Here is a 56,373-nt window from a genome sequence, read left to right on the forward strand (position 1 = left end):
CCGGATAGATTCAAGCAAGCCAACTTGTCGTCAAAATCGGTGTTGCAAAAACGGGAGTGACCATAGATTCCGTTTTCCAAGCGGACCCCAGGTAGCCCGTCTGACCGCCACCGGCGAACACCTGGCGACGCAGCTGCAGGACACCAAAGCGGAGCTGAAGGAAACCCGCGAGGATGGCCGTGCGCTGCAGGCCGAGCTGCTGGCCCTGGCACGCCATGATGGGAAGGCGAAGAAATGAAAGCGGAAATACAGGCCCACGTGAGGGCCTTCCGCCGTCCGCTGGAGCTCTCCACCAAGGAACGCGCCAGCTCCTTGTGCCCTCCGCCTGGCACAAGGAGCTGGGGTCATTTCCGGACTGCTACTGTGAGCTGGCCAGCCAAGCACTGGTGCAGTACCTGAGAGATTACGACAAAAGCGACAGAACGGTTACCGGTCCGTCAGGTTAGGGCACTCACGTCCCTGAAGGAGTTTATCGTGGGGAGCACTGAATCCGTCAATCACACTGACTCCAGCGGGCCAGCAGACTGACGGCCTGATATGTCAGGTATTACAAGCGGAAGTCAGCATTATGGTATCCATACCGGCTAAGGATAAAGTTAAAAATATGAGTAAAAAAAATATGCGTGAAAGATGCAAGGAGACGTACCGATTTCTCAGATCGGTAGATGCGCTTTATCATTGGATCGGGCTCGGTAGTCTGGTTGTATTGCTGTTCAAGGTGGCGGTTCTGAACTGTATACCAGCTCCGCTGCATTTTATGTCTGCAGTCAGCCCGGTGGTGGAAGGCATTCTTGGCTCGGTAATCGCCAGCTACATTTTTTATATGTTCTGTATTCACCCGCCAGTGTTTGCAGAAAAAAAAACCAGTGCGGCTTTTGTTAATTTTATACTGACACGGATAAAAAAAGGGTTTGATGAACATTTGCGCAATGTGTCCTCCACGCTGAGCTATGACTCAACCGAACAGGATTTTTATGCGACATTTACGGGTATCAATCCCTTTGCACGTAACGCACCTTTACTCCTTCAGGCACACCCAAAGCTGATATATGCAGACTGGTTCGAGTTTTTTCAAAACCATAATGTGCATATAAAGAAAGAAATCTCGCGCCTGCTGGATTCGCGGCTAACCTTGGATATAGAGACAATCTACATTCTGAATCTGATTAACGACTGCAGCTGGTTCATGATTACCGAAAAACTGGCTGGACTGAAAGGGCAGATGACAAATGGTCATAACCCTTTTGTAAATCCAAACCAGCCAGCAATTTCATGCTGCTCAAGCATGTATGAGTTGAAGGAGTTTATCAGAAGCCTACAACCTGCAATCGATGCTACGGATAAACTGGCAGGTAGAGTCTAAAAGACAGGTTGACATGTCCCTTATACGGCCCAGATAGCGCTTAATAATTTGCGTGTATAGGGGATTTTTAGTAGCTTATTTATTAGACAAAATGAGGAGTCATTACCATGAGCGAGGACGGTTTCAATAAAGATGACCTGAGCAGCACCTTTGCGCGCTTCACCACAAAACGCCGCAATATCGTTTGTGATGAATCCAAGCTGAAGCGGAAAAAACCTGAGCCGGTAAAACTTACGAGTGCAACACAAGAAATTGGTTGTGTGATTTCATCTGTACTCGCCTCTACCTCTAAAGCGGATGTCACAAAAGACAAACAGGACCAATATAAATCTTCTATCCGTTACAGCTGGGAGAAAAAAGGTATTAACGGTGGTTCTAACAATTTTTAATCTTATGAAGCGATGGCATAACCACCGCTTCATATAGCCATCAGTTATCCTTTACTTAATCCTGATTTAATCCCTCCTGAAGCTGCATCAATCGCCACCCCTTGAGCTTTTTTACCTGCTTCCGAGCCAGCATCCGTAGGCATTTTAGAAGCATCACTAAAGTTGTTAGCCATATTACCAATTCGAACTCCAGCCCAACTCAGCATACCAACCCAGAACATCGGAAAGACCAGGTACATCATCCCCAGTACTAGGTTCATAATCCATCCATCAGCCGTTGAGCTAAAGAAAGCCGCGAAAGGCACCGAGCTGTTTGCAATCCCCTGCTCAGCCATATTGTCATAGAGGATGGTGATCAATCTGTCATCAAGCCAGCCTGCCAGTTCCCACCAGAACGTAATGAACTGAAGAGCGAATAATGCGAATGAGATAGTAAAAATGGTTTTCGGATCGTAGGCGCTGAACATCATTAACGCAGGAATGACCGTGATTATCATCATCAGCAATAATGCCTGGATCATCGGCAGTGCCTGCTTCATTGCATCAAATCCAGGTAACGCCTCGGCCTGTTTCAGTCCAAGACCAATAGACGAGGTAAGGCGTGTAAGATTACCAACTACTCCGGTGGTTGTATCGCTACTGCCAACAGCATAAGTGGTACCGCCCCCAGACAGATCTGCGTTACGTGGGCTGACAAGCCAGCGTAGGGCGATTTCTTCCCACTGCTGTCCGGGGAACTGGCGCTGCATCTCCTTACGTGTGTTATCACTAAAGCTGGCCAGAACTCGTTTGCGAAGCCCGGAAGTACCATCGGACCACCACGTCTTACATGTTGGATATCCACCTGTACCTGTATCTGGATAGCCACTGTCCCGGCTACTGTTGTAAGGCCACTGGCTACGTGGCGTCATAGCCGTGTAGTAGTCATAATATCCGGAAGTATTCAGGAAGTAGCTGCTACCTATCCAGCCCACAGAGTTGATGGTGGCATCACTGAGCTGGCTGTTGCTGTTTTTCAGTCTGAAATATGCTCTCGAGTAACATTGATCTGCAAATTCCTGGACCTCCTGCAGCAACACAGGGTCACGCAGCTTCGTGTTCTGAACGTCAAAACGCATCTGTCGCAAATTCGTACCGCATGGGATTGACGCAATCATTGCCTGCGTTGTGCCTTTCGACATCATATGCAGGAGATACCACCATACTGGAACCTCGGCCGTGCGACCGTCGAAATCATTAACGAGTCCCTTGTAGCCAGAATTCTGTGGCGTCGGCACACTGACGCCGCACTGTTTAGCGCGCGAGCTGTCGAACTTGATTGTGCTGATATCAACCGGCAACAGCGGAATACAGCAAAAGAGCATCACAAGATAAGACACATACAGTGCATGTTCGATTCGCGGAAGGGCAAGAAGCCCTTTGTTCCCCTCGTCAGCCCCCTCCTCCCTCACTTTCAGCCAGACGCCAAGAACCCTGACCACCAGTGGCAATGCAAAAAGGCCCGTATTGCTGAGAATGCTCCACATGGCATTGTTCATTACCCAGCCAAAGAGAACGAGAAAATATTCCAGAAAACTGTTTGCGGTCATCGTCCTCTCCTTACACAGCGCTTGTCCAGGCCACATATTCCGTGGCTACCAGGAACAACCCCCCCATCAGTTCCATACGCACAAGACGCGGACGTCCATCCGGCCAGCGGATTAATGCCTGTGGGCGTACCTTCAATATCCAGGCGGTAATAAGGCAGCCATAAAGAACCAGTCGCCAGGCAAACAGTCCCCATCGGCTGTCATGCAACCAGCGCCGTGTGATGTGGCCATCAGGGTCGTAAGCCATAAATACCGCTGCGATAGCAAACATGCTGGCCGTCATCAACAGAATGAGCAGCACCATAAGGAGAATTCGGCCAATATGGCCGCTGAACGGGTAAAGTCTCATATCAGTTTGCTCCGGAAGACTGAGACTGGCCCATCTGGCTGAAGCCCTGGTCCTCGTTACCGGCTTTCTGCTGCAGACGGTTATCCTGATTCCTTGTCCCCTGCCGCTCCAGTGCCGTCAGCAGGCTGTTATTGCTTATAGATTTGCGTAACTCCATCTCATTACGCAGCGCAGTCAGCTCGCGATCGAGGGCATCGATGCGGCGATCACCCTCAGCAATGGCTTCCGGCTGCTCTGCAGCATTAGGTTCGGATTCACCAGTAGTGAGCATCCTGCGCATTGTAAGCGCGGTTTCAACGGTATCGGACATCGCCAGTTCGCCGGCAAGCCGCTGAACCAGGGCCGCTTTGTCTGGATCGTCACGTAATGCCTGAATTACCCCGCGGGTGACAACGAGACTCCCGGTTTTCAGTGCGGAAAGGTTATCAGTGGTGGGCTGCAGTTCACCACTAACCAGCTTACTAAGCTGCTTCAGATTCTCTTTCGTGGCATCCTCAAGGATGGGAGAAAAGCCAGTACCAGCGACAGCACTGCCCGGCTGGTTATCGGTTCCACCACTGGTACATTCACTGGTTTCCCGACAAGTCCTGATGGAGCGATCACCAAGCACTTTAACAACGGCCGTTGCGGCCTCTTCAGAAGATTTATAACGTTGGCATACGGTACCATTGCAGCTCGAGGAGCCGACGCTGCTGTTACTGGTCACTGGCAAATTATTCATCATGTTATAACCAGCTTTGGCCAGATCCCGAGTGGGCTGAATTGCGGGCTGCCCCTTGCCGCCTCTTTTCTGCCCACCAACCCACGTCACACCTTCCTCTCCAGTTGCTTTTTGCAGTTTCTGGTCGCTGGAAACCGCATCGCCGCCACTTGTGGCCACAATATCTTTGTACTCTTCAGAGACGGCTACCTGCTGCCATTTATTGCCAATGGTATAATCAGCCAGCTTCTTCGACATGCTCTGACAGTTCAACATCGCTTTATCAAAGCTCAACCCGGCCTGCAGAACGCCATTGGTGAGCATTTCATACAGCCCGGGGTTTGCGCGCTGAATAGCCATTGCCGGCATACTCATGACAGCACCGGTCGCCCCCTGAATCACATTCCCCATCAAATCCTTAAACCCGCTGGTAATACCATTCAGCTGGTTGCCAACGGTTGTTTTGATGTCGAAATTGCCACACATCAGATCACTGCTAAGGCCACCATTAATGCCTATCCTGGACATATTGTTACGACTGGGCGGGGGTGAAATAACCGAACCGCCACCAATAGAATAAAAGAGCCCATCGCTGATAGCGTTACCGCTAACTGACGCCCCCGATGAAGACAAAGAGATATCAGCTGCCATTGCCGGCAGCGAGGCAAAAATCAGTAAAAGTCCTGCTTTTTTCATGTTCTGAACCTTTATGAGAAATCGGTGCTGGAAAGGAACGTCTGGCCGCGACGTTTGCAGCAGCTGTACGGTTGCCACAATGCCCAGGCATAGTTACCGTCCTGGGCAATCTGGCCATTGGTGTCGGGAAACACTGCACAGGTCTGGGACAACTGAGGCGAAAGTCGCTGCCATTTGTGGTTTTTCGTGCCGGTATTTTCTTTTACCGGCTCGGGTGGCCAGTAACCCGGGGACTTCTGTCCCGTAAGGGGGTTGTAGACATGGAGCTGGCCGGAGCGGGTAATGACGTCAGCGACACGCTGAACTACAACCGCTGCTGATTTGTAACTGTCTGTCTGGGTGACAAACCCGCTACGTGGATAAACGTTCCCCCACATATTGCCGGATGTGGTTTCCCCGATTTCTCGTTGCCCGGGGATGAGTGCTTCGGGATAAAGGGTCTCCGGGACACCCGTTCGCCAGACCAGAGCATCCAGTGAGCTGTTGAAATATGGCATGAAAGGAGTGGCAGCACTGTCGCATGAATAACCCGGCACCATACCGCCAATGACTTTCGTTGCTGGATGGCCATAGGCGTCGCCGTAATAGAAATGCAGGTTCTGCTTACGTTCCCCGGGAGCTTTCATCTCCTGACGACCGCCCCCCGTACTCACGCCCGTCACACTTTCCAGCAGGGAACCTTCAGCACCGCTGGCGGCGTCACTAACTGTGGCCATTTCAGTCCAGGGGTTATCTCCGGGATTGAGGTAAGCCGATACCACAGCCTCCGGAATGAAATGCGTCACTTTTACCGAGGTTTTCACCGTGCAACCAAATGGAGTACACAATAACCAGTAGCAGATACCACTGACACGCCAGCTGATACAGTCTGTACTTGCCGCGCTGGCCAGAAGATTCGCTGTATTGACACTGGCCATGGTGCCGGAACAAACCAGCAATGTGGCGATCGCCAGTCGACGTGGTCGGAAGGAGAGAGATTTCATCGGTTCTTCTCCTTCCAGGCAGCGAGCTGACGGGTTGCCTCGTTGACATCAGTCGTACCGTAGACAACAAACACGTCATCAAAAACCACAGCCGGGTATTTTTCCAGACCGAGGGACCAGGCATGAGTGACACCCGCATAAGCTTCAGCCAGTTGTTGTTGCTGCTGCCGGAAATTCGGGGAAGAGATCACTGCCCGGGCACGTTGTTCCGCAAGAACGGGATCGGCAGATAACTGACCGAAAATGTCCGCCTGTGCTCGTTCGGGCGCATCGAGCTCAACAACGGAGACATCCGGACCAGGATTTGCTGCTACGGCATGAGAGGAGTCGGTATATATCACTGTGCCGGCACTGGCACCGACGGAAATGAACAGTGCTGCCAGGCAGCAAAATGGCATTTTCATGAAAAACACTCCCTGAGTGTGAAAAACCTATTCAGGGTGCGTTCTCTTTAAGGAGGGGTCAGTAATTAATTCTGACGTGAAAAATGATAATTAATCTTGCCCTGGTAATTCATCATCTGTACGTCAGCATAAATCTCAGATCGCTGGAAATGTCATTTTTTAAATGCAGGAACTTTAATACTCGCGGGCTCTTTGCCGCCCGCACCCGCAGCCTCCCCCCTTACCAGACAGCGGAAAACACACCGCTGTCTGGCAAGGTCGGAGGGTTATAAGTCACATCCGGTGTCACAGGTCACCCTGTCGATTTCCTTAAGAACCCAGAGCATATCGGTTGCATCGGGAACACAGATATTCCATCGGATACCCGACCGGTACTCCTGTTCTGCTGGCCAGAGTGTATTGCCGGTAACAGTTATCAGGATATCCAGGGTTTTCTCATGCACGTCGCTGAGGTGGACTGCAACGCAGCTGCGCCGGCCAACCCGGTGAGGATAGACCGACAGCAATACAGGCTGCTCCAGTCTCTTAACGATCTCCCCTTGCAGATGCTTAATCGACTCACTGTCAGCCACACCGACTGAGGCAGAACCCTGTGGCGGAACGGTAAAAATAACAGAGGCAATAAAAGCCTTGTCCGGTACAACGATCGGCGTCGCCATAGTCAGTTTTTTCATATGGTCCCCTGAATAGTACCAATGCCACGTTTCTCATCGAGGCGGCGCGCAACGTGAAATGCGGCCTCAAGCTCCGAGCAATTTAATTCATTCATAATGGCCCGTCTTTCGGCTTTTTCCTCTTTTTCAGTCATTCCCAGCGCCAGGTACAAACTGGGGGGGACCGCACGAAACAACGCCTGTACCTTACGGGACAAAATAACTCCCTCTGTGTATTTTCTCGGAAGTTTTGTCGCGGACAACAGCATCGCCTTCTGCTCTTCTGTGAGCGTCTTAAATCGCGCTATTTGTTCAACTTCATCAGGTGGCATAACGAGGCAGATCCACCACTCCGCCATATTGAGCATTTTTTTCGCAGTGTCAGGGAAATCCTCCAGGTTCTGTGTGAACAACCACAGCCATGATCCGAGCTTACGCCACATTTTGACAATTTTGGTTGCATACGGGCCCAACAGCGGGTTAGCAGTTACAATATGCGCTTCGTCGATTGGCACAATGATATCCCGATCGCTGAACTGTTCCCTTTCTGCGATATTGTTAATCGTATTAAGCAGCGAGATGACAGCAACGGCCATCTGAGCTTCATAGCCTTCACGCGCCAGCGTACCTAAATCAACAATAGTCACGTCTGCCTCTGGCCATTGCGCGCCCGGACGGTTAAACAACTCCCCTTCAAAACCTTCGGTAAACATGCGTAATGCTTCTGCCATCTCTTCAGCTCGCGCACGTCGCGCTGGCGTGCGTTTCTCGCGGCCGTCTTCTCCCATGCTGACATCGCGGGCAATGTTCTCAAGCGAGAACATTAAATCTTCCGGTAGCATCTGGCGGTTTTCGTCAAACGCTTTACGAGCCGCAATGAGTATCGCCTCACGAATCATACCGCGGTCGGCGCGTGTCATTCGCTCCTCTTCTGCTGCTTCACCACCGGTGATCATCAACCGCGCTGCTATCTCCATTTCACCCAGAATGTCACGTTCTTCGTCCTTGTCCTCATCATCTTCATCAATGTCAGGGAGGGCCTCTTCGCTTGTCACTAGCGTCTCAGGTTTCGCCTGCATGAGCAGATGTGAATCGCCAAACGGAGCAAGTGAAATAACCTTACCAGGCTTGATACTGACCCGGTGCACTGAGAGCCCCAGCGAATTACAGTAATCGCCAAACAGACCGAAGCTGTTACCCGCTTCCAGCAAAAATATACGGGGGCGGTAGATTGCCACCATCTGAGCCAGTTTATCGAGCGCAGTGGCAGATTTACCGGCACCTGTTGGCCCGAACAGCAGCAGGTGCGCATTCTGGGTACGGTCATTTTTATTAAGTGGATCTACGGACAGGGGGCCACCACCACGATTCCAGAACGTAAGCCCCGGGTGACCGGTACCGGTGTCACGACCATAAATAGGGGCGAGACATGCAAAATGCTGTACAAACATAAGGCGCGTGTACCAGTTGTGTTTATCCATTTGAGGGTTAAAGCACATGGGTAAGGCACGCATATAACTGCTGAGAGGGCCAATATCGTGTTCAGGATTTATCGGTTCCATCCCACAGTTCAGTAATTTACTGCTGAGATCAAGATACCGTTTATCGAGTGTTTCCTTGTCCTGAGCCTTGATAAGCAGTGTGATGGCCGCACGGTAAAGTTTGTGTTTGTTTCCCAGGAAATTACGCGCTGTAGCAGCGTCTTCACGAGCACGCAGGGAATCAACATTCTCCCCCATTGAATTGCGGCTCAGGCTCGCAAAACTTTCTTCAAGTTTGTCCTGAGGCTGAACCACCAGGGTCATGGCCAGAACTGTCCCTTCCGGAAGCAGATCCATAATGGCATTCACGTTATCACCACGTTTTACCTCCCCCGTCAGATGACCGGTGGAAGGTGCAGTACGCAGGCGGGCAACCGGAACAGCTTTATGTGCCACATCATCAAACCACCACACACCGCTTTCGGCATCACTTCGCGGGCGGGTAAACCAGAGGCTTTCGCTGAAATCATTCAGAAGAGGCAGATCGCCCGGTGCATAATCGGAGTGTTTTGCGCAACGATACAATGTTTTCTTATCGACCCACGCCGGCGCCGGGTTGAACCAGCGCAACAGCCAACTATGGATTTGCTCGCCGTTCTGCTTTTCGCACCGGATACCGGCACCGCTCAGAGCTGCAGTCAGGCGATCGCAGACCTGTTTCAGCAGCACCTCCGGTGGCATGGGGTCACGATACGGCGTCTCAACCCAACGGTAAACCACCATGCGCGTTCTGCGAATTTGCCCTCTCCAGGCGGCCCCTGTGACAGCCTCGTCTACAAAAAGCCCCTGTTCCACCGCCACATTTTCTAGGTGGCGCTCCTGTTCCGCCAGCCAGGCTTTAGTGAATTCGGTTCCCTGAGCTCTTGGCCTGACATAGCCTCTGATAGTATCCATATAAGTAGAGAGATCAGAGTCATCCTGGCAGAAAAACTGTACCACCCATTGGTGATCATCCAGTTCAGGGAGACTGTCCTGTAGGGCGTTCTCAGCGATATTGCAGATTTCGTCCAGACGTGTTTCCGGGCGCCCTTCAGTGCCCACAGGAATAATCTCATACACGGCCCCGACAGATACACCATCGTCAAGCAGAATGCATTCATGCTCTGGCAAATACTCGCCCCAGGGAACATGATCGATAATGGAAGGTGCCGTGGAATACAGACGCGCTTCATCTGAATGAGTCAGCTGCCCTTCCCGGGTAAGCGGTTCATACCCACTGACGGAAAACGGACCGTTACCGTACTGATGAGCATCCTGAGACGCTCGACGTCGGCTAAATAGAGGGAAAGCCATCAGAGATCCTCCGTTCGCTCACCAGGCAACGCATACTGTACCTGGCTGTAGAAAGGAAAGACGGTGCTGTAGCCTGGAACCGGCGTGTTCCCGCCAGCCAGATGCGGGAAAACATACATGACCATGTCAGGATTTGGCAGACGCGGAAACGTCTGCTGAATTTCATTTTCCTGGGTGCGGCTGTAGCTGTTACTGACCTGCTGATTGATCTCACGTTCGCTGTCTGTAACTGGCCGGCGAAGTGTTGTTCTGCTCTCGTTGGTAGCATGAGTTGCCGATGCACCATCGTTCCATAATTCAAGCATGGTGCTGTCGCCAGGCGGCAACATTTCCTCTTTTGACGTACTGCAACCCGAGAGGGCAAGCGGTACAACGACCAACATAATGGTGGCCAGATGATTAAAACTGAGCAACATGCACCTCCGCTTCATCCGAATCACTGATGACAGCTGACAGACGAAACACTCGCCCATCAGGCAGTTGCATCTGCATTCCATTACCCTCGCTCAGAAGCTTCTTTCCGACAGCGAGCAGGGCCTGTTCGGTGACTTCATGCCTGCTACCTTCCCATTTGCCATTATCACACCTGACAAAACCGGCAAAGAGACGGCCACCCAGTGGTATATAGTCCACCCGATATTCGAGGTTTTTATTGTTCTGCATCTTTATCCCCATCAGTCCATGCCCGTGCTGCTACCAGCGAGGCTGAAATCGTCATATTTCACCTTGCGGCCTTTTTCTTCATAATCAATCGCCAGCTGACGAGTGATATGTAAAGCCACTTTTTGTCCAGGCGGTACATAGATCGCGTCAAACGTCTGACCATATCGCGCTTTAACCCAGTCAACGGTCTCACGCATACCGCCGGATAACGCCTTACCCAACACTGCCTGACCAGCATCCCCCGTCAGCGTTGACGTCACACCACCATAGCCATTGGTCTGGCTGGTATTCTGGTTTTCGGCCACGGCATCACCAGCTGCGCTGGCAGCTGCAAGTGCGGCAATGGTTGGCAGATAAGTAGAAGCGTTTGATTTTCGGGTACCCGAAATGCATGGAATGCCGTTGTCATCTGACAACCAGCCAATACTGCTGTTATTCCCACCCTGGCTGTTCTGATTACCACCATTACTGCCTTGCCCCTCAGGTGAAGGAAGCGTACGAACAGTGCCATCAGTAAAAACAAAAGTGATGCTGGTTATGGCGCCACGCACGCAGGAAAGCGTCCAGTCCCCCGTTGCAGTTCCTGAAACGATCGCCCCCTGTACATCAGGTAGTTCAATGCCATTTGCCGTCAGGTTGTCTTTTCCGATCATCACTTTGAACGGGTAAGGGTCAGTCACCTTGCCATCAATGGGAATACGTCCCAACAGAGCGGTCATGGCCCGACTGCCCACAAGCGTGGAGTTTTCCGGAAGGGTATAAACAGGGGCGGCATTTTTTTCAGATCCGGGAATGTTGTTCTGGACCGTTGTACTTACTGCTGACGTTGCCTGCCTGGCTGCATCACCTGCAGCGCCAAAGGAGGTGGCAAAAGAAAAACCAGTCGCGTTATTACTGTTTTTATCTGAGACAGGTCGACCGTTCGCATCCGTGGCAATACCATCTTTCGGCTCAACCCATTGCAACCCGTTGCCATCTGTTTGAGATATATTTCCCGTGCCTCCGGTTAGTCCATTGTCATAACCCAGTCCCACTGGAATATCGCTGCCTGCAGCATTACCTTTATTTCCTGCCGTTAAGCCGGAGGAGCCATTTTTGAGTTGGTCAAGAAGTTGGTTCACCTGCGAACTCAGATCAGTAACCTGAGAACTCAGTTGTGCACGTTTTTGAGCCTCTTCGGAACGAACTTGCCCCACAGCCTGGCTGATTTGCTGATCAACATTGGTGCTATTTTTTTTCAGCTCCTTATTTTCATCAGCAAGCGTTTTATTATCGCTTTCAAGGCTGTCAAGCCGCCCCTGAACCTTACGGTAACTACCAACCAGGGTACGCAAAGTATCCTGCGCGGTGTCACCTTCCACACCCAGCGCTTTGAGATCTTCTGGTGTAAGGTCCTTCAGGGCGACATTAGAGGTTTTCTGGCCTGCTTCATTTTTATCGTTTTTATCTGTACAGGATTTAACCCCAATCATGATGGCGCCCACCACTACGACGGGAACAGCAATTTTCACAAGCAGGTTTGAAGCAGGCTTTTTCATTTATGTGCTCCTCGGTTACTCCGCTTACTCTCCTTTCCTTCAGATTCGGGTAAACGCTGTTCAGCAATAAAGGCACTTTCGGGGCGTCCTGCAGTAACCAGATATAGAACTGTCGTGTCTTCCGGTGTACCGGCACGCCCCAGCCAACGGTGCTGGAAAGTCGCAGTAGTAAACTGACCTTGCAGCGAACGATGATCGAGGATGACCTTTACTGCTGCTCGGTTACGCACCTGCAGCGCAATTACACTGCTGCCCTGCAGACTCCAGGCAGCCATCGGCGTGACGCTGACGGACTCAGTGGGCATAAGTGTGGTGATCCGGGGGGGAAGCTTCAGTGAAACCGGACTTACTCCCGGTACGGGCTCTACCGTTCTCAACGGTCCATACATGTTCTGCGCGGCATAACGAGTCAGGACAACCGGCAGCGGCGCATTGAGTTTTGCGGGCCTCCGGCTTTCGGCCTTAGAATCTGCCAACGACTGATGGCCGGCACTGTCCCCATCACTGCTGACTGTCTGTTTATCGGTCGCCGAAGCGGTAGCCACTTCTCCGTCGTAGATAATTTTGACAGGTTCCCGCGTGGTTTTACCGGGGGCAGCAGAAACATCAAGTAGTAGTATTTCCCCGTTTTCCTTGTTCTGAAGCTCCAGTCTCGTCACCGGAAAGGCTTCTTTCGCATCGAGATAAACTACACCTCCGGAGCTTTGAATACGCAGCTTGTCGTTGAGTGCGGGCGGAAACCCCACTCGCACGTTTTTGTTTACAAAAACGATTCGCTCTTGCCCAACAGTCAGGGGAATCTGCAACGGTATCCGTTCCCATTTCATAAGCTCAACAGCACGAGCTCCGGCTGAGACCAGTACCAGGGTCAGCAGGATCACTGAGAATTTTTTCAATTGAATGCTCCCGACTTTTGTTCTGGCTCAGGCAAGGAGATCGCCTCAAGTCTTTGTGGCGCGCTGTCATAGCAGTCCAGTGCCAGTCCAAACGGATTTCGCTCTGGGTCGCCTTCCCAGCGAACCACTTTCATTGGATAACGCGCCAGGGCACGCTTAACGGGTTCGGTATGGAAATATTCGTCAGCTACCAGGTCCAGCCGTACCACCCAATGTTCTTCATCAATGATGGTCACGCTGCGGTTGCTGTAACCACGACGGGGGATTTCGTATACCACGCGTACACGATCGCGCAGCTCGTCATTATTCTTGCGCATCTCGGCGTCCTTATTGAGAAAATCCTGACAGGACGGCGTCAAATACGGGCTCATTTGGGCAATTTTGGCTATGTAGTCAGCTTCCCCATTTTTCGGCCAGGAATTCAGTTGCTGAAAAATGTAAAAAGCAAAACTGTAAACCGTAGATGGCGGGACCTCCCACCATTTTCGGGTGCTGCCGGAACGCAGGTCGGGCGGGTTGTGAATTGTCAGTTCCGAGGGCGCTCGCATCCATCCCAGACTGGTGACGAACAGCCCCAGAGCCAGCAAAACACAAGCGATACGTAGCGAAATAATATGATTATCGCGGGCGGTTATACCGTTACGAAAACGACTCATACTTTCCCTCCGCGCATCAACGGAACAGGTTTCGTTCGTTTAAGTTCCCACGCCCTGCTATCCAGAATCATGGTTCGGGACATACGTGCACGGCAGCGCAATTCCTCCAGACGTTGCCAGATATAATTTTCTGGCTTACCGCGCTTGTAGCTGGCAATCCAGTTGCCGCCAAAAAAAATAACCAACAGCGGCATCAGCAGCATGCACGTCGGAAAAGCCAGCCATCCAACAAAAGGAACCAGAGCTAACGGTATTGCCAGAGGGATACCGGCAATAACACCGATGACGGCCGCCAGCACAAACTCCCCGGATGTGAACCCTTTCCAGACCACGGGGGGGTTGTTCAGTCTGTCAGGAAGGAAATCAATGACGGCCATATCGGCTCCTTACAGGATATCTGAAGCTTTAGTTGCGAGGTAAATAACCAAAAGGATGAGGATGATGCCGACAACCAGATAGACCAGGAACTGAGTCCATTCCCCCTTACCACGACGGATATCGTGAAATGCGGTAATCACGGCATGTGCGACGGCAAAAAAAGCACCAACACAAACAAGAAGCCCTAACGCAAGTGCCCCCATTTTGATGTAGCCCATAACGGTGTTATAGGTTCCACCACCGCCTCCAGATGTTGGCTGTTCAACAGCTGGCAGGTCTGCCATAGCCTGACTTGCAGTTAAGAGACCGGTAAGCATCAAATATCCCGCACGGGAATAGGCAGAACGAAAATGCCTGAAGAAAGTGAATTTCATTGAGTCATCCTTTCAGTGGAAAAACAGAAACAGGGTCAGCAGATAAAGCACAATCAGTCGAATTAGCAGCTCATTGAACTGCCTGAACGTCACTGATTTACTGACCAGGCCACGGTAGGCCTGCGCCAGTGCCCATGCGCTGAAAAGGAGAACGACGATGGCGAGCGTACCGAGGATCAAGAGGTTCAGTTGCCCGGGCGTGAGGCTGCTTCCGGTGCCCGCACTCCATCCATTTAGCTGAGAGCCATTCATCGCCATGAGGGCTCCTCAGCACGGTACTGCCCGGTGACTAAAGTGGAGGGTGCTGTTGGCTGCGCGCGCGACGGCTCGAGATAAGTGGATATGCCCTGCCTCATCGTTGAGATGTCACGGGTTGCCTGCTGATAGTCGAAATAAAAGCGAGCGTCCTGATTCTGATTGGCTACGACGCGGGCGCGATCAAGGCCAGCCTGAACCTGATCCAACTGGCGCATCACGAGTGCCAGCTCATCTTTTTCTGACGCCTGGCAGGTCAGCACCGGCAGAACGGGCAATAACATTGCCAGGATGATTGTGGTGTGACGCATTTGCGACTCTCCCTAATAACTTGTCGTCGGGAGATTGACTCAAACAGGACATGCTGGCAGCAGGAAAATATTTATGAAGGTCAGAAAATTAAATGCCACAAAGTGAGCCGGTTAATACAGATGAACCTTCAAAAAAAAGCCCGCGACATCAAGCGGGCTCCGGGGAATTCCCGAAACAGCTACTTCCTGGGCTATAGGTATTTTTTAAAGGACGCCGTGACGATGGCCAGAACACCGCCAAGTAATAATGCTGATGGCAGCAACAGGAGATTTGGCCAGACAGCAGTCGGCCAGGCCAGATACAACATGCAGGGGCCGTAAAGTGCGGGTTTAATAAAACGTTTGGCGTGATGGTAGACAAAGCTCGATTCATATCCAGCTCCGTAACGACGCAAATCTCGACGGACCAGCCCTTCAACTATGCCAGTGATAATCACCAGGCCGAACAGCGGCAGACTCAGGAAAAGGATCATCACCCTGATGAAGAAAATCAGAGTTACCCAGAGCGTAGCTTGCAGGTACTCCCCAAGCCAGCCGATTAGTGAGTCACCGAACCGGTTTATCGTTGGGATAACTCCAGTCCCCTTCTGACCAGTTTCCCTGAATGATTGAAGCCAATGGCTGAATCCGCTATCGATAAACAGCCAGTTCCAGGCGGTATGTACCCACCGCGAAATCGTCTCAACCGGCGCTGCCATCAGTAAACTCCGTGTGTACCCTTCCGACAACCAGTGGCTTTCGGCAACCATCACCTGGTAGCTGTGTGAAGCACCTTCGTCAGGCCAGAGTAAGGCAATGCAGGCATATTCGATCAGCAGGCTAACCAGAAGCGACCCCAGCAGAATGCCAATTAAACTGACAGGCAAATCCCAGAGCAACATGCCGAATGGTCCGGATTGTTTCTGTCGGGATGGCGAACTGCGATTGGCAGTATCTCTGTCATGCTGAGACATTTTGCCCCCCCGAATATGCCGCATCACCGCCTGTCCACCAGGTTTCTCCAGTTCGGTAGTTCTGCTCCATATTGTCAGCCAGCTGCTTCAGGCTCGCTGGCATGTAAGGATCGTCGTTATCAGCCGGCAACGGCATCCTGATTTTCCACAGGCGCCCTCCTTCAAGCAGGGCAAATGCCTGCCCTTTCGGCAGGTTGATAACGTCTGAAGGGTTGAGCATCGGGACTTTAACCAGACTGACCTGGTCCTGAACGTTACTGTTAAAATCAGTACCCTCTCCCGGCCGGGATACGTCAGTGACACCAGATGTAAGGGTTTTCTGGTAGACGTCAACTTCCGGTAATTGGTCGGTCAGGAGCATGGCAGTGTTTTTTTCACGCACACGGAGCATGATCAATGAGTTGAAGTTCCCCACTACCTGATTCGCTTTAGCACTGCTGCCTATACGGGCCTCGATGTCCGAAAGAGTCTGCGTGTATGCAGTCACCTGGAAGCCCGCACCACCCCCTTTGTTGATGAGAGGAATAAACTCATCACCCATTAACTCGTTAAACTCGTCACAGTGAAGATTTATCGCCACTTTCGAACTTTTTCTGCCATCCTCATCACCGAGACCGAATTTATAGATGTGTCCACCTTCGGAAACGAGATCAGCGAACATGCTGTTGCCGACTGCTGCTGCGACAACAGGGTCGGATAGTGCATCGAGGCCGATATAAACCACGCCGCGCGATTTTATAATGTTATGCCAGTCCAGGATCGGTCTCGGATCGTTCAGGTCCGTATAGTCAGGTGCCAGCAATGCGGCCGTTTTACCAGTTGTAAGCTTTTCAAGCAGCGGCAGCAGTGACGCAACAATTTTGTCGAAATACGTTCGATCATATTGCACAGCGCTACGTAGCCCATCCAGCACCGGGTCCCACAGTTTTTTTCCTTCTTCGCTGGCCAGTACCTGCTCAATAGCCCAGATATTCATGCCATTAGGCCTGCCCTGCATGTGACGCGGTAGATCCTTCTCGCTTATACCGCTACCTAACAGCGCTTCGACTGTACTCAGCAACTGTGGTGCCTTTTCACTCAGCATATTCTCAACATAGGTTTCGTACAGTTCACCTATGTTTGTCACGTAACGCAGTATGAGACCGTAATCAGGACGCTGGCCAAGTGCGACCAGCGCACGGGTAATAATATTGACAAATCGCCAGGCAAATTCCCGAAATGCAGCAGAATTGCCCTCTCCGGAGAGCTGTCCTGCAACACGTGATGCTACTTCCGAGATACGGCTGAACCGTCCAACGGCATTGTAGCGAGCGCTTATATCTGGCCATCCGAGGTGGAACACCCAGAAGTTATCCTGACGACCAGCACGGTGTGCCTCGGCATACATTCGCCTCAACAGATCGGCATCTCCTTTCGGGTCAAACACGATGACAACTTCATGCTCGCCTGCAGCGTTTTTACGGCGAATATCCTGTGTGATAAGTAACTCAGCAAGCCGGGTTTTACCGACTCGTGTGGTGCCGATAACCAGTGTATGCCCTACACGTTCTCCGAGATCATAGGTGACCGTAGTTTCATCCAGTTCCACACCATGGTAAATGGGGCTTCCTCCTACAGGAGGCAACGGGCGAAACGGGTTGAGCGCCGAATCAGTTCGTGTCAGCCTGCACAACCACGGCAAGCTGTACTCCATCTTTTTTTCCAGATCGCGTGCCAGGCGATAAATAACAGAAGGTTGTACGTAGACCTCACACTCCGGACGCCTCGCTTCCAGAAGACGCTGCGTATGGCGGGGAGACCACTGGAAGCCCTTGCCAAGGAACAAGTGCCGCTGGCTGACGGGGATCTGCTCGCTGGTCAGTACATATCGGGGCAAACGGCGAATGTTTTGGCGGTAACGGAGTATTTTCATCCCCTCAGATGTACGCTTCAGCGCCAGTACACCAAACCCCGCGGCGGTCACCCAACTGACCGATGGTGCGAGCGCGACAGCCCAAGGGGCCGTAAGGCAAATAAAGGTTGCGCTACCCGCCGCCGCAGCGGAATACAGTTCAACCGCCGGGCGAAGGAGGGATTCCATCACGTACTTGTCGCTCATATAAAAGCCCTCCCCTGGAACAGAGCAAAAGTTTTATCATTGAGTTTGAGGAATAAATGAGCAGAATCTGTGGCCTTGCGGAATACGGCTAGAAATAAATAAAAGAAAAGAAATAACCCAAACATCAGCAAAGAAATCAATACAGACCGGAATATGAAAATCCGGAAAGAAACCAAAAGCCACACCGAACCAATAAACGGTAATGTTGATGTGGAAAAATTCATCTGTATTACCTCTTTTTTAATGGCCGGAGAACATGTTCAACGGATTCACCAGACAGCAGTAGCAAAAGGGAAGACCCGCTTATGAGCAAAATTTCCGGGTAATCACTGAAATACTTAAAACTGATAAAACCTGTTCGTCCTGTGTGTACAAACAGACCTCTGCATTTTTCTTGTCGAACTAACTCACCAAACTGGCGGACATGTTCAGGACGAACAGCACTGGCAAATCGTTTAGCCTGGACAAGCCACCTTTCCTGACCAATCCAGAACTGACCATCAATACCACCATCACCGCTGTAACTCGGATTACGCCTGACCGGTATTCCTCGCCGCTCTATGGCGGTCAGAATCATCTCCTCGAAAACATAGGGATTAATCTTCCGTAAATATAAAACCTGCTGCCCCGCTTTCAGCTCAGGCAGTTTTAGCAACACCCTGTTAGCCGTCTGTCGATTACGCTGATGTCTGCGGACACGGGCACTTCTTGTATTACACCGCAGCCAAAAAGCTGTGAGTGAAATGAAAGCCAATAATATGAAAACCACTGTGGTCATTGCGCTAATCCATCAGCGGTAATCAGGACAGGGTAATGCGTCAGTTTCAATCGCTGTGCCAAATCACCGCCGCGAACAGGGACCATCTCAGTACCTGGCAAGAGTCCTCTAAGCGTGTTGAGCGCACTTTCAGTCGTAACATTCACTACCATTCCTGTGGCGCCCATCCCTTTCAGTTCAGCACCACGCTGCCGCAGCCAGGCTCGGGAAATATCATCATCGCCAATCACAAAAACAGGGGGCAAACCGGGTAACTGCAGAGGGCGAGACGTCACCTTTCCGGGTGTCATTTCCGGTGTATTAACGGGCAACATATCGGAAATAGACAGCGATGACGGTGGTTCAGGCAAGGAAGAAACATCGGACAAATGCGACTCCTCACCTGAATTAATCGCCTCGAATAATGGTCTGGTTGACTCCCCGCCCAGATCCCCGACCACTGTCAGCGAAGCAAAACAACTAAACGCTGCTGTAAGCAGTGATACACAAAAGATGCCATTGAAATATTTATCGATATTTTTTTTCATTGAGGTTCAACCCAGGTTAATGAGTGACTGGCCAGAGCAACCGGCCCCCCTTCAGGGACCTTAATATCAGGTGCGATCTGACTTAGCTTGCGGCGTACGATAGCCATATATTTTGCTGCCGGCTTACCACCGGCCGGGTGGTGATAACAGCCAGCAGCTTTAATCCAGCTTCCAGGCTGAGCGTCATAGCAGGCACGGAGAATTCGGGCCGCTGCACGAAGATTTGTGTAGGGATCAAAAGCATCACGAAAGGATGGGAAAAGATGCCCGTTCCACCCAAGATTGACCTGGGCTACACCGACATCGATACGCTTGAGAGGGTAGCGCTGCATAAATCCAAGAAGTGCCGCAAAGGCCTCCTCGCGGGTTTCAAAGTGGTATCCTTTCCCTGCTACATTAATAGTCCAGGGCCATGGTTTAGACCCCCATGCGGTTTTACGGGTGCTTTCGGCCATCGCCAGCGAGTAAAGCGATTCTGCCGGAACGCGCTCGGCAGCAGCAATGACCCGATAAGCCTGCGGAACTACCTGAACACTGCTATTTACATTCACGACCGCCAGGCAACCAGTGCTGACAAACCATAAACAGCAAGCCAGTTTCAGAACGCGGCAATTTGCCATCCCTCTTCTCCCTGCTGCAAAATAACTGGCATCTGACCTTGCCCATAGCGCTGCCACAAACCGCGATCATGATTAAGGGTAATTTGCCGATTACGCACTTTTTCGACTGGTATGCCATGGCTTATTGCCCATGATCTGATTTTTTCGTCGCTCACGTCATTTCCGACAAGGTAAATATCTACCGGTCTGTTGTCAGCGATAACAGCAGCAAGCCGGGCATCACAGCGTGAACATGACTCTTTGACAAATAACGCCAGTCTTCCTTGTGTGTCATGAGCGATACCCGCGGCATTCCCCATATTCACGGCCAATGTTTCAGGATAAAGACGAAGCCAGGCAGCATTTATTTCACGTTGAAATGCGAGTTCTTTCTCGGTACGGGCGTATTCGTGTTTTACCCACAATTCAGCCAGCCGACGGCGATCAGATGAATTGTCTGTCTCGACGCCCAGGGCAGTGAGAGGATCAAGACCAGGGGACATAATTCCTCTGGCTCCTTTCATCAACGACTGATAGCGACTCCAGTCCTCATCTGAAAGCCCCCATTGTTGACCCTGCTGCTGCGTCTGAACCTGGTTTGCTGATGATGCCTGCAGGGATGTCTGCTGACTCCGATTCGATGGGGTGGTAACTGTTGATGCCGCTACACACAACGGCAAGGAAAGGACACCTGCCATCATAATTCTTCTCATCTGATGCTTCATATGCCTGGTCTCTTATTGAACCTGTAAACTCTGTTGGGCACCGTTCACGCTGAAAACAGCAGTACCACTGTCCTGGATAGAACGAAGCGTCCACCCCAGCATCCCGTCTCCCGGTGAAAGCAACCGCATATCTGATATTTGGGAATTTCCGCGGGGGATGACGACGGCGAACATCTGCCCGCCGCGCCGCTCAATGCCGGTCAGTACAAACGGTGCTTCAACAGCTGCGCGCCTGACTGACCGCTCAGGCTTTTTTACGATCTGGCCTGTCCCGGATTTTGAAGATGTTTTGCTCTTAGTGACTGGTTGCTGGTTCTGCTTCAATTCTTTCTGAGAAGTGTTGCTTTCAGCTTTGCTCAGTCCGGCAACTCGCGATTCAACCTGTGACAACCGTGAGTTAATGTCATCAATACGTTCAGAGTGTTCGTCTATCGCGGTACGCCGCGCCAGGGCTTCTGAGGAAAGTTTGTTAATGCTTCCTGTTAATTTTGAATGTTCCCCCTGAAAATCAGCTAACTGGTTTTGTACTGATTCAAGCCCTGATGAGACAGACTCGAGCTGCTTCTCGTGTTTCCGGCTTTGAGCTTCGAGCGAAGTAACCGAACCAGACAACTGGCTCATCTGACCGCTGCGAAAAGCGGCATCCAGGGAGTTCACCCGAATACTCAGACCAGAGATTTGCTGTGCCATGATCACAATCGTGGCCACAGAACCAACAAGAGAAACAATGAGGAATCCCAGACCTCCAATCCGGACTATTTTTTTCAGGTTAATGGGAACCAACCGGCGAGCCTCTGGCTCAGCAGGCACAACTTTCGAAGAAGTAACCTCTGGATTTTCAGGTATAACTTCTTCCGGGACGACTTGACTGACTGACATTTCAAAATCCTTATAGCTGCGCAGAACAGCCATAAGGTGCAAAAAACGTCATTCTATGGCGATGATTAACTCATCTGCCATTTCTGAAGTTTTTTTCGGCGGGGAAACCAGGTCGGAGGGGATCATCTGGAAAGGCCACTATCATAATAGCGCTGTCTAAAAACGTCCTTGTTTTAGATGTGTTTGAATCCAGGGGTTCGCAAAATTTCAGAGCGGATTAATGAGCACACGAGTTGGGTCATTAGCTTTGATATTGCCTGGTGGAGGGAGTCGTTCTCCAGAACGAGCAGCAAGAGCCTGAATTCTGAGAAGCTCAAAAGAGGCTTTCTGGATAACGTCTTCCTTTGTTTGCGCTTCAAGTGAAGGATGTTCAAGATCAGGGAAGCGTAAAACAATACCGTTATTGCTGCTCTCAAGTTCAGCAGGATACGGAACAAAGATCGCCGCCAGTTTCTGCGCCTGTCGTTTACGTATATCAAGTTTACTAACCAGCTGCGTCGCACGAAGGTGGGTATAGCGTTTTAGCATCGTCAGGCTCTTGTGTCCTGATATCGCTGCAATTTCCATGACATTCAGTGTTCCGAGCTCAAAGAGACGGCTTATAGCTTCGTGTCGTAGATCATGAAAATGCAAATCGACAATGCCTAAAGCCTGTATAACTTCTCGCCAGGCGCTTTTAAACCCATTGGATGTATAACTGAAAACAGGTCCGGATAGAGGGCCGGAATACTCTCTTAATACCTTTCTTGCTTTAAACGACAACGGAACATCCCGTACGCTCCCATTTTTAGTGAGAGGTAAATGAGCGATGCCAATATGCAGGTCGATATTCTCCCAGCGAAGTGAGAGGATCTCCCCCTGACGCATAGCCGTTTCAAGGGCCAAATGAAAAATGGCTGCCAACTCGATATTTCGTTTTGCCAGCGCCCTGCCAATCTTTCGCTCCTCCTGAGATGTCAATCTTCGGGTTCGCCCTTTGGAGGCCGGTGGTTTTCGTACATGCTCAACAGGGTTATGAGTACATGTTCCCCATTCAATTCGAGCAAGGTTATAAAGGGCAGATAGCAACGCAAGTTCAAGTCGGACACTTGCAGGGCTATTAGTTCGCCCCGTTTTACCACTTACTTCAGAGAGTCGCTGATCACGGTATTCTGCAATATCAACCGAAGTAATCTCATGCATGTATCGCCTGGCAAGAGCTGAACGCTTTATAACATTTATCCGATAAAACTCCTGCAGATGGCCCCGCTTTTGCACAGATGCACAACCGTAATATTTATCAAGAGCTACACCCAGCTCCATTTTCTTAATTCGCTGTCTGAGTTGCATCGCATATTCCTAAAAAGATTAGAAATATATCACATACCACTGTCAATCCGGTGTGTGGACAGCCGCATCAAAAATCAAAATGCAAACCGTTTTTGGCGAAACCACCTGCGCCAACAAAGCGGTTGCATCTGCTTATTGTCCGTCAGGTACAGTGGCAATAGGTGGTTCTTATGCTTTAAAAAGTTGGTCTGATGGTTCCAACCATAACTCACCCGACTCAATGGTTCTTGATCCTGTAAATGACCGGTTTTACATCGTTTTACCGAACAATTCGAAAGGTGCAGCGTGCTTCCAGGCTATAGCAAACTGCGCCACTAATTAGACGCCAAATCAGTTGTCAGAAACACACGGCAACGCAATTTGCTTGCCCATTACCAACCTTTGGAGCCGACAACGTCCATGTGCCATTTGCGTTTCTAACCAAAACGCACGCTCGGTAATTGTTGTAATCGAATCGCGCCTGAGACAATGCACAATATTTATGTTGCCCAATATTACGTGATTGACCGGAGCTGATATCAGGAGAGAAGAACAAATCACCGATTTCAGCATTGCCTTGCCACACACCGGATTGACAGTTTTAGCTAAATGGGCAGCAAAACGCATCGACATGCTCATCGTCAACATAGGATGGAATCTGAAACCAACGGACAGATTGAACTATCCATCCAGCAGGGCATGAAGCCGTTTTATAACCTCCAATGTCATCATTGGCATTTGGAGCGGAAACCCATTTACAGGAAGAATTATTGATTTTTCCGGCTCCAGTCCACGCACCGGATTGACAGGAAAGTATGGCTCCAGTGGCGTCGCGGCTTACAAGGCCGTTTGGTGAACAAACTGCGCCAGCAGTATTGACTCCGTCGAGCTGCAAAACTTCTCCTGTAGAAAGTCTTCCATCAGCCCGCACACTTCCGCCACGAACCTGACCGCTTGTGTAAATATTCTTATTATTTATGACTCGAACCCAGTCATTATCTGACATATAAAAACCGCCGCCATACGTTTCATTTAGCCATCCCTTACTCCCTCGAGTTATGAACCAGCCATTATTTGAACGTATGTCGTTGTTAGCCGTTATTGTATTTCCTGCGGTGACGTTTGAACCGGCAGTAACATTCTGTCCTGTAACAGTTCCATTCGCAGTTATATTTCCAGTGGCCGCCACATCGCCACTGAAATTACCCGTTACGGCATTAATCGTGCCTGCGTTATTAAGATTGTTACCTCCCATATCAATACTGGTATGCATCGTGTTGAGGTCTGGCTTGCCGGTTACCGAAAAACGATAAAGGCGATCATTTTCACCGCGAGCAGCGCCCAGTTCATCTGTGGTCAGTAAAGCCGCAATATGTCCCTGAGTTGTACTTATCCCAAACTGTGAAAGAGGAATAGTCCAGCTGCCCATAGCGCCGGTAGCAGTACCTGATGTCCATATATAGCCGCCCATACCCGAGGTGATATCCATTGATATCTGGCGCAGTGCGAGAAAAGGCAGTGCCGCGCCGTTTTGAGTGTAAACCAGTGCCTGCAGTTGATCTGTATTGGTGGCATTACGAACAACAGCAGCCAGATAAGCCTGTCCGTCTACTGTCGTCTCGCTGAACCCCTGCTCCAGAAATCCGGTGTTTTTCAGCATAGCGGGTGTAACCGTAACCGGGGTCGTGGTGGTGGCACTTGAAAGCAAAGTATCGTAATAACGGCCAGTGTAGCTCTTCACAGCTTGTGTAAAGCGAGATACCTGTGACGCGGTATTCAGCCAGGTCCGTTTTTGCATCCAGTCACTGATAAGGGTAAAGCCCCAGACGCTGACCACCAGGAGAATAATCAATGAAGCACCAGTGCTGAGGATAGCCCAGCCCCGGTCAGTCGTTTTATATGTGAACACAGGCATCACCATGTAATAAGCGGTTGATACAATTTAAACAGGGTCACAGAAATCGCGCCGGCGCACAGCCAGGGTCCCATCGGCCCTCCTTCAGTTATGCGACGAACAGATATCTGCCAGAGCACAAAGAGCACCACGCCGATCAGCAGAGCATAAAGCCCCTCTCGCCCTCCCAACCAGGCCGCAATAGCACCGGCCAACCAGACATCGCCAAGCCCCAGACACTCACGGGCATGAATCCTAAAGGTGACATAACGCCAGACGCCAAAAATCACCAGCGCAGTGGTAGCTGTGAGGAAGTGCCCTATAAAGCCGGGAGCGATAAGAGCGGAAACAAGACCGGCAATAAGACACCTTATCGTCAATTCTCGAGGCAGAAATCCTGTGAACGCATCGGTAAGCGTCAACCTGAAAAGAAAGAGGCAGAACAACAGAGACATCAGTCGCTCCAGTAGCGGCACAGGGGACAGCATCATGCCAGTTGCCGCTGTAGCGTAAAGCCAGATGAAGCCGGTGGATGCAGGGGCGAAAAAAACAGCAAACCATTCCTGATCATCATCCAATATCATCAGGCTGAGACGAACCAGGCTCCTCATAAAACTGAATAAGCTGAGGCATAGAGGAAAAATGATAATGACAGTTGGCCAGGGCATACTCAGTGTCAGCAGTGTCACAGTTTTATTCCCCGTTCATTAAGTAAAAGCCGACGATAAATGGCATAAATCCGGTTGGCATAGGACTCGCGAGTTTCATGCCGGTCCTTACGAAAACCTGCGTTATAAGAGCCAAGACAGTTCCAGCTTATGCCGCATACCTGAAAATGCTTCGCCAGTATCCAGGTACCTATCTGAACGTTGAGGCACGGACGGTTCAGGAGGTCCTGTGAGCTGCGAATGTAACCCTGCGCTATCAGCGAAGCGATATGCAATGAATTAACCTGCATCAGTCCATAATCGGTACTGAGTGCCTGCCCGGTCTTTTTGTCACGATTAATATTTGTGACATCCGGTCGCAGGCTGCTTTCACCTATGGCTATTGCCTTAACCAGTAGCGGGTCAATGTGGTATTTAGCGCCCGCCGATTCAAAGCAGAATGCATCCACCCGTGGGCAAACCAAAATCAGCAGCAGAAAAGCGGACAGGCGCAGCATGTCATCAGCCGTTATGGGTGAAGACCAGTGTATTGTTACCTGTCATTCCGCTGTCTGATGAGCAGGATTTGCCTGCCTCTTCTGCACTGACCAGACCGTCACTGTAATCGGTACTGTTAATGGTGATAGCACTGAATGCTCCACCGGAACCGAGTTGAGTAGTGATAGAGATGCAGTCTGCCTGCGGAACTTTCTGCGATGTAACTGAAAATCCATTGTTAAATCCATTCGATGCCACAGGTGCCAGAACGACCTGACCACCATAACCGTTCCACATCGTAGCGGTACCGGAACTGGCTGTTCCCTGGATAGTCCAGCCAGCCTTTGGTGCGCCCCCCTGCTGGATAAGCGTTCCCGTCATAGTTGTACCGCTCGTAAAGTTATATCCCCCCTGCGCCTGCTTAAGCTGCTGCGCGTTTGTCACGACGGTCTGGAGATTTGAAACCTCAACGGCAACGGACTTTTTCCCCCAAAGACTCCAGACCAGAGCACCAACTATAGCCAGTACGATAATCGTCCCGATCGCAATGGTACCGTGTTCAAGAATGCCCCAGCCCCGGTCAGGCTGATGTTGGCGATGTGGTAATGTCTGAGCTGACATGGCGGTTCCTTAGTGTAAGTTGAAAGTGTTCATGTCCTGAATCTGCATCACCATCATCAGGATGAGTAAGAAGAAACTCATAATCAGAACGAGAGAAAAGAGTTTGGTGGCATTCGCCCGACGCGCGACGCGCGCGAGCGCCTGTTCCAGCCAGCGGTCCGCATAATTGGTGATGAGCGAAGCAGCACCATCCCCCTTATCCAGAAGAGAGAGATAGTTCACAGCCTCACGGCTCGGAAAATCATATCCGCTGTTACGCAGAGCTCTGCCAAGTGAATCGCCTTCACTCATGCACTCCATCGCTGCCTCGATGCGTTCCTGCAGCCAGGGCGGTGCAAAACCGTTAAGGATCTGCAAAGCTTTGAGTTCCTGGACACCCGAACCAAGAAGCGCGCCAATATTCATAAGGAATACAGCTCCCTGCAGGTCTTTATAAACAGACCATGGTAGTAACCAGTCAGCACAGCGCCTGAGACGGCCGCGCCAGCGGGGCAGCGACCAGAAAGACAGCAGCACAAGCCCTGCGGCTGTAGCGGCAGAAGCAACACCCCACTCGGAACTCCACTTAGCTACTCCATTCATAAACCCGAGTGCACCGGTCCAGCGAGCTGGATCGGACATTTTGCTCATGGTGGGAACAAGTGCGAGATTGTTAGCCAGAAGTAGCCCCGTACTCAGGATGGCAAGCGCGGCAGGAAATACAGAGGCAAAAATTACCTGCCCAAGAATTCGCCTACGGGCAACAATCAACTTATCAGCCTGCATCAGCGCGGCAGGAATATTACCGGTTTCCATCCCGGCGCTGATAAGCGCTGCCTCTTCATAAGGTGCCCAGGCAGCCAGAACATCCTGCAGCGCGCGGCCAGGACGGTTGTCGTTCACACCCTCGATGCAGTCCTGAACAAGTTCATAATAAGGATGCCAGCGCCTGCCAAAATCAGTATGGACATCGCCGATCATGGTCAGCGCGTCTTTCAGGGCCTTACGGTTTTCAAGAAGAAAACGCAGCGTTTCGTAAAAGGGCTGGCGGTATTTTCCGGTAAAAGTGGCCCTGACAAGCCGGTAGCGAATCCTTTCAGGGATCGACATTTCCCGGGATGGATAAAAATGGCTGTCACTTTCCATCAGGCACCTCACAATCCATGATGTCATCCTCATCCAGCGGACAGATGAGATCGCCTTCCAGCGGATCAACGAGACCCTCTGCAAGATAACGCAACAGATGCATGCGGCGAGTAATTCCCCCCTGGTTTACCCAGTACTGTCTGGCAACTGAAGGCCCATGTGAAAGCCATAGTTGCATCAGGCGAGCATCTGTCCGGACAACTTCGGCAATTGCCGTTCGCCCAGTAACACCACGACTGATAATGCGTCCGGTCAGTGGTACCGTTTTCCGGCAGTGTTCACATCCCTCATAGTTGCGGAAGAAGAGATTTTTCGGTTCACACAGGCCAGCGACAGAACAATATTTTTCGAGACGCGCGCGGGTTTCTTCATCAAGCTCAGGGGCTTTGACTTCCCACGGTACCCGGCAGTGTTCACACAACAGCGGCACCAGACGCTGGCCAATCAGGCCGGTGATGAGTGCAGCATCCGCCAGAAGGTGGCGATCAATACCGAAATGCTCCATACGACGCAGGGAACCGATAGGGCTCTGGGTGTGCAGGGTCGACAGCACCAGGTGGCCGGTTTCACTGGCGAAAATGGCGGCGAGAAGGGAATACAGGTCACGGATCTCACCGTTCAGGATGGCATCCGGATCGAGACGAAGTGCAGAGGCGTTTCCGTTACTCCAGGCGCGGCTGATGGCTTCCGGTGAATTGTCATCCGGCATAACAGGGGTCTGAATACCACCCGGAATACGCCCTTCGGGCGGGTTTTCCAGCGTGAGCAGGCGCTTTTTACCGCCGGTCAGTTTTAGCCAGATATCACTGAACACGCGCAGCGTGGCGCTCTTCCCTGAACCAGTAGGCCCGGTCAGCAGCGTCATGCCTTCCGGCATACGCAGGATCTGCATGATGAGCTTAATCTGCTCCGGCAGAAAACCCAGTTGCGGTAGCGTCGGTATGTTGTCCCCGTCATCCGGGATCAGACGCATGACCACTATCAGCCCATCCGGAGTAGGACGGTGTTCGTAGCGCGCGCCATAAAGGCCGGCGCGGCGGGCGAACTTTGCATCGATGCGCCCTGACTGCTCACGACCGGCAAAGAATGACTGCTCGCGCACGTCGCACATGGAAAGATAAGATGTGGAGGCCAGCGTCATACCCTCCACATCTTTCACTTCATCCACCACCTCCAGCTCGCCGTGAATTCGCAGCTGAACGATGCAAATCTTGCGGTCACCGCTGATTTCCATATGTATATCAGAAGCATTAAAGTCGTTACCCAGCCTCATATAGCTGATGACCTTATCCTGCGACACACTGACGTCACGGTTACTTAGATCCGCCTCGCTCACGCCCTGGTTAAGCCCTCGGCCCTGACGTTCTGCCACTTCACGCCGCCGGTTCAGTTCGCTGAGAGTAACAAACTCAGTTTTTGCGTCAGACCATGTACGGGTGACATCCATAACCCAGCGTTGTATGCCAGGGTCTTTTCGCCGGTTGCCGTCGATGAGTAGCGTAACCCCACCAGATGGATGCTGCTCGGCAAAGACAAAATCCATGATTTCTTTATCAGGAGACATCATCACCTCAGAATGAAAGTTCAGAATTGTCGCTGAGGCGTACGATCGTGGACGTAACCTCCGTGACCCGCTTTGAGGTTCCGGGAAGCTGATCGCCTTTTGCTACTTCTGTGACTCCGCCATCCGGCAGAACAATGCGTGCACGCAACTGCGAGCCGCGACCGTAAATCTCCTGAAGGCGCACACCACCGGTCCGCTTTTCACTGGCAGCACTGGCAGTCTGTTGTGTAGGAGCTGGCTGCGCCATAAGCGGCATGGCAGGCTGGGTGGCAGTAGACAGATAATTCCTGTCAGTACTCTGTCCGGACTGGCTTTCGCGTAGCTGCTGCTCCAGACGCGCCGTCTGCACTTTCTGCTCCAGAATGAGGTTGCGCGCCTGAGCTGCTTCGAGTTCGCCAAGCGTAACGTTCGGCGGAAGCGCATCACTGGTTACGGTTGCCACTGCCTGCCCACAGAACAGAGCGGACAGCAGCAGGCCCGTTCCCGCGGGATTAATTCTGCGCATAAATGCTCCCCTTCATGGTGTAGTCGAACTGCCCCTGCGGGCTCATAGTGATTGACACGCTGTTCAGGCGGAGCCCGGTCGCATCAAAATCCTGCAGCAGACGTTCAGGCTGCAAACGCGAGCTGACAGTGAAAGTGAATTCGCGCCAGTCCTGTACGGGCATGGCTTTCTCTTGTCCTGGCGCGACCGCTGGCGGTTTCACTTCACTGAACTTGACTTCCAGGTTGCGGCGCTGCAGGTGCGAAATGAAACGCATCAGTTGGGCATCCGCGCCAGGCAAGGCCTCGTCGGTATACTCACTCACGCTGTATTTCCGGAAGGGAATGAATACGTCGCCGTTTTTACCTCCCTCCTGAAGGTTGAAAACAGCAGAATGCCCAAGAAGCACCCTTGCGCGGTGGGAGAAATCCTCCACCGTCGCACCAGGTGTGGCGAGGTAACGCAAGCGTAGGCCTTCAGGGACACATTCACCGTCCGTAAAGCGCCAGCCAGCCACCGAGGCGAAAAGTGGTTCGCGTGTCAGCCAGCAATTACCAAGTAAAAGCGAAACCGGTGGCTGAGAGGCCCATGGATGCGGCGCTCGGGCTGGCGCAGCTGGCTTATCAGCAGACATCGCCATTCGGGTGCGAAACTCGGCCATTGCAGCAGCCTGTTCCGCTTTTTGCTGAACGTCGTCGTACCAGTAAATTCCTGCTGCTGCCACGAGGGTAATAAGCGCAGCAGGCATAATGAGCGACATCGTCGTCAGGCGCTTACCCAGGCGGCAGCGCTTCAGTTGCGAACGGTTTAGCCTGTCTGTGAGCGAGGTCGCATCACAATTATCATCTGCGGTTGCGGCACAGCGCAGACCCGGTGCATCAGCATCGTTAAAACGCAGGAAGTTTTCAGCTGCTGATTCTATCTTCACCCGTGAACCAGTCACGTCACCCATGACAGAAAGCTGCCCACCACTGGCTGCAAAGAAAACCCAGAGGTCTTCGCTACGGCTGAGGCGGTATATCCCCCATGTATTTCCCCCTTCAGACAGCAAAAATGCTACTGCAAGAGAGTAAGGGCTCCGTCTCACACGCCCGGGTGAAACGACCCCCATCATTGATGCGTTACGCCTGCCAGCAACTACGACATGCGTGTCAGGTGATGCTTTTCCCCGGAACCGCGTTAACAGTGCGCTCCGCTGCTGTTCCCAATGAAGACCGGCCATCCAGTCGCGACGGTGGTGAGTGATGCGAATGCCGCTACGGAGTGAAGATTTATTCTTTAATGACATGGATTACCTCAGCAGAACAGGAGTGATCATGATCACGAGCGTGGTACGACCGCGCGTACCGTTCTGGCCGCCGCCCAGGATAAAGTTGTTGGGTGTGAATGTTCCCTGCTTGTTTGCAGAAAGGTTCTGTTGCTCAGATCCGGTTAATACCAGCGTCTGTCCTGAGCGCAGGTTTACTTTACGAGCCAGCCCCTGTGTCGAGGTATTCGGTATATCGTTACGGGTATTCCCGTCCCTACTGATAAATTTCTCTATCTGCGGTGGACTGGTATAGCTAAAAGCGAACTGCAGTTGCACGTCGCCGTTTTCCTGGATGAACGGCAACATGGTCATGAACAAACCGGTGGTGATTGTGGTCACGGTCTGGGAAGAAGTAACCCCGACGTTAGCTGTTGCAGTTGAACTGGAACTTGTCAGAACGCCCTGTTGGTTTGAGAGTTGATAAGCTACTGGCGTCAGATTTGCCGTTGGGTCGGTCTGGTTCAGCGCCATGCTGACGTTGCCCTGCTCGGAAAGCGCTTTAATCAGCAGGCTGGAGCCGGAAAATTTGGCCGCATTGCCTGTTGCCGTGTCGAGAATCGAAATGCCGGCACTGCCTGCTGAAGTCGAAGCATTGGCCATTGAACCGGTCAGAGTGGCGCCAAAATTGTGCAGTGATTTGTATACAAGCCCCCAGTCAAGACCCAGTTGCTCATTGCGCGTCTGGTTGACGCTGACAATCTGTATGTTGAGCTGGACCTGCCTGCTTAGAACCTTATTCTGATACTCAATGTAACGACCGATACGATCCAGAACGTCCGGTGTGTCGGTAACACTCAACGTGCCAGTAGCTGCTGAAAGCCAGAAACGACCAGACTTCGGCGTCAGCATCTGCTCGATGGTTTTACGAATGTCATCGTACAGGTCGCTGTTCATGCCATAATCGGTCTTCTGATTAGAGCTGATGTCTCCGCTCGTCCCCCCCGATGTGCCGCCACCACTGCCCAGCTGATTGCCAGAGCCGGAATTAATTGATGCGCTACTGTTTACTTTCGTATTCAGGATAACGAGCTGAAAAGTACGGGTATCCTGTCGATAAAAATAAACTCCGTTGCCGTCACTGCGCCATGACAGCCCGTACCCGCTGGCTTCGACATCGAGCAGATCACGAACATCTCCCTGGAATTTAAGGCCACGCATGAGCGCCGGTGATGGCTGAACGGAAACGGGCTGAGCTGACGTAGCCCCCATCTGTGCCAGGGGAACCCGACCATTATCATCCGGCGCCGGCAGTTGACCACTCATCTGAGAAGTTACCACGCTGCCGGTACTCACGTTGCTCAGCGCAGCAAATGCATCTGGTGTGATGGAGACTCGAATACCACATAACGCAGTGATGCGCTGTCCCAGCTCAGGAAGTGAAATGCCATCAGGACGATTAATCGTTATCTGGCAGGGAGGAAGATTCTTTTCGTCCGGCGTGGAGACCACCGGCGTGACTGGCTGCAGGTTTACCCAAGGCTTATCCATCCAGACAACAGTTGGTTGTGATATGGACTGACGACTCTGCAACACTCGCTGAGCCGTATCGGCCTGCCCAACGGCTTCCTTGTCAATTTTGCTGATTTCACTCAGCGAACATGATGACAGCACAAACGCAGTAGCAAGTACTGTCAGGCAGAAAGGTATACGCGGCATCCGCAGCTCCCTGATTCTGTTAGTTGAGATAAACAATGCTGCCTTCCGTCACACCGGACGGCAGAGACAGGTTCATATCAGTGCCATCCGCCATCAGCAGACGACCGCCGCTGACGGTCAGGGCAAGCGCAGATGTCACTGAGCGGGCGCGCAACGCGGCATAAACACCGTCTGTTTCAGGTACCCAGATCCACAGGCGACCGTTTTGAATAATGCTTTTGATGCGACTGTCTGGTAACGGCACCATTCCAGTCAGTGCGGTTGATACGGGGCCATCTGTTATTGTCCGCCCGTGACGCCAGTTATTTACGACATCAGCAGTCCGCAGCATGTCTGCTGCAAGCTGATCAGGCTGAGTCTGCTGCAGCGCAAGCCGTACATGCTCGGATGAATGTTGCTGTGCATCACCGGCTATCAAGACGATGACAAGACAAAGCGCGAAAACTGGCAGCGCATATCCCATATCATTTCCCGTCCTGAATCGGCTTATCGTCCACGAATACCAGGCACTGGAGACGATTTGGTGCTACATAGAGGGGTTTTTCTGCAGGGCGATACAAACTAAACAGCTGCACGATAATCGACTCGAAATTACCGTGCAGCGTAAATGGTACATCGATGCGGTAGTTCACAGGCGTTGGCCAGATAACTATCCAGGTACGACTGCTGCCACTCTCACAGCGAACCGATGTAGCCCATTGGATAAGAGTCTCTTTTAACGTAGTGCCTGCCTGCGCGGTCCAGGCCTGTCCGTCTTGTAACGAGGAAATCAATGCTCCCGGAGTGAAAACAGTTTTTCCGCTGACCGGAGCAGTAGGAGAGACAATAGTGGAAGGTGGATTACTGCTCTGAACCGTTCCACCTGGTTTCACTGCACCAGATGAAGTTAAAGGCACACCAAGAGCAGCTTTATTCAGAGGTGCTGACGCAACTGACAATGCTGAAGGCGCAGGAGCCAACTCTGTCGATGGTTTTACCTTGCCAGATGTTAAGTTAGCTGCGGAACCTGCCTGTGTTTTCTGCGCCGGAACCGTTAATTTTTCCCCTTGCTCGCTGGCAGAGAACGGGTTTCGAGGTGTTTTTGCTGTCGTTGCAGCAGATAAAGAGGAAACATCTTGAGGGGTAACTTTTGGTATCCCTGGTGACAAAATGGAATTTTCCGGCCGAGCCGGAGGCAACGGATAGCTGCTATTTCCTGTACCAGAAAATCCCTTAGAACTATTAAGTAGTGTACCTGTAGAAGCCGATTTCCCTGCTCCCTGACTTGTTACACTCGCCTGCAAGGGACCTGTTGTTGAGAGAGCAAGATGTCGATATTCATCACGCAGAACGAAACAAATTTCTCGATTCAGGTCATCTACTCGCATACGCCAGGCGGGCCCGGCCAGGATTTGTAAAGCATCTCCAAGCTTCACGGGTCCTATTGAACGCTGCACAGCCGGTAATGGTTTAACGAACAATTCAGAAAACACACCCGGTTCGCCTGAACACAGTGAATAACCTGATTCAAGCATCACGTATCGCATACCTTCCCCAATGGTATTCACCATCTGCAAAGGCATCCTGATATCGATAATCTGATTCAGTGGGTCACGCTGAGCATCTACAGGTCGCGTACTGGCAAGTGTGTAACGATCGTAACGAACAACTTCAGGGGAACGGTTTTGATAAAGATCCTGAACACGGGGAGAACCCTGAAGCCTACTCATGGGTTCAGAGCGAGAACTAAAGTCTGTGCAGCCAGCGGCAAGCAGACATAGCGTGATGGCCCCAAGCCGATAACGTGTCTGCAGGTTTATTTTTACCATCAGGAATCCCCAGGAGTTGTCCGAAACAAGTCGGATATTCTGGCGGGGATGCCTTTTCGGACAATGCAAAACTATTACTGCGAACTGAAGAAAATTTCCTCGGTGGGGCAACCGCTAAAGACCAGGATATCCAGTTTCAAGGGTTATCACCGTTTTCGGGAGCAGGGAAAGGAGCTAAACGAGACCGATTTATCCAGCCAGTTGGCAATACCTTAAAAAGAAAAGCGCCGGAAAATCCGGCGCCTTAGTCTACGACTTTATGATTATCAGGCTACGCGATGTGGAACATGGGTCACGTCACCACGGCCAGCGAGCAAGCCATCGACTGAGATATCCTCATCGAGATTATCCCAGTGAATACCACGTTTACTCAGTTCATAGTCATTACGTTCTTTGTCTGTGGCATTCAGCAGACGGGGAAACCAGGCGATTGGTACGCCCATCACCCTGCCATCGTTTAATTCGACCCACATGGTGGTCTCATCAAATCGTACATTTTTAGCTGAAATAGTCATTCCAGGCCTCCACAAACATCGTCTGGTTATGTTGAACCATCTTAGTCAACTCTTTAAGAGTCCGGGCATCGAAGCCATCGTTCCTGCTCAGTTTAACTTCATCTTCAAGCCAGAATTTCGCTTCACCATCAGCGTTACGGACATGAATATGAGCGGGTTCTAGAGGATTTCCCTCGTTCGAGTAAAAGAAAAATTTGAATCCGTTAATTCTCAGTATAACTGGCATTAAAAAAGTACCCCGCTCCTGCCATGATTATCTTGAATAAAAAAGCGCCAGTCAAACTGGCGCCTCTGTAAAATCCGATCAGGAAATGGCGTAGATCGCTTTTCGGCAGATCCCATAACCATGCCCCAGAAACGGTATGTCATCATCAAAATCCATCGGAGGTTCATTAGCAGGATTGTGTGGCGCAGCTGACTGCTGAGGCTGCTGAGGCTGCCCCCAACCACCTTGAACTTGCCCAGGCTGCTGAGCATTACCGGTACCAGCAGGGGTATTACGACTACCCAGCATCTGCATCGTACCGTTCACACCAACCACAACTTCTGTTGTCCAGCGTTCAACCCCGCCATTATCAGTCCATTTGCGAGTCCGCAGATGGCCTTCAATGTATACCTGTGAACCTTTTTTCAGATATTCACCGGCTATTTCGGCGAGTTTGCCAAACAACACAACGCGATGCCACTCAGTGTTTTCCTTCATTTCACCGCTTTGTTTATCACGCCATGACTCCGACGTTGCAATACTGAGCCCTGTAACAGCTGTGCTATTGGGCATATAACGTACTTCGGGGTCCTGACCGAGATGGCCAACGAGAATAACTTTGTTAATTCCGCGACTTGCCATGATGTAATCTCCTGTACCTAATCATATTCACGCTGCGTCCATTCCCCTTTTTCAAGAGCAATATCGGCCTGCAGACTGGTTTTGTAGTATTCGACTGACTCACGGGACACGGGTCCCATTTCGTTCGCGGTTCCGATATAAAAACCGCGCTGACTGGACAGAACCTGGATCTGTAATTGATACCCAGCTTCTGAAGCCAGTAAACCGAATGGATTTCCCATGCGAGAGCTCCGTTACGTTATCGAGAGAGGTAAATCTCCCGAAAGAGATTTACCGGATGTAAGAAAAAAGAATTAAAACGAGTTCGGATCGTAGTCTTTAGGAGCCGCAGAACCTTGTTCCGGGGTTTGAGATGCATTTGGCGCTGTGTAAACGACTTCCTGGCCTTTCTTAATGAACTCAACCTTAATCAGGCGAGCCTTCAGAGAAGGTCTGGATTCACCGGAATGTTCACCCGACTGAAGGGTAAACACGTCAGCTTTCAGGCCGCTCAGCACAAACCCCAGCAATACTTTCTCCTCTTCATCCACGGCCTTCTGGCAGCGGTTGATGAGTTTTGTAGCCTCTGGGCCCGCAACAGTGACATCGAAACGAGTGTATGACGCATTGTCGGTAGGTCCAGTCAGGGCATTAATGACAGCGCAGGTAAATTCACCGTTTTGGCCCTGTACACGACGAATCGAGCTCAGGTAGCCGATACCGCTTACGTTAAGATTGAAATACTCTTTTTTCTGGCTGGCAGAGGAAGAGGTGGTGGAAGAAGATGCAGTTGTAGTAGCAGTCATGATGTTATCTCCGGAGTGAAAACTAAACTGGTAGCGGAGAAACATCTATCCCCTGCGGGATAACGTTTCCCGCAGGGAAGTCAGCAAATTTTTGCCGACTGGCTGTATTTGTGAAATGGACCTCAACTCGCCAGGAGTACCTGTTCTCAGAGGTTAAACAGGTTTACCACCCGAAGGCGCCACTCTCAGGTTTTATGTGGCATTGGCATGTGATTACCCGAAGGCGCCCTTCTCAAATCACCAGGGCATTGGCAGTTGTCGATGACAACGATTAGCCTCTTTATCATTTATTCAGACGCAGCAGATGTCAACGCCGGTGTGCGTAAAAAATCATCAATGCCAAAAAATAAAAAAAGCGGCACCTTTCGGCACCGCCTGTGAGGTCTGCACCATTAGACCTGATGTTGACCTGCTTACGCAGTTGCTCCGGGGGTGTGTTCAGGACCCGGCACGGTTTCACGGAGTTTTGTGCCTTTTTGACTCACGTTCAGGTGTGGACGCGGCCAACAAGACTGTATCCTGCAAGCACTGCATTTGATGCTCACAGGACCCGCAGTCACGGGGTGCGGCTTCAGAGCCGTCGCAACAATAGCAAAGGCATCCTGTCCCCGCAATGAGAGACAAGGAATTAATTATTCTTTGGTTTTACAGCCTTAGAGCTACGCGCGCTTTTACGTTTCTGGGTGTCGTTGTTTATGATCCCTTTGCAATCAGGATAACGAGTACACCCCCAAAACTCTCCTTTCTGTCCTTTTTTTAGGCGAGTTTTCCCCCCACATAAAGGGCACGATGGTGTGGGTGGTATTCTAATGCTCACCCGCTGCTGTCCTCCCATGCTGACAAGGTTACGGGTCCATCCGACCTGTCGCTGCAAAAAATCATTCAGGGTAAGGCGTCCTTCTGCTACTTCATCCAGAGCCTGTTCCCAAAGTGCAGTCATTCCCGGGTCGGTTAACTGCGAGGGCAGAGCATCAATGACATCAGCACCAAGATCAGTCGCGCGAAGCTGCTTACCTTTGCGCACAATAAATCTGCGGTTCAGCAGTTGCTCAACGATACCTGCACGGGTGGCTTCCGTGCCTAATCCGGCTTTGTCCTTCAGTACCTTACGAAGAGCAATATCGGTAACAAACGCTGACGCGTTCATCATAGCGCCGATGAGTGTTGCGAAAGTATAGTGAGCCGGCGGACGAGTCATTTGCTGCACGACCTCTGCACCGTTTACTCCGCAACGGTCACCCTTCCTGAGAGGAGGAAGTTCAATACTGAGATCATCATCCCCTGCACTATCCTCTTCCTCCTTACTGAAAAGGACCTTCCAGCCCATTACAATCTCCGTCCTTCCTGTTGTGCGGAACAGTTGCCCGCCAATGTCAAACTGCAGACGAGTAATATCAGATTCGTGCAGGGGAAGAAATTGTGCCAGATAATTTCGGCGGATAAGGGTGTATACCCTTCGCTCTGCCTCACTTAACGCAGAAAACTTAAACGCGTTTCGGGTAGGGATAATGCCATGGTGAGCTGTGATTTTTTTGTCGTTCCATATACGCGAAACAAACGAAGTATTTAGACCTGAAAGAAGAGAACTACACTCTGGATCAGACAGGCCAATAGCGGAAAGAACCGAGGGGATTTCCTCACGCATAGACTCAGGAAGGTATCCACAATCAGTTCGTGGATAAGTGGTTGCCTTGTGTTTCTCATAGAGGCTCTGTGCAATGTCAAGCACCTGCTGGGGTGACATATCCCAGAGCAGGCCACAGGCCTGTTGTAAAGTGCCGAGCGAAAAAGCCAGCGGTGCTGCCGCTTTTTCACGCTTCGTCTCACATTCTGTTACGGTCGCTGCTCCAGCCTGCCGGCAAAGATGCGCTACCTGCTGCGCTATATTTTGGTGTACACAGCGTTTTTCTTCGTCGGTATAAACCTTTGCAGGTACCCATTGCGCCGGAAAAGTTCTCCCTCCCGCACTCAGAAGCGCCTTAACCTGCCAGAAAGGTTTTGGGACGAATGTCGCTATCTCCCGATCACGCCGGGCAACCAGTGCCAGGGTGGGAGTCTGCACCCGCCCGACAGAAATCACACCGTCGAATCCTGACTGTACTGCAAGCAGTGTATACAGACGGGACAGATTCATTCCAATGAGCCAGTCGGCACGAGCGCGACCAAGTCCAGCATGATACATTCCAAGAGTTTCGGCACCCGGTCGCAGATCCTGGAGAGCTGCACGGATGCTCATTTCATCAAGGGCAGAAAGCCAAAGCCGCTGTACAGGACCGTCCCAGCGGCAATATTCCAGCAATTCACGGGCAATTACTTCTCCTTCCCGGTCCGCATCAGTGGAGATAACCACATCATCGACCTGGCGCAGCAGCCGCTCAATAACCTTGAACTGAGACTGCGTCTCCTTTTTTACCACCACCTGCCATGGGGAAGGCAGGATCGGCAGAGCAGAGAGCGACCATGGTTTGCCATACTGTTGACCGTATGCTTCAGGCGGTGCGGTCTCCAGCAAATGCCCTACTGCCCAGGTAACAGTGACGCCAGGGCCAGTTAGAAAACCGTCGCCACGTCGGGTGGCACCCAAAACATTCGCAAGATCTCGCCCCTGTGAGGGCTTTTCGCAGATAAACAACCGCATGGTGGTTCCCCGGTCAGGCAGCCCGATATCGCATACGAAGCAGGTTTACGCTCGATTCATTAACAGGCGGTGAGAAAGCTGAGCGCTTTTCACCAAGAAGAACAGACAAATCTGGCTCTCCCGCCACCTCGCATGCTTGTTTCCATGTTTCGTTGTTTTCCACAGCATCAAACCGGGTAGCATCAATACGGCGATAAGATAAAACAGAGCCATAGACCTGACGAATTAATCTGCCACCTTCGCTAAGATGATGATCACGGCGGGAACGTGTAATTAATCCATAATGCGATGCCTGTAGTGCCTTTTTCGCAAACTGATCGAATCCTACTAACAGAAACACACACCTGTAACCCAGAGGGGTTCGTGTAAATACCTGGATATCGAGTGGCTCAACAGATGCAACTTCTGTCAATGTAATACCAGGCGGCAACATTGACATCTCAGCATCAAGTTGCTGTATCAAAGCAGTCATAGAATCTGATGCAACCTTGATCTTTTCTTCCAGGTTAAACATAGCAACATCAGCCCATGGATTATTTCGCAGGGAATCCTGGTTAATCAGAGTCGCACGGTGGAAAAACTGAGGCATACCGATAATTCCATGCCTTGCAGGCTTTTCACCGTCCTGTTTTTCAGGCTGACGCCCTTGCCATAACCCGATTGCGTAATTCGTATGCAGTGCGATCGTCATTTCAGACTGCAGCGCACCAGTTCTTTTCTCATTTTTTTCTGCCATCGTTGTCACCTGTGCTCAGTTAAGATGAGCAGGCATAGTCCTGAAACACCGGTATCTCCAACAACGCGAAACTCATAATTCCAAGAACGAAATTGTAAGTTGGTTAAAATTTGTACTTGCTGCGCCCCGCAGCAAGCTCGTTTTTTAACCAGCAGCAGTACTTGCCCGCAAGACCCCAACCACAACACATCGAAACCTGATTCTTTTTTGTACTTGTTGCGCCCCGCAACAAGGTCATTATTTAACCAGCAGTAAAACCATCCCGCGAAACATTAACCACTACACATTAGAATTGATTATTTTTTGTACTTGTTGCGCCCCGCAACAAGCTCACTTTTTAATCAGCTGTGAAACCATCCCGCGAAACATTAACCACTACACATCAGAGTTGATTATTTTTTATACTTGTCGCGCCCCGCAACAAGCTCACTTTTTAATCAGAAAAGATATTTGATGCCATAATCATTTCTGGACCTGTTGCCGAATAGCCGCAATCATCGCCCTTACCTGCCCCTGAGACGGGCGTTTCGCAGGTTGAACAGGGATGTTGGCTGTGGGTACAGTACGTGATTCAACCGGGCGGGAAATTGTTCCACCAGAATTCGCAGACGCCGTATCCTCTGAAATTTTCAGCTCACCACTTCGCGCCCTGCGGAGCATAGAGAACATCCAGCCCACCGGATTGTTGAGCCTTCCAAGGGCCTGTTGCTCACGCAGCATGTCAGCAAGGGCCTTTGCCATTGTCTCCGGAAGCGAAGCCATCTGCGTACTCAGCATCTGCCTGTCTTCACTGTTCAGAGCGTTCAGAAAATCATCTGGCAGGAATTGCTCACCACACGGTACGTACGTTTTTTTATTCACACTGTGTGTGAAAGAACGTACGTTACAGTCCGAATTTCGGACTCCGGCGTAAGTCCTTGATTTTTTACTGAGTCCATTTTCCGGACTCTGTGAATTATCAGGTTTAAGGGAACTGAGTCCGTTTTCCGGACTCAGTGAATTCGGGCTGTTTTTTATGCGTTTTTTACTGAGTCCTGATTTCGGACTCGGTTGCACAGCCTGTCGCTGACGAGCCATTTGCTCTGGTGTGGCGGGTGCACTTAGCCGGCTCTCAATAATGGCCAGGCGGCTGTGACGGTGGCGCATTCCCGGATCATGAAGGATATCATTGACTACAGCCAGCGCCGTCATACGGACGGCTTTATTCCTGCTCAGGCAACTCTCTTCAACAAGGGTCAGCCAGCCCGGATCAAAAGTCTCAGCATCACGGTAGCCCAGCGGCTCATCATGTTGTGCATAGATATTGCCCCGCACACGACCATGGTCGTCGCGAACACGCTTACACAGGCTGAGCCAGCCTGTAAGACGCAGCATCAGCAGAACGCGGCTGACCGTATCTCTGGAGGCCTTCTCTGAATGTGCCGACGCCAGCTGAACCTGGAGCTCATCATAAGTCGGGAAAACAGCACCTTCATTCTGCTGTGCATACAACCGGATCATCACCCAGGCGGTTTTATCCAGTGGCGAAAGACGTGTATCCAGAAACAGCTGCCGGGGAAACGCATCATGGACATTTCCCATAAAAAGAAGCCCGCTGCGCTCCTGACCGACATCACCAGTGTCTGTACGCCGTTCGAGACTACGCTGCATCCTGGACAGTGTATGAGCAACTATGCTGTCTGCCGGAATGGTCATTTTCTGCTCTCCTCTTCAACCTGAGACAGCACAATGCCGGGACGAACCCGGCACTGTACGGTCAGCAGCGGCATTCCGTTACCGCCGTATTTCACGGTTATAGGTCTCATGATCCATCAGCCACCAGTGTTTACCTCCATCCTTACTGAGGATGCGCCAGAACGGCCCAACATCTATCTTGAGATAGCCGTTCATCGTCAACCGACGGAACACCTTCTCACCGCAGCACACTGCGCTGAACAGCCGTTGCGCCCTGCGACGAACCGAGGGGGAAACGTACTGACGTGAAGAAAAGTCGGTCATCTGCATCATGCTTCCTTGCGCTGTTGTGATTCACTCTTGCGGGATGGAGTTGTCTCCCGGCACCACTGGCAGACCCTGCTCCAGACTGCGGTCAGTGACAGGCCATGCTGCTCAGCGGCAAGCATCATCGCTTCCAGAGCCTGATGAGAGTCCGGGGAGGATAGCCCGGCAGCCTTCCACTCGATCCATAGTGCCGAATCCTGTGGCTCCGTCAGAGACTGTGTGCGGCCCTGGCGAGACTCTATCCCCATCAGACGACGCCGTGCGCTAACCTCTGATGGAGACAGGCCGAAGTATTTATCAATCAGTTCCATTGAACCGCCAAGCTCAAGCGCCCGGTCTATCATCAGCATTCGTTTCTGCTCATTACGTGCCTGGTTGAGCATCAGCCAAAAATTTTCGTGATTCAGGCTAACATCAAGCACAGAAACGTGTGACTGGCTCAAATAATGCAGCTCATCAAGGCTCAGCTGACTCAGTGCGCGTATCTCCTCGAGTGACATTCCCAGCGACTCACAGCGGCGGATATTGCCGTTTTTAACATCCATCAGCAGTGATGAAAGGATGGCCGTGGTGGCCTGTGAAAGGTTGTGCTGGCTCATAGGGCCCCTCCTGATATCATCTGATCGGCAACAAGCAGAACATCAAAAAGCCAGCCCGACAGGCAGGCACTCCATAAAAAAATGTCACTCATGTTTACAGCCTCCCGCCGTAATCTGCTGTTGAGCCTGCGCACCAGTCAGGCCTTGATGAACTTCTGTATCCCGCCCTGCGAGCCAGCCCGCTACGCGTGCTGCTCTGTCGCCACGGCATTTACCAGCTGCCCTGACGCTTACAGCACCAAGGGGGTCGCCGGTGTGACGCTGGGCAAGCCAGCGCTGAAGCATGGAATTCTCACATTCTGAAGGCGCAAATGACTGCAGTACCTGCCAGACGCCAGATACCCACCCTTCACGAAACTGATCGGCTCGGCGACGGAGCGTGTTCTTAAGAATCCGGCGCTTCCGGTATCCGGCAATCTGACCGTCAGTGTCTGCACGAAGTTGCCGCTGTAAAACGGTATAGATATAGAGCGCAACTTCAGCTCTCCCGCTGAAACCATAAAAGTGCAGAGATCGGCGGACGCTTTTTACACCACTGCAACTTGTGTGGACATGCCAGCCAAACCAGCAGCGGCAGCCCGTAGCCATGCAAACCACCGTTGCAAGAGAACTTAGCCAGGCTGGCACTTTTTCAGCATTACTGGTCAGGTTCTGGCAAACGGACTCCTGGATATCATGAAGAGAAAGCATGTCAGGGGTCAGGCCATGACGCTGCATCAGCCGTTGAGCCAGCGCCACTGCACGGGCCGCCTCGTGTGGATTACTGTTCCGGGTACCCAGCGCCATCAGTCGCCGGATACGTGCAATCACTTTTGTGTTTTCAGACATGGTGTAGCCCCCTGCTGCCGACAGCACGGTGAACATCCTGCTTCTCCTTCACCTCCTGACAAGCAGCACACAACTCCACGCCCGGTACTGCCAGCTGGCGGGCTGCGGGAATGTCCGCGCCGCAGCATTCGCAAATCTCTTTTGACGGGCGTAATGAGTGCACTTTTGCCCTGATAGCATCGATACCGCGTTGGGTGAAAATAGCGGTACTGGCCTGAGCCATTTCATCATTCAGGTCTTCAGACATTTTCCCCTCCCTTCGCAGCCAGACGCTGCAGCTCACGCAGACGACGTATTACACGAATAAGACGCATTGTTTTTACAACAGTGACATCATCGAAAACGGCAGTATCTGCAGGTTCCTGAGAGCCAAAAAAATTCAGGCAGAACAAGAACATATTGAACTGTTTGTTAGGCAGTGAACCTGATAGCCCTGCGAGGAAAAGAGTAAACTCACTGGAGTTCTCTGAAATGGAGAAACCAGCTGAACGATGGTCTTTATTCTCCCGAACACAGTCCGCACAGCCCATCGCTTCAGCAATTTCGAAAGTAAGCCGATAAGTCATATCCTGCAGGTGCTCGATGTCGTCCTGTAATGCAGGGATGTGCCAGATATCATTGACCGGCTCCAGCCCGGTTGCCGCGAAGGCCACTGAGCTAACTGAAGAGATGGAGGACTCATCCTGTTCGCCAAAAGCAGAAATGAGGGCGCTGGAATTAACATCTGACTTAAATTGCCATTCTCCGGCGCTATCAGGATTCTCTGTCTGACCGGTAACCACAGGATTTCCGCCAAACAGGTCATTCTGTACTTCACGACGCGTCTCACTTCCAACAGACATATCGCCGGGAAGTGCAGTATTGTCCTGAAGTTCTGGTACAGCTTCCAGACGCCCTGGCGTGGTCAGCGTACCGCTACGCAGACCAGTAACAGGGGGCTGGGATGATTTATCTGCAGGCAGGGTCGTAACTGGTGGTGTTGTGCGCTCCCGCCCACCTGACTGTTCAGACGCAGGTGTAGGTGCTGGCAGTGGAGGTGGCTCGCCAAACTGTTCCCGGCGTTTTTGCTCACGAGGATCAAGTTCAATTAACCAGCGGTCATAATTCAGGCTTGGATGGGGAAGAGCCTTAACCAGTTGACCGATAAACTCATCCCTGAAAATATCAAGGGCATAGCTTTCAGGTTCATCAAAACACCGGCAAACTGCACCAAACACATCATCAAGAGAACATTCTGGGTTTACGTCACCGCTGAAAGATTTCCAGACCTTCATAGCAGAAGAACGAAGGCTTAGGAGTGGTGTTGCCTGACCACGACTCATACCACTTTCAAGCAACTGGGGCATATGTGGATACAGGTAATTAAGCGTATCTTCCATTCGGCTTACGCTGGAGTAATCAATAGGATAACCTTCCTTGCCCAACAGATCCGAAAGCTCTCGCAAAGTCACACTTCGACCCAGTTGCTCTTCATAAATTACGCGCGCTTTATGAACACCAAATGCCTTTTCTATATAGGTGAGATCTCCCCTGACCTCATTCTCAGCCAGATGACCAACCAGACATTTTAGACGTCCAGGCCAGGGTTTAAAGATTGTATGAACGCGATAAAAACGTTCATCACCAGTCTCCTGCCAGAGTTCGCAGAGGATCTGATACCGGGTATTTCCTCCGTCACTAAAGATATAAACATCATCACCATCCGGATCGCGGGTTACTTTTGGAATCGAATCCAATCCTCGAGCACGGACGGAAGCTTTAATTTCCTCAAAACGAGGGTTGCGCCCTTTGCGCGGGTTATCCGGATTGGGGCGAAGCTGGTCAAGGGTAAGAACCATTGCCATTTCGTTTACTGGCTGTGTTACAGGAGGAGTATTATTATCAGCAGCCTGAGCTGGTGATTTTCCTCGCTGCAACATGGCGTCGCCAAGGTTGAGACCACGGGCATTGCTCATGCAAACCTCCCGGTCTGACCAGGGTTAGCAGAGAAACGCGTATATCGGCCTTCGTATTGCAGTCGGATGGTACCAATTGGTCCCTGACGCTGTTTGCTGACAATAATTTCAGCAACCCCCTTGTCTTCAGTGTTTTCGTGATAGACCTCATCACGATAGATAAAGACAATTACATCAGCATCCTGTTCCAGGGCACCGGAATCACGAAGATCGCCATTGTTCGGCCGTTTATCAGCACGACTCTCTAGTTGACGATTCAACTGCGAAAGGGCAACAACCGGACAACCCATTTCTTTCGCCAGCGCTTTGAGTGACCGCGAGATTTCAGCAATTTCCTGTGTGCGGTTCTCCTGATCCGGACAACGCATCAGTTGCAGGTAATCAAGGCCAATGACTGAAGGGTGACCATAACGGCGGGCGTTACGACGGGCGCGAATTCTGAGCATGGCGGGGGTCAATGAGCCTGTGTCATCTATGATGAGGCGGTCTTTAAGGTCACCCATCAATAGTGAAGACGCGTTTGAAACACGCGCCCAGTCCTCATCATCCATCTGGCCATTTTTTAAATGTGTTAAATCTACACTGCCAAGTGAAGCGACCATACGCATGAGGATCTGCTCGGTGGGCTGCTCAAGGCTGTAAAACTGCGCATGTGTATCGGCTTTTTTCAGAAGTGAATTCAAAATCAGGCTGATCAGAAAGGCAGTTTTCCCCATTGAAGGCCTTGCTGCTATAAGTATCAGATCAGCTGCCTGCAGCCCGCTGGTCATGGCATCAAAATCTTCAAATCCCGTAGGCGTACCAGTAATACCATCAGGCACATTGCAACGACGTTCCAGCTCTGTAAGGAGTTTTTCCATGCCGTCAAGCAGCGTCACGGCCTGCTGTGGTTCTGAACGTTCTGCCAGCCGGGTAATTTTTTGCTCTGCGGTTTCCATCACCGCCCCGATATCAGCACCGGATGCCTTAACAGTTTCGGTTATCTCAGCACCAATGGCGACCAACTGTCGCCCCTGGCTGTATCTGGCAACAATGTCACAGTAAGCGACGATATTGGCCGCACTTGGAGTATTTTTGGAAAGTTCTGCCAGATAGGCGAATCCGCCAAGTTGCTCAAGCGCATCCTTACCACGGTTTTCAATGCTCTCAGCAAGTGTGATCAGGTCAATCGGACGCCCTGCTGCAACCAGGCGCGCCATTTCATGAAAGATGACCTGGTGAACCTTGAAATAAAAATCATCGGTATCGAGACGGAGCGCCACTTCATCCCAGCAGTCGTTATCCAGCATCAGGCCACCAATGACGCTCTGCTCAGCATCCTGAGAAAACAGCCCCGAAACATTTCTGCGGTTGTTAGAGGTCATTCCTCGCCCCCGCATTAGCTAACGCATCAAAATTCGTTTTCCACTCTGGGAAAAGTTCACAAGCCAATTGATACATTGACGTAAACGCTGAGTCGCTTTTACGTCGGGTATTTTTTTCAAGACGATGTACCGGTACGCCCTTAACATGCCCAAGAACATAGACAGTCAGGTCATAGATACATGTCTCCAGCAGGTCGATATGAATTTTGTCTGCATGGGCGCTGTAGCGTTTATCTTCAACGATCGCTTTGACTTCAGCGAGGGTCTCAACAGACAGATTGTCGTATTCCATACAGTTGATAAGCAATTTTGTGACCGGAAGCTGAATGCCAAACGCACAATAAGGCAGCAATTCTTCCATCAGCGCGACTGTACCGCGCATGAACTCCCTGACATCAGGAAGAATTGGTTTGGCAATACCCACCATGGTTCCGGTGGAAGCAAGGATGATTAACTCAGACATCACTGACCGCGAGCCTTGTGAATCGACAATAATCACGCCATATGAATTAAAAAGGGGATGTGAAAGAGCATTTCGGAGACGAACTCGCCCATCAGGCGCATTCAGCATTGCAGTAGGGAGAAAATTACGAGGATCGTTGGAAACGATAATGTCCAGATTATTGATTGACGTACGGGAGATCAGATTATCGGGATCGGATAGATCAACTGTCTGCATCAACAGTTCGTACAAACCACCAGGGGCTTCGTATTCAAGCGGGAATATACTGCTGGCCGTTGGCTGAGCATGATCGCCATCAATCAGAAGTGTTTTGATGCCTGCATCGGCCAGAAATCCTGCAAGATTAGCTGACTGAGTAGACTTACCCTCGCCGCCCTTAGTGGAAACAACAGGTATAATACGAGGCTTAACGCCCAACGTTGGATAATCGATTGATTGTAAATGCATTTTAGCACCTGAAAATTAATCAGGATGCGATTCAACAAATACCGATCATTCTTCTATGGAATTTAACATTTTGTCACAGGGATTGAAAATCCCCGTGTCCTTGGTTCGATTCCGAGTCCGGGCACCACTATTCTTTTTTTATGCTTTCCTATGAATCTCTATCTTGTTGTAATTCAATTGGTTGGTGTAAAAAGTCTTTCCGGTACGTTTTGATTTATCCCTTAGTATCCGGAAAAAATGGGGTCAGATTGCGGGTCGTTCAGTTCGATAAACTGGAGAGGCCCTCATATGTTAACTGACAGCAAAATCCGCTCAGCCAAATCCCTCACAAAATCCTACAAACTCACCGATTCACAAGGCCTGTATCTGACGGTATCGGGCAGCGGCTCTAAGTTATGGTATTTCCGCTACCGCCTCGCCGGGAAAGAAAGCCGTCTGGCCTTTGGCCCCTATCCTCAGATCACGCTGGCGGAAGCCCGCGAAAAGCGCGATGCAGCACGTAAGTTGCTTGCATCCGGCATCAGCCCTTCTCAGCTTCACAAGGCGCACAACACCGCCGTTGATGAATCCCGCACATTCCGGCATACGGCAATGGCGTGGCACACCAGCAGTCTTAAACTCTGGTCGGAAGCCCACGCCGGTAAAATTCTCACTTGCCTTAAACGCTACGTTTTCCCCGTTATCGGCGCGATGGATATCGCTGAGATTGAAACCCGTCATCTGGCGCAACTGGTTAAGGCCATTGACGATAAAGGCGTGCATGATGTTGCCGGACGGGTTCGCCAGCATCTGACCAAAATCATGCGCCATGCAGTACAGCAAGGTGTGATTAAATACAATCCTGCTTACGATTTAGAGGGAGTCGTGACCCCGTTGGTGACCCGGCATCACCCCGCCCTGCCCCTGAATCGCCTGCCGGAGTTGCTGGAAAAGATGGATGACTACAAAGGCAGGGAACTGACCCGTCTGGCGCTGGATCTCAGTCTGCATGTCTTTCTGCGTTCCAGTGAGCTACGTCTCGCACGCTGGGATGAATTTAACCTGAAAGCCCATATCTGGACAGTGCCTGCAAAGCGTGAGGCCGTAAAAGGCGTGAGGTTTTCAGAGCGTGGTGCAAAAATGAAGGATGAACATCTGGTGCCGCTGTCGCAACAGGCGGTCGCCCTGCTGAAGCAGATTCAGGCGATTTCCGGCGAATCAGTCTTCGTTTTTCCGGGCGCACATACCCTGAACAAGCCGATGAGTGAGAACACCATCAACAAGGCGCTGCGCGTGATGGGCTATGACACCAAAACCGAAGTCTGCGGCCACGGCTTCAGGACCATGGCCTGTAGCGCCCTGAACGAGTCCGGGCGCTGGTCAAAGGATGCCATTGAGCGACAGATGAGCCACAAAGAGCGCAACGGAGTGCGGGCTGCCTATGTGCACAAAGCAGAGCATCTGGAAGCCCGGATCGAAATGATGCAGTGGTGGTCGGACTATCTGGATACCTGTCGGGAGAAGTATGTGCCGTCGTATATTTATGCCCGGCAGCATAAGGTTTCTGCAGGCAGCTAAATAATAACCAGGCCACTTAAAAGCAGCACCTGCGTCAGGGCGCTGCTTTTTCGATCCATAGATGTCATTGCCCCGTTTAAATCCGTTTTTCTGAGGTCGTGCTGTAATAACTCAGGCAATTAAACAACGGGAAGTCATACAACTCCTGATTATCTTGACTGGAATATCAATATTCTCGCAAAACATTCAGACCCCGTTTTCTATAAGATATGTCTTAATATACTCAACATATCATTGTTATTATTGCGTTACCTTTGTTAAAACCATATACACCAACACGACAGATTATTGACCCGCATTAAAACAAAGTATCATCAATTAATTAACCAACAACAATAACTGGTTGATAAACATATAATAAAAATATTTTGTAAAATTAAAATTATTTATTGAAATTTAAAAAACAAAGGACTAATAATATTTATACGTTATTACGATGATATCAGGAGATAAATGGCATGCATTATCTTTCTTTAACTCTGCCCGTCTTTTTACAAAGAAACCATGGTATCCTTTTCCATATCCTCATCATAAAGAGCTCAATTAACATTCAGCTAACATCATATCACTTCCGGTTTTATTTCGCCCTTAAGAATAAAGCTACTGCAAAAATAACATTTACTGTAATAAATTCTTTATCATCATTGTTCTGTTTCCCGGAAGGGAAATCAGAGCATCGCATCAACATTGAATATACGTGACAGATATCGCCTCCCTGTCATAATAAAAAAGCCTACAGGTTAATATATAAGTTCACATTTTGTCCTGAGCATACTCCGCTCCGGGTTATATAAAATAACAAAATAACACACCTGCATATCTTTAACTCTCGGTCACAAAATCAACTCCAGTTTAAATCTGAACAGATAAAGGAGATGAATAATGAGTAAGGACAATTTCCCCTCCCCCACACCAGGTATGGATACGGAATGGATAACCATCGGGGAAGCGACAGAAATCGCACATGATCTGGTAACAAAAAGAGTCACTGACAGTGATATTTACCGCCATGCACTGTATGGTGACATTACATTATCGATTTATTTTCAGTCCCCCGTCATTTTACGCAAAGTCAGAGTATCCGAATATAAAGTGACACTCAGGCCTGTTACCAATTCATTAATTCACCGGTTGTGCTTTCTTGACCGAAGCAGTTTCCTCCGTCATTCCAGCCTCATGGTCAGCACCGGTGGAAAATATATATTCCCGAGAAACCGGATTATTGACACCCCACTGAGTGGTCATGAATCTCTGCTGATACAGCACTTACTGGCCCGTTCGCTGTCACTCCCGTTACCGGAAGAACATCATGTTAATCATGGTATTTCTGTCATCATTGCCGGGGAAATATTTCAGCTGTTTGAGCAGACAACATGGCGGGAGAGGATCAAGAAACAAATTATGCACCTTCCCAAAAATATCACCCCGGATATTTATGCACATCCTTCATATAAAAAAATGAGACGATGTTCTCATCATACCTTCTTTCCCCTGTATTATCTTCCGGCCGATGCCTGCTTTGTCATCCGCTGCAGTGAACTGGATAAACTCATGAAACCTGGCGGTGGAGAAAATATCTCTCCGGAGAGCCCTTCACGCACACGGATATCTACCCCACTTTCCCGACTGTTCTGGCTTTCCTGTCGGCGTAATGACACCATCAGTCCCCTGATGAATCAGCCCTATAAACTGCTGTCCATTTTTGAGCAGTGGGCATCAGAGGAGGGTATTACCGATCACCTGAGTGGTGACACACTGAAAACCGCACTTGAAAGAGGTTCTCCCGATAAGAGGAGCTCGCGCAAATAATCCATTCATTTATCCTGCTAACCTGTATTACGGACAATGAGATCCGTAATACGGGTTCCCCCGCTTCCCTCCCCTCCTCCACCTGTGTTTTTTTGTTTTCTCCGGGCATATCCCGTTTCTGCACTGGAGGAAATTATGACATCACATCAGTTATTACGCCTGAGACAGGTTGAAGAGAAAACCGGTCTGAAACGCTCGCAAATCTATCTGTATATGAAAGACGGCACCTTTCCCCGTTCAATAAAGATTGGCCCGGCCAGTGTTGCCTGGCTCGAATCTGAAATTGACGAATGGATAAACCTTAAATTATCCAGCCGCTAAAAATTTTTAGGGAGGGAACAGAATTATGACCCCGACACTGAATTACGCTGTATTAACCGATGCCCTGTGTGCGCTGAAAGAAGGGAATATTCGCCATTGTGAATCGCTGGGATTCACCTTAGACGAAATGACTGCCCTTAATCAGCTGTCGCTTGATGAGTTGTTTGTTGTCAGCAGGGCCTCAGCCCTCTTTATCTCGGTCAATATCCGTCATGATGTTTTGCATCATTTGCTGGCTCAGGCCCGCAAGGAATACCGGCGAAAACAGCAGGTTAACCGGGCGATTCATCTGGGCGGCTCTATTGCCTTGCTGAATCAGTACTTTGGCCTTACCTCCAATGAAGTCTGCCTTCGTCGCCGGTTGCTGGGTGTCAGCGTGCCTTTTGGCCGGACGCCTGAACCCGACGAAGAGACGGATGCCGCTATCTGGCAGCAATGGCAACAATGCCGGGTAGACAACCTTGAGTCACCTGATGCACTGACCGCCATGATGCAGGTAACCGAAACCCTGCTACCGAAAGCCGGAGGGCTGTCACTCACCACGGTCTGGAAGCGCATTGCGCAGTGTGAGCAGGAAGCCGCTGCTTACAGGAGGCCCCTCCATGCCGGATGAAATCGACCGCGATCAGGAGTTTAATGAGCAGCGGCTGGAAGAGATGATTGAACAGAGCCGTTTTAAACCGAGAACAACACCATCATTATTCCACTGTCGTTTATGCGATAAGCCTATTCCTGAACAACGACGACAGGCACTCCCGGGCGTAACAACCTGTACGGAATGTCAGGATAAACTTGAACACCGCAAGTGTTAAGCGTAAACAGTAAGACATATGGGGAATAAATTCCTCATATGTCTTTATCTGTATTATTAAATAAGAATAAAACCTCCTGCCTTATTTTAATTTCCTTTTCCGCCCCCCACGTCTCTATTTGTCCGTCCGATTAACTCTTTCATTTTTGTTTTGAGTTTATTGTTTATAGTCTGACCCGCCCCCCTCATGCTGAACACACCATTACAGAATGGTTGCCCTGTTGGACGTTAATTCGTCCGGGTCGGGTATTGCTCTTTAAAAATATGGGCCGGGCTGTCACACAACCACAATTCAGGGTGCCGCTGAATGTTCTCGCTGACCCGTTAAAACCGGAATGCAGGATCGGGATGTGATCGAAAATGTTATATCTCACCATTTCATTAAAGGGGGCATCATGAGAAAACCCGTTTATTACGCCTATGTCACCCAGGAAACTCAGCCGGATTTGCAGGGCGACAAAAATACGTACTGGACAAAAGTCGGTGTGGCCTTTTCCCATAACGGTAAGTCCGGCCTGAATATTGTCCTGACGCCCGGTATTGCCGTCTCCGGCAAACTGGTCCTGCTTGAACCCCGGGAGGATAACAACCCGCCACAGAGTACGGTACCCGGCGAAACAGCGCTTTAACTCTTCTTTATCACTCCTTACTCCACAGCGTACAGGGTCCGCTGACCTGCGCGCTGCCTGAAATCCCGGGGCTATCATGCTTTCCACCACTGTTTTTCTGGCGGCGGCCATGCAGTGTGCCGCCAGCATTCATCCGTCCACCGCACTTGATGTGGCACGGGTGGAATCCGGTTTTAATCCTTATGCCATCGCCGAGATAGTCCCCAGGGCCAGAAGAGCCTCCGGTGACAATTCTGTTATTTCCCATCTTCCCGCCAGTCGGGCCGATGCCGAGCGCATTATCCGACGTATTGCCATACATAACCGGCGTTATTCCGTCGGGCTGATGCAAATCACCAGCACCAATTTCCGTCACTACGGCGTGACGGCCACCGATCTGCTTGATCCCTGCACCAATCTGTCTGTCTTTGAACGCATCTTCAGCGACTGCTACCGCCGTGGCGGCACCCTGAAAAGGGCGCTGAGTTGTTATTACTCCGGCAATTTCCGTACCGGACAACAGCCGGAAGCCGCGTTTTCCGGGACGAGCTATGTGCAGCGAATGGGTTTAACACCGGCATCTCCCCGCTATGCCGTACCCGGCACCCGCGAGGATAGCTCTGCCACTGCGACTTCCCTGAAGGCCATCCCTGCCGATCCCCCGTCCCGCCCCCGCGTGATCTGGCCGGGGACCGTCGTGCGTGGCATCCCCGCGAAACTTCGTCAGGACAACACCGCCATCGCACCGCTCTCCGCGTCGTCACTGCGCCGGAGTCTCTCCCGGCCAGCCCATGAGGAGGAAGAATAATGACACGTTTCCACAAGCTTAAGGCGGCAGCCAGCCCCGTTTCTGCTGGTGTGCTGACGGCTTTTTCTGCAACCCCGGCGTTTGCCGACGGGTTTCAGCGCGCAAACACGGTGATGGAAAAAGTCTCCACTGGCCTGCATGGCCTGGCGGCCATCACCATCACCGTGGCCGTGATCTGGGTGGGTTACAAGACGCTCTGGAAAGGCGAAAGCCTGTCCCAGTGCGCCTACATCATCATCGGCGGGATCCTGATTGGCGGGGGCAGTGAGATCGGTGCGCTGCTGATGAGCTGAGAGGTCACTTATGGCAAAGCTGCTCAAGGCAATGAAACGTCCGGCGGCACTGTGGGGGGTGCCGATGGTGCCCCTGCTGGGTGTCACGGGATTTACCATCATCATCGCTGTCTGGACTTCTGTCGCGTTCCTTGCCCTGCTCCCGGTTGAATTTCTGGTGATGAAGTCGCTCACCCGGAATGAACCCCTGCGGTTCAGCCTGATTGCCGTCTGGCTCAGGGCAAGAGGAAAACCGGCAGCAAACCGTCTGTTCGGCGCAACCGCCTTTATGCCCGTTGAGCATGAGGCCGTTGATATCACGGAGTTTCTCACCACCATGAAACTGAATCAGTGTGCCACGCTCAGAAAGTACATACCGTATTCATCGCATATTCATCAGCATGTTGTCCGCTCACCAGACAGTGACCTCTACTGCACCTGGGAACTGACGGGCACCCCGTTTGACTGCGAATCAGAAGAAACCCTCAGTATTGACCGCAACCAGTTGCACGGACTCATCCGCTCCTTCGAGGGAATGCCGGTCACCTTTTATATCCATAACGTGCGGGAGCCGTTCTCGGATTCACTGCACAAGGCGTCCGGCAACCCTTACGCCGATGAAATCAGCCGTCTCTATTATGCTTCGCTGGCGGCGGATCCGTTTCGCCGTAACCGCCTGTTCCTGACCGTCTGCTACCGCCCGTTTGTCCGTCTGGAAAAGGCCGGACGCAGACGTATGAAAGACGGTCAGAAGCTGAAAAAGCTTGGCGGCGCGCTGCGGGAAATGCTGGAAATCAAAGGCTCACTCGATACCGCACTGTCACGCTACACGGCCCGTCCTCTCGGCACCTTCACCGAAGGCAACGCGGTATTCTCCTCCCAGTTAGCCTTTTATGAGTACCTGCTGACGCACCAGTGGCGCAGGGTGCGCGTCACCCGCACTCCCGCGTATTCGGTGATGGGATCGGCAGCGCTGTTCTTTTCGGCAGAGTCCGGGCAGATAAACCACGTCAGCGGCACGCACTATTTCCGGGGGCTGGAAGTGAAGGAGTTCCCGGAGGAGACGGCGACGGGGATGATGGACTCGCTGCTGTATGCCCCCTGTGATTACGTGGTAACGCAGTCTTACACCTGCATGTCACGCGAGGAAGCCCGTAAGGCCATCAAACGCACCCGCCGTCTGTTAATGAGTTCGGATGATGACGCGGTATCCCAGCGGCTGGATCTGGATGTGGCGCTTGACCTGCTGACATCGGGGAAAATCGCCTTTGGCAAACACCATTTCTCCCTCATGGTGTTTTCCCGCACGCTGGACAGTCTGGTGGCCGATACCAGTGAAATCAGCAATGCCCTGAACAATCTCGGCATCACCCCGGTTCCGGCAGCGCTTTCACTGTCAGCGGCGTATATGGCGCAACTGCCCGGTAACTATCGCCTACGGCCACGCCTGGGCGAACTGAGCAGCAAGAACTTTGTGGAGCTGGCCGCACTGCACAACTTCTACCCCGGCAAACGCGATAACGCCCCCTGGGGAGATGCGATGGCCCTGCTGCGCACCCCGTCAGGGGATGGCTACTACCTGAACCTGCACAACACGCTGGCGGACAAGGACGAGTTCAACGAGAAGAACCCGGCCAGTACCTGCATTCTCGGTACCAACGGTTCGGGTAAAACCATGCTGATGACGTTTCTGGAAAACATGCAGCAGAAATATGGCCGCGCGGACAGTTTTTCGCCCGATACGAAAACGAAACGGCTGACAACGGTGTATCTGGATAAGGACCGGGGCGCGGAAATGAATATCCGGGCGCTGGGCGGCCGTTACTTCCGTATCACGCATGGCGACCCCACGGGATGGAACCCGTTTTCGCTGTCGCCCACAAAACGTAATATCAGTTTTATCAGCCAGTTGATGAAACTGCTGTGCACGCGTAACGGTGCGACCATCACGCCCCGTGATGAGCGTCGCCTGAACGACGCCGTTAATGCCGTGATGAGCAATGAGCCGCAATACCGTACCTGTGGTATTACGCGCCTGCTGGAGAATCTGCCGGAGCCTGCCACCCGTGAGGCACAGGAGAACGGTCTGAGCATCCGCCTGTCGCAGTGGGCGCAGGGCGGCGAGTTCGGCTGGGTGTTTGATAACGCCACAGACACCTTCGATATCAGCCACTGCGATAACTTTGGCATTGACGGCACGGAGTTTCTGGATGATGCGAACGTCTGTGCGCCGATCTCCTTTTACCTGCTGTACCGCATTACCACTCTGCTCGACGGGCGACGACTGGTTATCTTTATGGACGAGTTCTGGAAGTGGCTTCGGGACCCGGTCTTTAAGGATTTCGCCTATAACCGACTGAAAACCATCCGTAAACTGAACGGGATGCTGGTTGTGGGCACCCAGTCACCGGCGGAGATCATCCGGGATGAAATTGCGCCCGCCGTGATTGAGCAGTGCGGAACGCAAATCCTGGCAGCCAACCCCGGTGCCGACCGGGAGCACTA

Annotated in this window: 61 protein-coding genes and 1 pseudogene (1 of these 62 only partly in view); 12 read left to right on the top strand and 50 right to left on the bottom strand. The window is 51.3% G+C overall.

Going from position 1 to position 56,373, the window contains the following annotated elements:
* From GF617_RS12770 to GF617_RS12780, 3 genes and pseudogenes are all read left to right on the top strand, one after another.
* Positions 1-238: pseudogene (locus GF617_RS12770) on the top strand (hypothetical protein); the annotation flags it as partial.
* A gap of 366 nt (positions 239-604) precedes the next feature.
* A complete protein-coding gene (locus tag GF617_RS12775) occupies positions 605-1,363 on the top strand; it encodes a hypothetical protein (protein ID WP_203451809.1) in 759 nt (252 codons plus the stop codon).
* Between the two features lie 107 nt (positions 1,364-1,470).
* Positions 1,471-1,752: a hypothetical protein gene (locus GF617_RS12780; protein WP_203451810.1), complete on the top strand. Its 282-nt coding sequence runs from the start codon at positions 1,471-1,473 to the stop codon at positions 1,750-1,752.
* 44 nt (positions 1,753-1,796) lie between these two features.
* Here GF617_RS12780 and GF617_RS12785 read toward each other — a convergent pair whose 3' ends face one another.
* The 50 genes from GF617_RS12785 to GF617_RS13030 all read right to left on the bottom strand — a co-directional run bounded on the left by GF617_RS12785 (position 1,797) and on the right by GF617_RS13030 (position 47,682).
* On the bottom strand, positions 1,797-3,341 hold the full coding sequence (locus GF617_RS12785) for a conjugal transfer protein TraG N-terminal domain-containing protein (protein WP_203451811.1): 1,545 nt from the start codon (positions 3,339-3,341) through the stop codon (positions 1,797-1,799).
* 10 nt (positions 3,342-3,351) lie between these two features.
* Entirely contained in the window at positions 3,352-3,690 is a 339-nt protein-coding gene (locus GF617_RS12790; RefSeq protein WP_203451812.1) for a hypothetical protein, read from the bottom strand.
* A gap of 1 nt (position 3,691) precedes the next feature.
* The gene (locus tag GF617_RS12795) at positions 3,692-5,086 is read right to left on the bottom strand and encodes an integrating conjugative element protein (RefSeq protein WP_203451813.1); all 1,395 of its coding nucleotides are present in this window, start codon (positions 5,084-5,086) and stop codon (positions 3,692-3,694) included.
* Between the two features lie 11 nt (positions 5,087-5,097).
* Positions 5,098-6,069: a TIGR03756 family integrating conjugative element protein gene (locus tag GF617_RS12800; protein ID WP_000839024.1), complete on the bottom strand. Its 972-nt coding sequence runs from the start codon at positions 6,067-6,069 to the stop codon at positions 5,098-5,100.
* Positions 6,066-6,473 (bottom strand): TIGR03757 family integrating conjugative element protein, encoded by a 408-nt coding sequence (locus GF617_RS12805; protein WP_058799411.1) that lies wholly within the window; start codon positions 6,471-6,473, stop codon positions 6,066-6,068. Before GF617_RS12805 ends, GF617_RS12800 begins: the two co-directional genes overlap by 4 nt.
* 266 nt (positions 6,474-6,739) lie before the next feature.
* Complete coding sequence (locus GF617_RS12810) at positions 6,740-7,147, bottom strand: hypothetical protein (protein ID WP_000737122.1); 408 nt, start codon at positions 7,145-7,147, stop codon at positions 6,740-6,742.
* Positions 7,144-9,960, bottom strand: a complete 2,817-nt coding sequence (locus tag GF617_RS12815; protein WP_203451814.1) for a conjugative transfer ATPase — start codon at positions 9,958-9,960, stop codon at positions 7,144-7,146. The genes GF617_RS12810 and GF617_RS12815 overlap by 4 nt, the downstream gene beginning before the upstream one ends.
* Complete coding sequence (locus GF617_RS12820) at positions 9,960-10,376, bottom strand: TIGR03751 family conjugal transfer lipoprotein (RefSeq protein WP_000926982.1); 417 nt, start codon at positions 10,374-10,376, stop codon at positions 9,960-9,962. The genes GF617_RS12815 and GF617_RS12820 overlap by 1 nt, the downstream gene beginning before the upstream one ends.
* Complete coding sequence (locus GF617_RS12825; RefSeq protein WP_305955352.1) at positions 10,360-10,623, bottom strand: hypothetical protein; 264 nt, start codon at positions 10,621-10,623, stop codon at positions 10,360-10,362. The genes GF617_RS12820 and GF617_RS12825 overlap by 17 nt, the downstream gene beginning before the upstream one ends.
* An 11-nt stretch (positions 10,624-10,634) precedes the next feature.
* Positions 10,635-12,161, bottom strand: coding sequence for a TIGR03752 family integrating conjugative element protein (locus GF617_RS12830; RefSeq protein WP_064373791.1), 1,527 nt, complete (start codon positions 12,159-12,161; stop codon positions 10,635-10,637).
* Positions 12,158-13,057 carry a TIGR03749 family integrating conjugative element protein gene (locus GF617_RS12835; protein ID WP_064373788.1) on the bottom strand — a complete coding sequence of 300 codons (900 nt, stop codon included), beginning with the start codon at positions 13,055-13,057 and terminating at the stop codon, positions 12,158-12,160. The genes GF617_RS12830 and GF617_RS12835 overlap by 4 nt, the downstream gene beginning before the upstream one ends.
* Positions 13,054-13,713: a PFL_4703 family integrating conjugative element protein gene (locus GF617_RS12840; protein ID WP_064373787.1), complete on the bottom strand. Its 660-nt coding sequence runs from the start codon at positions 13,711-13,713 to the stop codon at positions 13,054-13,056. The genes GF617_RS12835 and GF617_RS12840 overlap by 4 nt, the downstream gene beginning before the upstream one ends.
* Positions 13,710-14,090 (bottom strand): TIGR03750 family conjugal transfer protein, encoded by a 381-nt coding sequence (locus tag GF617_RS12845; protein ID WP_000268263.1) that lies wholly within the window; start codon positions 14,088-14,090, stop codon positions 13,710-13,712. Before GF617_RS12845 ends, GF617_RS12840 begins: the two co-directional genes overlap by 4 nt.
* 9 nt (positions 14,091-14,099) lie before the next feature.
* Positions 14,100-14,465, bottom strand: a complete 366-nt coding sequence (locus GF617_RS12850) for a TIGR03745 family integrating conjugative element membrane protein (protein WP_064373785.1) — start codon at positions 14,463-14,465, stop codon at positions 14,100-14,102.
* Positions 14,466-14,477: 12 nt separating this feature from the next.
* Positions 14,478-14,723: a TIGR03758 family integrating conjugative element protein gene (locus GF617_RS12855; RefSeq protein WP_064373783.1), complete on the bottom strand. Its 246-nt coding sequence runs from the start codon at positions 14,721-14,723 to the stop codon at positions 14,478-14,480.
* Positions 14,714-15,031, bottom strand: a complete 318-nt coding sequence (locus GF617_RS12860) for an RAQPRD family integrative conjugative element protein (RefSeq protein WP_001216596.1) — start codon at positions 15,029-15,031, stop codon at positions 14,714-14,716. Before GF617_RS12860 ends, GF617_RS12855 begins: the two co-directional genes overlap by 10 nt.
* Before the next feature lie 191 nt (positions 15,032-15,222).
* Entirely contained in the window at positions 15,223-15,984 is a 762-nt protein-coding gene (locus GF617_RS12865; RefSeq protein WP_064373782.1) for a TIGR03747 family integrating conjugative element membrane protein, read from the bottom strand.
* Positions 15,971-18,082 carry a type IV conjugative transfer system coupling protein TraD gene (traD, locus tag GF617_RS12870; RefSeq protein WP_064373779.1) on the bottom strand — a complete coding sequence of 704 codons (2,112 nt, stop codon included), beginning with the start codon at positions 18,080-18,082 and terminating at the stop codon, positions 15,971-15,973. The genes GF617_RS12865 and traD overlap by 14 nt, the downstream gene beginning before the upstream one ends.
* A gap of 229 nt (positions 18,083-18,311) precedes the next feature.
* Positions 18,312-18,860 (bottom strand): restriction endonuclease, encoded by a 549-nt coding sequence (locus GF617_RS12875; protein WP_032676577.1) that lies wholly within the window; start codon positions 18,858-18,860, stop codon positions 18,312-18,314.
* Positions 18,857-19,387, bottom strand: coding sequence for an integrating conjugative element protein (locus GF617_RS12880; RefSeq protein ID WP_032676576.1), 531 nt, complete (start codon positions 19,385-19,387; stop codon positions 18,857-18,859). Before GF617_RS12880 ends, GF617_RS12875 begins: the two co-directional genes overlap by 4 nt.
* Positions 19,384-20,007, bottom strand: a complete 624-nt coding sequence (locus GF617_RS12885; protein ID WP_064373777.1) for a transglycosylase SLT domain-containing protein — start codon at positions 20,005-20,007, stop codon at positions 19,384-19,386. Before GF617_RS12885 ends, GF617_RS12880 begins: the two co-directional genes overlap by 4 nt.
* A complete protein-coding gene (locus GF617_RS12890; RefSeq protein WP_064373815.1) occupies positions 19,986-20,699 on the bottom strand; it encodes a TIGR03759 family integrating conjugative element protein in 714 nt (237 codons plus the stop codon). The genes GF617_RS12885 and GF617_RS12890 overlap by 22 nt, the downstream gene beginning before the upstream one ends.
* Positions 20,700-20,723: 24 nt before the next feature.
* A complete protein-coding gene (locus tag GF617_RS12895) occupies positions 20,724-21,590 on the bottom strand; it encodes a hypothetical protein (RefSeq protein ID WP_064373775.1) in 867 nt (288 codons plus the stop codon).
* Positions 21,591-21,797: 207 nt separating this feature from the next.
* Positions 21,798-22,919: a site-specific integrase gene (locus tag GF617_RS12900; RefSeq protein WP_032676573.1), complete on the bottom strand. Its 1,122-nt coding sequence runs from the start codon at positions 22,917-22,919 to the stop codon at positions 21,798-21,800.
* Between the two features lie 580 nt (positions 22,920-23,499).
* Entirely contained in the window at positions 23,500-24,813 is a 1,314-nt protein-coding gene (gene pilV, locus GF617_RS12905; RefSeq protein WP_203451815.1) for a shufflon system plasmid conjugative transfer pilus tip adhesin PilV, read from the bottom strand.
* Positions 24,813-25,481 (bottom strand): A24 family peptidase, encoded by a 669-nt coding sequence (locus GF617_RS12910; RefSeq protein WP_000173819.1) that lies wholly within the window; start codon positions 25,479-25,481, stop codon positions 24,813-24,815. Before GF617_RS12910 ends, pilV begins: the two co-directional genes overlap by 1 nt.
* Positions 25,478-25,957 carry a lytic transglycosylase domain-containing protein gene (locus GF617_RS12915; protein WP_064373772.1) on the bottom strand — a complete coding sequence of 160 codons (480 nt, stop codon included), beginning with the start codon at positions 25,955-25,957 and terminating at the stop codon, positions 25,478-25,480. The genes GF617_RS12910 and GF617_RS12915 overlap by 4 nt, the downstream gene beginning before the upstream one ends.
* A 4-nt stretch (positions 25,958-25,961) precedes the next feature.
* Positions 25,962-26,558 carry a type 4 pilus major pilin gene (locus tag GF617_RS12920; RefSeq protein WP_032676568.1) on the bottom strand — a complete coding sequence of 199 codons (597 nt, stop codon included), beginning with the start codon at positions 26,556-26,558 and terminating at the stop codon, positions 25,962-25,964.
* A gap of 9 nt (positions 26,559-26,567) precedes the next feature.
* Positions 26,568-27,683, bottom strand: a complete 1,116-nt coding sequence (locus GF617_RS12925) for a type II secretion system F family protein (RefSeq protein WP_064373770.1) — start codon at positions 27,681-27,683, stop codon at positions 26,568-26,570.
* Positions 27,673-29,247, bottom strand: coding sequence for a GspE/PulE family protein (locus tag GF617_RS12930; protein WP_064373767.1), 1,575 nt, complete (start codon positions 29,245-29,247; stop codon positions 27,673-27,675). The genes GF617_RS12925 and GF617_RS12930 overlap by 11 nt, the downstream gene beginning before the upstream one ends.
* 7 nt (positions 29,248-29,254) lie before the next feature.
* Positions 29,255-29,752 carry a type IV pilus biogenesis protein PilP gene (gene pilP / locus GF617_RS12935; protein ID WP_058799357.1) on the bottom strand — a complete coding sequence of 166 codons (498 nt, stop codon included), beginning with the start codon at positions 29,750-29,752 and terminating at the stop codon, positions 29,255-29,257.
* Positions 29,739-31,019: a type 4b pilus protein PilO2 gene (gene pilO2 / locus GF617_RS12940; RefSeq protein WP_074194869.1), complete on the bottom strand. Its 1,281-nt coding sequence runs from the start codon at positions 31,017-31,019 to the stop codon at positions 29,739-29,741. The genes pilP and pilO2 overlap by 14 nt, the downstream gene beginning before the upstream one ends.
* Positions 31,020-31,022: 3 nt before the next feature.
* On the bottom strand, positions 31,023-32,696 hold the full coding sequence (locus tag GF617_RS12945) for a PilN family type IVB pilus formation outer membrane protein (protein ID WP_064373764.1): 1,674 nt from the start codon (positions 32,694-32,696) through the stop codon (positions 31,023-31,025).
* Positions 32,697-32,715: 19 nt separating this feature from the next.
* Complete coding sequence (pilM, locus tag GF617_RS12950; RefSeq protein ID WP_064373762.1) at positions 32,716-33,159, bottom strand: type IV pilus biogenesis protein PilM; 444 nt, start codon at positions 33,157-33,159, stop codon at positions 32,716-32,718.
* Between the two features lies 1 nt (position 33,160).
* On the bottom strand, positions 33,161-34,504 hold the full coding sequence (locus tag GF617_RS12955; protein WP_064373760.1) for a TcpQ domain-containing protein: 1,344 nt from the start codon (positions 34,502-34,504) through the stop codon (positions 33,161-33,163).
* 266 nt (positions 34,505-34,770) lie between these two features.
* Complete coding sequence (locus GF617_RS12960; protein WP_000155614.1) at positions 34,771-35,019, bottom strand: DUF2442 domain-containing protein; 249 nt, start codon at positions 35,017-35,019, stop codon at positions 34,771-34,773.
* Positions 35,003-35,245, bottom strand: a complete 243-nt coding sequence (locus GF617_RS12965; RefSeq protein WP_001144085.1) for a DUF4160 domain-containing protein — start codon at positions 35,243-35,245, stop codon at positions 35,003-35,005. Before GF617_RS12965 ends, GF617_RS12960 begins: the two co-directional genes overlap by 17 nt.
* Before the next feature lie 78 nt (positions 35,246-35,323).
* The gene (locus GF617_RS12970; RefSeq protein WP_058799354.1) at positions 35,324-35,866 is read right to left on the bottom strand and encodes a single-stranded DNA-binding protein; all 543 of its coding nucleotides are present in this window, start codon (positions 35,864-35,866) and stop codon (positions 35,324-35,326) included.
* Between the two features lie 17 nt (positions 35,867-35,883).
* On the bottom strand, positions 35,884-36,087 hold the full coding sequence (locus GF617_RS12975) for a hypothetical protein (RefSeq protein WP_032676552.1): 204 nt from the start codon (positions 36,085-36,087) through the stop codon (positions 35,884-35,886).
* Between the two features lie 72 nt (positions 36,088-36,159).
* Positions 36,160-36,651: an STY4534 family ICE replication protein gene (locus GF617_RS12980; protein ID WP_032676551.1), complete on the bottom strand. Its 492-nt coding sequence runs from the start codon at positions 36,649-36,651 to the stop codon at positions 36,160-36,162.
* A gap of 628 nt (positions 36,652-37,279) precedes the next feature.
* Positions 37,280-39,289: a DNA topoisomerase III gene (locus GF617_RS12985; RefSeq protein WP_064373757.1), complete on the bottom strand. Its 2,010-nt coding sequence runs from the start codon at positions 39,287-39,289 to the stop codon at positions 37,280-37,282.
* A gap of 13 nt (positions 39,290-39,302) precedes the next feature.
* Positions 39,303-40,025 carry a PFL_4669 family integrating conjugative element protein gene (locus tag GF617_RS12990; RefSeq protein ID WP_000818555.1) on the bottom strand — a complete coding sequence of 241 codons (723 nt, stop codon included), beginning with the start codon at positions 40,023-40,025 and terminating at the stop codon, positions 39,303-39,305.
* A gap of 462 nt (positions 40,026-40,487) precedes the next feature.
* Complete coding sequence (locus GF617_RS12995; RefSeq protein ID WP_064373755.1) at positions 40,488-41,720, bottom strand: STY4528 family pathogenicity island replication protein; 1,233 nt, start codon at positions 41,718-41,720, stop codon at positions 40,488-40,490.
* A gap of 78 nt (positions 41,721-41,798) precedes the next feature.
* A complete protein-coding gene (locus GF617_RS13000) occupies positions 41,799-42,029 on the bottom strand; it encodes a hypothetical protein (protein ID WP_001178480.1) in 231 nt (76 codons plus the stop codon).
* Positions 42,029-42,625, bottom strand: coding sequence for a DUF2857 domain-containing protein (locus tag GF617_RS13005; RefSeq protein ID WP_000077899.1), 597 nt, complete (start codon positions 42,623-42,625; stop codon positions 42,029-42,031). The genes GF617_RS13000 and GF617_RS13005 overlap by 1 nt, the downstream gene beginning before the upstream one ends.
* An 84-nt stretch (positions 42,626-42,709) precedes the next feature.
* Positions 42,710-43,453, bottom strand: coding sequence for a DUF2786 domain-containing protein (locus GF617_RS13010; protein WP_064373752.1), 744 nt, complete (start codon positions 43,451-43,453; stop codon positions 42,710-42,712).
* Positions 43,446-43,700 carry a TraR/DksA C4-type zinc finger protein gene (locus GF617_RS13015; RefSeq protein WP_203451816.1) on the bottom strand — a complete coding sequence of 85 codons (255 nt, stop codon included), beginning with the start codon at positions 43,698-43,700 and terminating at the stop codon, positions 43,446-43,448. Before GF617_RS13015 ends, GF617_RS13010 begins: the two co-directional genes overlap by 8 nt.
* Complete coding sequence (locus GF617_RS13020) at positions 43,693-45,408, bottom strand: ParB family protein (RefSeq protein WP_200041321.1); 1,716 nt, start codon at positions 45,406-45,408, stop codon at positions 43,693-43,695. The genes GF617_RS13015 and GF617_RS13020 overlap by 8 nt, the downstream gene beginning before the upstream one ends.
* Entirely contained in the window at positions 45,405-46,772 is a 1,368-nt protein-coding gene (dnaB-PI, locus tag GF617_RS13025) for an SPI-7-type island replicative DNA helicase (protein WP_058799665.1), read from the bottom strand. The genes GF617_RS13020 and dnaB-PI overlap by 4 nt, the downstream gene beginning before the upstream one ends.
* Positions 46,762-47,682, bottom strand: coding sequence for a ParA family protein (locus GF617_RS13030; protein WP_064373377.1), 921 nt, complete (start codon positions 47,680-47,682; stop codon positions 46,762-46,764). Before GF617_RS13030 ends, dnaB-PI begins: the two co-directional genes overlap by 11 nt.
* Before the next feature lie 288 nt (positions 47,683-47,970).
* Between GF617_RS13030 and GF617_RS13035 the strand changes: the two genes are divergently transcribed.
* The 9 genes from GF617_RS13035 to GF617_RS13075 all read left to right on the top strand — a co-directional run.
* Positions 47,971-49,239, top strand: a complete 1,269-nt coding sequence (locus GF617_RS13035) for an integrase arm-type DNA-binding domain-containing protein (protein WP_057108511.1) — start codon at positions 47,971-47,973, stop codon at positions 49,237-49,239.
* Positions 49,240-50,121: 882 nt separating this feature from the next.
* On the top strand, positions 50,122-51,048 hold the full coding sequence (locus tag GF617_RS13040) for a hypothetical protein (protein WP_057108510.1): 927 nt from the start codon (positions 50,122-50,124) through the stop codon (positions 51,046-51,048).
* Between the two features lie 135 nt (positions 51,049-51,183).
* The gene (locus GF617_RS13045) at positions 51,184-51,369 is read left to right on the top strand and encodes an AlpA family transcriptional regulator (RefSeq protein WP_057107840.1); all 186 of its coding nucleotides are present in this window, start codon (positions 51,184-51,186) and stop codon (positions 51,367-51,369) included.
* A gap of 25 nt (positions 51,370-51,394) precedes the next feature.
* Entirely contained in the window at positions 51,395-51,982 is a 588-nt protein-coding gene (locus tag GF617_RS13050; protein ID WP_077822678.1) for a DUF2857 domain-containing protein, read from the top strand.
* Positions 51,972-52,181 carry a TraR/DksA family transcriptional regulator gene (locus GF617_RS13055; RefSeq protein WP_057108508.1) on the top strand — a complete coding sequence of 70 codons (210 nt, stop codon included), beginning with the start codon at positions 51,972-51,974 and terminating at the stop codon, positions 52,179-52,181. Before GF617_RS13050 ends, GF617_RS13055 begins: the two co-directional genes overlap by 11 nt.
* 394 nt (positions 52,182-52,575) lie before the next feature.
* On the top strand, positions 52,576-52,809 hold the full coding sequence (locus GF617_RS13060) for a hypothetical protein (RefSeq protein WP_064388616.1): 234 nt from the start codon (positions 52,576-52,578) through the stop codon (positions 52,807-52,809).
* 76 nt (positions 52,810-52,885) lie between these two features.
* Positions 52,886-53,596 (top strand): lytic transglycosylase domain-containing protein, encoded by a 711-nt coding sequence (locus GF617_RS13065; protein ID WP_057108507.1) that lies wholly within the window; start codon positions 52,886-52,888, stop codon positions 53,594-53,596.
* The gene (locus GF617_RS13070; protein ID WP_057108506.1) at positions 53,596-53,889 is read left to right on the top strand and encodes a TrbC/VirB2 family protein; all 294 of its coding nucleotides are present in this window, start codon (positions 53,596-53,598) and stop codon (positions 53,887-53,889) included. The genes GF617_RS13065 and GF617_RS13070 overlap by 1 nt, the downstream gene beginning before the upstream one ends.
* A 10-nt stretch (positions 53,890-53,899) precedes the next feature.
* Positions 53,900-56,373: the 5' portion of a VirB3 family type IV secretion system protein gene (locus GF617_RS13075; protein ID WP_057108505.1), read on the top strand. 271 nt of this gene lie beyond the right edge of the window; 2,474 of the gene's 2,745 nt are visible here — the first part of the coding sequence; the start codon lies at positions 53,900-53,902; the stop codon falls past the right edge of the window.

Origin of the sequence: Lelliottia sp. RWM.1 (genome assembly GCF_016859735.1) — a bacterium.
Classification (GTDB): Bacteria; Pseudomonadota; Gammaproteobacteria; order Enterobacterales; family Enterobacteriaceae; genus Enterobacter.

What these genes read in the sequence shown, in the direction of transcription:
- GF617_RS12775 (WP_203451809.1), top strand. Translation starts at nt 605, where the DNA reads ATGAGTAAAAAAAATATGCGTGAAAGATGCAAGGAGACGTACCGATTT.
- GF617_RS12780 (WP_203451810.1), top strand. Translation starts at nt 1,471, where the DNA reads ATGAGCGAGGACGGTTTCAATAAAGATGACCTGAGCAGCACCTTTGCG.
- GF617_RS12785 (WP_203451811.1), bottom strand. Translation starts at nt 3,341, where the DNA reads ATGACCGCAAACAGTTTTCTGGAATATTTTCTCGTTCTCTTTGGCTGG.
- GF617_RS12790 (WP_203451812.1), bottom strand. Translation starts at nt 3,690, where the DNA reads ATGAGACTTTACCCGTTCAGCGGCCATATTGGCCGAATTCTCCTTATG.
- GF617_RS12795 (WP_203451813.1), bottom strand. Translation starts at nt 5,086, where the DNA reads ATGAAAAAAGCAGGACTTTTACTGATTTTTGCCTCGCTGCCGGCAATG.
- GF617_RS12800 (WP_000839024.1), bottom strand. Translation starts at nt 6,069, where the DNA reads ATGAAATCTCTCTCCTTCCGACCACGTCGACTGGCGATCGCCACATTG.
- GF617_RS12805 (WP_058799411.1), bottom strand. Translation starts at nt 6,473, where the DNA reads ATGAAAATGCCATTTTGCTGCCTGGCAGCACTGTTCATTTCCGTCGGT.
- GF617_RS12810 (WP_000737122.1), bottom strand. Translation starts at nt 7,147, where the DNA reads ATGAAAAAACTGACTATGGCGACGCCGATCGTTGTACCGGACAAGGCT.
- GF617_RS12815 (WP_203451814.1), bottom strand. Translation starts at nt 9,960, where the DNA reads ATGGCTTTCCCTCTATTTAGCCGACGTCGAGCGTCTCAGGATGCTCAT.
- GF617_RS12820 (WP_000926982.1), bottom strand. Translation starts at nt 10,376, where the DNA reads ATGTTGCTCAGTTTTAATCATCTGGCCACCATTATGTTGGTCGTTGTA.
- GF617_RS12825 (WP_305955352.1), bottom strand. Translation starts at nt 10,623, where the DNA reads ATGCAGAACAATAAAAACCTCGAATATCGGGTGGACTATATACCACTG.
- GF617_RS12830 (WP_064373791.1), bottom strand. Translation starts at nt 12,161, where the DNA reads ATGAAAAAGCCTGCTTCAAACCTGCTTGTGAAAATTGCTGTTCCCGTC.
- GF617_RS12840 (WP_064373787.1), bottom strand. Translation starts at nt 13,713, where the DNA reads ATGAGTCGTTTTCGTAACGGTATAACCGCCCGCGATAATCATATTATT.
- GF617_RS12845 (WP_000268263.1), bottom strand. Translation starts at nt 14,090, where the DNA reads ATGGCCGTCATTGATTTCCTTCCTGACAGACTGAACAACCCCCCCGTG.
- GF617_RS12850 (WP_064373785.1), bottom strand. Translation starts at nt 14,465, where the DNA reads ATGAAATTCACTTTCTTCAGGCATTTTCGTTCTGCCTATTCCCGTGCG.
- GF617_RS12855 (WP_064373783.1), bottom strand. Translation starts at nt 14,723, where the DNA reads ATGGCGATGAATGGCTCTCAGCTAAATGGATGGAGTGCGGGCACCGGA.
- GF617_RS12860 (WP_001216596.1), bottom strand. Translation starts at nt 15,031, where the DNA reads ATGCGTCACACCACAATCATCCTGGCAATGTTATTGCCCGTTCTGCCG.
- GF617_RS12865 (WP_064373782.1), bottom strand. Translation starts at nt 15,984, where the DNA reads ATGTCTCAGCATGACAGAGATACTGCCAATCGCAGTTCGCCATCCCGA.
- traD (WP_064373779.1), bottom strand. Translation starts at nt 18,082, where the DNA reads ATGAGCGACAAGTACGTGATGGAATCCCTCCTTCGCCCGGCGGTTGAA.
- GF617_RS12875 (WP_032676577.1), bottom strand. Translation starts at nt 18,860, where the DNA reads ATGACCACAGTGGTTTTCATATTATTGGCTTTCATTTCACTCACAGCT.
- GF617_RS12880 (WP_032676576.1), bottom strand. Translation starts at nt 19,387, where the DNA reads ATGAAAAAAAATATCGATAAATATTTCAATGGCATCTTTTGTGTATCA.
- GF617_RS12885 (WP_064373777.1), bottom strand. Translation starts at nt 20,007, where the DNA reads ATGGCAAATTGCCGCGTTCTGAAACTGGCTTGCTGTTTATGGTTTGTC.
- GF617_RS12890 (WP_064373815.1), bottom strand. Translation starts at nt 20,699, where the DNA reads ATGAGAAGAATTATGATGGCAGGTGTCCTTTCCTTGCCGTTGTGTGTA.
- GF617_RS12895 (WP_064373775.1), bottom strand. Translation starts at nt 21,590, where the DNA reads ATGTCAGTCAGTCAAGTCGTCCCGGAAGAAGTTATACCTGAAAATCCA.
- GF617_RS12900 (WP_032676573.1), bottom strand. Translation starts at nt 22,919, where the DNA reads ATGCAACTCAGACAGCGAATTAAGAAAATGGAGCTGGGTGTAGCTCTT.
- pilV (WP_203451815.1), bottom strand. Translation starts at nt 24,813, where the DNA reads ATGCCTGTGTTCACATATAAAACGACTGACCGGGGCTGGGCTATCCTC.
- GF617_RS12915 (WP_064373772.1), bottom strand. Translation starts at nt 25,957, where the DNA reads ATGCTGCGCCTGTCCGCTTTTCTGCTGCTGATTTTGGTTTGCCCACGG.
- GF617_RS12920 (WP_032676568.1), bottom strand. Translation starts at nt 26,558, where the DNA reads ATGTCAGCTCAGACATTACCACATCGCCAACATCAGCCTGACCGGGGC.
- GF617_RS12925 (WP_064373770.1), bottom strand. Translation starts at nt 27,683, where the DNA reads ATGGAAAGTGACAGCCATTTTTATCCATCCCGGGAAATGTCGATCCCT.
- GF617_RS12930 (WP_064373767.1), bottom strand. Translation starts at nt 29,247, where the DNA reads ATGTCTCCTGATAAAGAAATCATGGATTTTGTCTTTGCCGAGCAGCAT.
- pilP (WP_058799357.1), bottom strand. Translation starts at nt 29,752, where the DNA reads ATGCGCAGAATTAATCCCGCGGGAACGGGCCTGCTGCTGTCCGCTCTG.
- pilO2 (WP_074194869.1), bottom strand. Translation starts at nt 31,019, where the DNA reads ATGTCATTAAAGAATAAATCTTCACTCCGTAGCGGCATTCGCATCACT.
- GF617_RS12945 (WP_064373764.1), bottom strand. Translation starts at nt 32,696, where the DNA reads ATGCCGCGTATACCTTTCTGCCTGACAGTACTTGCTACTGCGTTTGTG.
- pilM (WP_064373762.1), bottom strand. Translation starts at nt 33,159, where the DNA reads ATGGGATATGCGCTGCCAGTTTTCGCGCTTTGTCTTGTCATCGTCTTG.
- GF617_RS12955 (WP_064373760.1), bottom strand. Translation starts at nt 34,504, where the DNA reads ATGGTAAAAATAAACCTGCAGACACGTTATCGGCTTGGGGCCATCACG.
- GF617_RS12960 (WP_000155614.1), bottom strand. Translation starts at nt 35,019, where the DNA reads ATGACTATTTCAGCTAAAAATGTACGATTTGATGAGACCACCATGTGG.
- GF617_RS12965 (WP_001144085.1), bottom strand. Translation starts at nt 35,245, where the DNA reads ATGCCAGTTATACTGAGAATTAACGGATTCAAATTTTTCTTTTACTCG.
- GF617_RS12970 (WP_058799354.1), bottom strand. Translation starts at nt 35,866, where the DNA reads ATGGCAAGTCGCGGAATTAACAAAGTTATTCTCGTTGGCCATCTCGGT.
- GF617_RS12975 (WP_032676552.1), bottom strand. Translation starts at nt 36,087, where the DNA reads ATGGGAAATCCATTCGGTTTACTGGCTTCAGAAGCTGGGTATCAATTA.
- GF617_RS12980 (WP_032676551.1), bottom strand. Translation starts at nt 36,651, where the DNA reads ATGACTGCTACTACAACTGCATCTTCTTCCACCACCTCTTCCTCTGCC.
- GF617_RS12985 (WP_064373757.1), bottom strand. Translation starts at nt 39,289, where the DNA reads ATGCGGTTGTTTATCTGCGAAAAGCCCTCACAGGGGCGAGATCTTGCG.
- GF617_RS12990 (WP_000818555.1), bottom strand. Translation starts at nt 40,025, where the DNA reads ATGGCAGAAAAAAATGAGAAAAGAACTGGTGCGCTGCAGTCTGAAATG.
- GF617_RS12995 (WP_064373755.1), bottom strand. Translation starts at nt 41,720, where the DNA reads ATGACCATTCCGGCAGACAGCATAGTTGCTCATACACTGTCCAGGATG.
- GF617_RS13000 (WP_001178480.1), bottom strand. Translation starts at nt 42,029, where the DNA reads ATGCAGATGACCGACTTTTCTTCACGTCAGTACGTTTCCCCCTCGGTT.
- GF617_RS13005 (WP_000077899.1), bottom strand. Translation starts at nt 42,625, where the DNA reads ATGAGCCAGCACAACCTTTCACAGGCCACCACGGCCATCCTTTCATCA.
- GF617_RS13010 (WP_064373752.1), bottom strand. Translation starts at nt 43,453, where the DNA reads ATGTCTGAAAACACAAAAGTGATTGCACGTATCCGGCGACTGATGGCG.
- GF617_RS13015 (WP_203451816.1), bottom strand. Translation starts at nt 43,700, where the DNA reads ATGTCTGAAGACCTGAATGATGAAATGGCTCAGGCCAGTACCGCTATT.
- GF617_RS13020 (WP_200041321.1), bottom strand. Translation starts at nt 45,408, where the DNA reads ATGAGCAATGCCCGTGGTCTCAACCTTGGCGACGCCATGTTGCAGCGA.
- dnaB-PI (WP_058799665.1), bottom strand. Translation starts at nt 46,772, where the DNA reads ATGACCTCTAACAACCGCAGAAATGTTTCGGGGCTGTTTTCTCAGGAT.
- GF617_RS13030 (WP_064373377.1), bottom strand. Translation starts at nt 47,682, where the DNA reads ATGCATTTACAATCAATCGATTATCCAACGTTGGGCGTTAAGCCTCGT.
- GF617_RS13035 (WP_057108511.1), top strand. Translation starts at nt 47,971, where the DNA reads ATGTTAACTGACAGCAAAATCCGCTCAGCCAAATCCCTCACAAAATCC.
- GF617_RS13040 (WP_057108510.1), top strand. Translation starts at nt 50,122, where the DNA reads ATGAGTAAGGACAATTTCCCCTCCCCCACACCAGGTATGGATACGGAA.
- GF617_RS13045 (WP_057107840.1), top strand. Translation starts at nt 51,184, where the DNA reads ATGACATCACATCAGTTATTACGCCTGAGACAGGTTGAAGAGAAAACC.
- GF617_RS13050 (WP_077822678.1), top strand. Translation starts at nt 51,395, where the DNA reads ATGACCCCGACACTGAATTACGCTGTATTAACCGATGCCCTGTGTGCG.
- GF617_RS13055 (WP_057108508.1), top strand. Translation starts at nt 51,972, where the DNA reads ATGCCGGATGAAATCGACCGCGATCAGGAGTTTAATGAGCAGCGGCTG.
- GF617_RS13060 (WP_064388616.1), top strand. Translation starts at nt 52,576, where the DNA reads ATGAGAAAACCCGTTTATTACGCCTATGTCACCCAGGAAACTCAGCCG.
- GF617_RS13065 (WP_057108507.1), top strand. Translation starts at nt 52,886, where the DNA reads ATGCTTTCCACCACTGTTTTTCTGGCGGCGGCCATGCAGTGTGCCGCC.
- GF617_RS13070 (WP_057108506.1), top strand. Translation starts at nt 53,596, where the DNA reads ATGACACGTTTCCACAAGCTTAAGGCGGCAGCCAGCCCCGTTTCTGCT.